At 60.5% G+C, this 55,782-nt stretch carries 56 protein-coding genes (2 of these 56 only partly in view); 34 read left to right on the top strand and 22 right to left on the bottom strand.

What is annotated here, in order from left to right; all coding sequences use genetic code 11:
* Positions 1–143 carry the 5' portion of a putrescine utilization regulator PtrR gene (ptrR, locus tag NMB39_RS08255; protein WP_494339422.1) on the bottom strand. Its footprint begins 751 nt before the window's first position, so 143 of the gene's 894 nt are visible here — the first part of the coding sequence; it begins with the start codon at positions 141–143; its stop codon lies off the left edge, out of view.
* Positions 144–247: 104 nt separating this feature from the next.
* On the opposite strand from ptrR, the gene NMB39_RS08250 reads away from it, so the two are divergent.
* The gene (locus tag NMB39_RS08250; RefSeq protein ID WP_367236057.1) at positions 248–1,468 is read left to right on the top strand and encodes an MFS transporter; all 1,221 of its coding nucleotides are present in this window, start codon (positions 248–250) and stop codon (positions 1,466–1,468) included.
* Here the strand turns inward: NMB39_RS08250 and NMB39_RS08245 are convergent.
* Positions 1,370–1,768: a DUF2177 family protein gene (locus NMB39_RS08245; protein ID WP_043048946.1), complete on the bottom strand. Its 399-nt coding sequence runs from the start codon at positions 1,766–1,768 to the stop codon at positions 1,370–1,372. The two genes, NMB39_RS08250 and NMB39_RS08245, sit on opposite strands and share 99 nt — an antisense overlap.
* Positions 1,769–1,880: 112 nt before the next feature.
* Positions 1,881–2,717, bottom strand: a complete 837-nt coding sequence (locus tag NMB39_RS08240; protein ID WP_019820451.1) for a CvfB family protein — start codon at positions 2,715–2,717, stop codon at positions 1,881–1,883.
* 322 nt (positions 2,718–3,039) lie between these two features.
* Between NMB39_RS08240 and NMB39_RS08235 the strand changes: the two genes are divergently transcribed.
* From NMB39_RS08235 to NMB39_RS08225, 3 genes are all read left to right on the top strand, one after another.
* Entirely contained in the window at positions 3,040–3,219 is a 180-nt protein-coding gene (locus NMB39_RS08235; RefSeq protein WP_003193095.1) for a PFL_1563 family small protein, read from the top strand.
* 207 nt (positions 3,220–3,426) lie between these two features.
* Positions 3,427–4,149, top strand: a complete 723-nt coding sequence (locus NMB39_RS08230; protein ID WP_057023077.1) for a TorF family putative porin — start codon at positions 3,427–3,429, stop codon at positions 4,147–4,149.
* Between the two features lie 66 nt (positions 4,150–4,215).
* Positions 4,216–5,085, top strand: coding sequence for a DUF6279 family lipoprotein (locus NMB39_RS08225; protein ID WP_494339423.1), 870 nt, complete (start codon positions 4,216–4,218; stop codon positions 5,083–5,085).
* Between the two features lie 39 nt (positions 5,086–5,124).
* On the opposite strand, the gene NMB39_RS08220 is transcribed toward NMB39_RS08225, so the two are convergent.
* Positions 5,125–5,526: a hypothetical protein gene (locus tag NMB39_RS08220; protein WP_057011844.1), complete on the bottom strand. Its 402-nt coding sequence runs from the start codon at positions 5,524–5,526 to the stop codon at positions 5,125–5,127.
* A gap of 154 nt (positions 5,527–5,680) precedes the next feature.
* Between NMB39_RS08220 and NMB39_RS08215 the strand changes: the two genes are divergently transcribed.
* Positions 5,681–5,956, top strand: coding sequence for a hypothetical protein (locus NMB39_RS08215; protein ID WP_043048952.1), 276 nt, complete (start codon positions 5,681–5,683; stop codon positions 5,954–5,956).
* A 104-nt stretch (positions 5,957–6,060) separates the two neighbouring features.
* On the opposite strand, the gene NMB39_RS08210 is transcribed toward NMB39_RS08215, so the two are convergent.
* Positions 6,061–7,407, bottom strand: coding sequence for a DEAD/DEAH box helicase (locus NMB39_RS08210; RefSeq protein ID WP_034117156.1), 1,347 nt, complete (start codon positions 7,405–7,407; stop codon positions 6,061–6,063).
* 193 nt (positions 7,408–7,600) lie between these two features.
* Between NMB39_RS08210 and NMB39_RS08205 the strand changes: the two genes are divergently transcribed.
* Positions 7,601–8,893: a mechanosensitive ion channel family protein gene (locus tag NMB39_RS08205; protein ID WP_198718908.1), complete on the top strand. Its 1,293-nt coding sequence runs from the start codon at positions 7,601–7,603 to the stop codon at positions 8,891–8,893.
* A gap of 16 nt (positions 8,894–8,909) precedes the next feature.
* Here NMB39_RS08205 and NMB39_RS08200 read toward each other — a convergent pair whose 3' ends face one another.
* Positions 8,910–9,476 carry a TetR/AcrR family transcriptional regulator gene (locus NMB39_RS08200; RefSeq protein ID WP_494339424.1) on the bottom strand — a complete coding sequence of 189 codons (567 nt, stop codon included), beginning with the start codon at positions 9,474–9,476 and terminating at the stop codon, positions 8,910–8,912.
* Positions 9,477–9,602: 126 nt separating this feature from the next.
* Here NMB39_RS08200 and NMB39_RS08195 point away from each other — a divergent pair, with 126 nt between their 5' ends.
* A complete protein-coding gene (locus tag NMB39_RS08195; RefSeq protein WP_057023081.1) occupies positions 9,603–10,391 on the top strand; it encodes an SDR family NAD(P)-dependent oxidoreductase in 789 nt (262 codons plus the stop codon).
* Positions 10,392–10,470: 79 nt separating this feature from the next.
* Positions 10,471–11,502: an NADP-dependent oxidoreductase gene (locus NMB39_RS08190; protein ID WP_057023082.1), complete on the top strand. Its 1,032-nt coding sequence runs from the start codon at positions 10,471–10,473 to the stop codon at positions 11,500–11,502.
* On the opposite strand, the gene NMB39_RS08185 is transcribed toward NMB39_RS08190, so the two are convergent.
* From NMB39_RS08185 to NMB39_RS08175, 3 genes are all read right to left on the bottom strand, one after another.
* The gene (locus NMB39_RS08185; protein WP_057023083.1) at positions 11,456–12,328 is read right to left on the bottom strand and encodes a carboxylate/amino acid/amine transporter; all 873 of its coding nucleotides are present in this window, start codon (positions 12,326–12,328) and stop codon (positions 11,456–11,458) included. The genes NMB39_RS08190 and NMB39_RS08185 overlap by 47 nt on opposite strands.
* Positions 12,329–12,531: 203 nt before the next feature.
* Positions 12,532–13,131 carry an FMN-dependent NADH-azoreductase gene (locus tag NMB39_RS08180; RefSeq protein WP_494339425.1) on the bottom strand — a complete coding sequence of 200 codons (600 nt, stop codon included), beginning with the start codon at positions 13,129–13,131 and terminating at the stop codon, positions 12,532–12,534.
* A gap of 149 nt (positions 13,132–13,280) precedes the next feature.
* Positions 13,281–13,595 (bottom strand): hypothetical protein, encoded by a 315-nt coding sequence (locus NMB39_RS08175; RefSeq protein ID WP_046071724.1) that lies wholly within the window; start codon positions 13,593–13,595, stop codon positions 13,281–13,283.
* A gap of 49 nt (positions 13,596–13,644) precedes the next feature.
* On the opposite strand from NMB39_RS08175, the gene NMB39_RS08170 reads away from it, so the two are divergent.
* The 5 genes from NMB39_RS08170 to aqpZ all read left to right on the top strand — a co-directional run bounded on the left by NMB39_RS08170 (position 13,645) and on the right by aqpZ (position 18,745).
* A complete protein-coding gene (locus NMB39_RS08170) occupies positions 13,645–14,568 on the top strand; it encodes a LysR family transcriptional regulator (protein ID WP_046071723.1) in 924 nt (307 codons plus the stop codon).
* A 14-nt stretch (positions 14,569–14,582) separates the two neighbouring features.
* On the top strand, positions 14,583–15,386 hold the full coding sequence (locus tag NMB39_RS08165) for an alpha/beta fold hydrolase (protein ID WP_494339426.1): 804 nt from the start codon (positions 14,583–14,585) through the stop codon (positions 15,384–15,386).
* A gap of 3 nt (positions 15,387–15,389) precedes the next feature.
* The gene (locus tag NMB39_RS08160) at positions 15,390–15,953 is read left to right on the top strand and encodes a peptidylprolyl isomerase (protein ID WP_057011856.1); all 564 of its coding nucleotides are present in this window, start codon (positions 15,390–15,392) and stop codon (positions 15,951–15,953) included.
* 82 nt (positions 15,954–16,035) lie between these two features.
* Complete coding sequence (locus NMB39_RS08155) at positions 16,036–17,868, top strand: ABC transporter ATP-binding protein (protein ID WP_494339427.1); 1,833 nt, start codon at positions 16,036–16,038, stop codon at positions 17,866–17,868.
* 175 nt (positions 17,869–18,043) lie between these two features.
* Positions 18,044–18,745, top strand: coding sequence for an aquaporin Z (gene aqpZ, locus NMB39_RS08150; protein ID WP_057023087.1), 702 nt, complete (start codon positions 18,044–18,046; stop codon positions 18,743–18,745).
* Positions 18,746–18,755: 10 nt separating this feature from the next.
* Here aqpZ and NMB39_RS08145 read toward each other — a convergent pair whose 3' ends face one another.
* Entirely contained in the window at positions 18,756–19,880 is a 1,125-nt protein-coding gene (locus tag NMB39_RS08145; RefSeq protein WP_494339428.1) for a GNAT family N-acetyltransferase, read from the bottom strand.
* A 284-nt stretch (positions 19,881–20,164) separates the two neighbouring features.
* Between NMB39_RS08145 and NMB39_RS08140 the strand changes: the two genes are divergently transcribed.
* Positions 20,165–21,487, top strand: coding sequence for a putative porin (locus NMB39_RS08140; protein WP_057023088.1), 1,323 nt, complete (start codon positions 20,165–20,167; stop codon positions 21,485–21,487).
* A gap of 33 nt (positions 21,488–21,520) precedes the next feature.
* On the opposite strand, the gene NMB39_RS08135 is transcribed toward NMB39_RS08140, so the two are convergent.
* From NMB39_RS08135 to aceK, 5 genes are all read right to left on the bottom strand, one after another.
* Positions 21,521–21,754, bottom strand: coding sequence for an anti-sigma factor family protein (locus tag NMB39_RS08135; protein ID WP_046071717.1), 234 nt, complete (start codon positions 21,752–21,754; stop codon positions 21,521–21,523).
* Positions 21,748–22,362 carry an RNA polymerase sigma factor gene (locus NMB39_RS08130; RefSeq protein WP_057023089.1) on the bottom strand — a complete coding sequence of 205 codons (615 nt, stop codon included), beginning with the start codon at positions 22,360–22,362 and terminating at the stop codon, positions 21,748–21,750. Before NMB39_RS08130 ends, NMB39_RS08135 begins: the two co-directional genes overlap by 7 nt.
* Before the next feature lie 123 nt (positions 22,363–22,485).
* A complete protein-coding gene (locus NMB39_RS08125; RefSeq protein ID WP_494339429.1) occupies positions 22,486–23,607 on the bottom strand; it encodes a beta-ketoacyl-ACP synthase III in 1,122 nt (373 codons plus the stop codon).
* 299 nt (positions 23,608–23,906) lie between these two features.
* Positions 23,907–27,818, bottom strand: coding sequence for an ATP-dependent RNA helicase HrpA (hrpA, locus tag NMB39_RS08120; protein WP_494339430.1), 3,912 nt, complete (start codon positions 27,816–27,818; stop codon positions 23,907–23,909).
* A gap of 178 nt (positions 27,819–27,996) precedes the next feature.
* A complete protein-coding gene (aceK, locus tag NMB39_RS08115) occupies positions 27,997–29,706 on the bottom strand; it encodes a bifunctional isocitrate dehydrogenase kinase/phosphatase (protein WP_494339431.1) in 1,710 nt (569 codons plus the stop codon).
* 153 nt (positions 29,707–29,859) lie between these two features.
* On the opposite strand from aceK, the gene NMB39_RS08110 reads away from it, so the two are divergent.
* Entirely contained in the window at positions 29,860–30,744 is an 885-nt protein-coding gene (locus NMB39_RS08110; protein ID WP_057023093.1) for a DMT family transporter, read from the top strand.
* Between the two features lie 33 nt (positions 30,745–30,777).
* Here the strand turns inward: NMB39_RS08110 and NMB39_RS08105 are convergent, their stop codons facing one another.
* Positions 30,778–31,638 (bottom strand): DMT family transporter, encoded by an 861-nt coding sequence (locus NMB39_RS08105; RefSeq protein WP_057023094.1) that lies wholly within the window; start codon positions 31,636–31,638, stop codon positions 30,778–30,780.
* 421 nt (positions 31,639–32,059) lie between these two features.
* Between NMB39_RS08105 and NMB39_RS08100 the strand changes: the two genes are divergently transcribed.
* The 3 genes from NMB39_RS08100 (at position 32,060) to NMB39_RS08090 (ending at position 35,189) form a co-directional block, all read left to right on the top strand.
* On the top strand, positions 32,060–32,851 hold the full coding sequence (locus NMB39_RS08100) for a CPBP family intramembrane glutamic endopeptidase (RefSeq protein ID WP_494339432.1): 792 nt from the start codon (positions 32,060–32,062) through the stop codon (positions 32,849–32,851).
* Positions 32,852–32,945: 94 nt separating this feature from the next.
* Positions 32,946–34,511: a methyl-accepting chemotaxis protein gene (locus NMB39_RS08095; RefSeq protein WP_057023096.1), complete on the top strand. Its 1,566-nt coding sequence runs from the start codon at positions 32,946–32,948 to the stop codon at positions 34,509–34,511.
* Between the two features lie 204 nt (positions 34,512–34,715).
* A complete protein-coding gene (locus NMB39_RS08090; protein ID WP_083348189.1) occupies positions 34,716–35,189 on the top strand; it encodes a hypothetical protein in 474 nt (157 codons plus the stop codon).
* Positions 35,190–35,330: 141 nt separating this feature from the next.
* Here the strand turns inward: NMB39_RS08090 and NMB39_RS08085 are convergent, their stop codons facing one another.
* Positions 35,331–36,020: an alpha/beta family hydrolase gene (locus tag NMB39_RS08085; protein WP_306958513.1), complete on the bottom strand. Its 690-nt coding sequence runs from the start codon at positions 36,018–36,020 to the stop codon at positions 35,331–35,333.
* A gap of 79 nt (positions 36,021–36,099) precedes the next feature.
* On the opposite strand from NMB39_RS08085, the gene ccoN (NMB39_RS08080) reads away from it, so the two are divergent.
* The 8 genes from ccoN (NMB39_RS08080) to ccoP (NMB39_RS08045) all read left to right on the top strand — a co-directional run bounded on the left by ccoN (NMB39_RS08080) (position 36,100) and on the right by ccoP (NMB39_RS08045) (position 42,860).
* Positions 36,100–37,524 (top strand): cytochrome-c oxidase, cbb3-type subunit I, encoded by a 1,425-nt coding sequence (gene ccoN, locus NMB39_RS08080; RefSeq protein WP_046071707.1) that lies wholly within the window; start codon positions 36,100–36,102, stop codon positions 37,522–37,524.
* A 10-nt stretch (positions 37,525–37,534) separates the two neighbouring features.
* On the top strand, positions 37,535–38,143 hold the full coding sequence (ccoO, locus tag NMB39_RS08075) for a cytochrome-c oxidase, cbb3-type subunit II (RefSeq protein ID WP_057023099.1): 609 nt from the start codon (positions 37,535–37,537) through the stop codon (positions 38,141–38,143).
* Between the two features lie 3 nt (positions 38,144–38,146).
* Entirely contained in the window at positions 38,147–38,347 is a 201-nt protein-coding gene (locus tag NMB39_RS08070) for a CcoQ/FixQ family Cbb3-type cytochrome c oxidase assembly chaperone (RefSeq protein WP_043048991.1), read from the top strand.
* Complete coding sequence (gene ccoP, locus NMB39_RS08065; RefSeq protein ID WP_057023100.1) at positions 38,344–39,291, top strand: cytochrome-c oxidase, cbb3-type subunit III; 948 nt, start codon at positions 38,344–38,346, stop codon at positions 39,289–39,291. Before NMB39_RS08070 ends, ccoP (NMB39_RS08065) begins: the two co-directional genes overlap by 4 nt.
* Positions 39,292–39,644: 353 nt before the next feature.
* Complete coding sequence (ccoN, locus tag NMB39_RS08060; protein ID WP_046071705.1) at positions 39,645–41,087, top strand: cytochrome-c oxidase, cbb3-type subunit I; 1,443 nt, start codon at positions 39,645–39,647, stop codon at positions 41,085–41,087.
* Entirely contained in the window at positions 41,087–41,695 is a 609-nt protein-coding gene (ccoO, locus tag NMB39_RS08055) for a cytochrome-c oxidase, cbb3-type subunit II (protein WP_003193167.1), read from the top strand. The genes ccoN (NMB39_RS08060) and ccoO (NMB39_RS08055) overlap by 1 nt, the downstream gene beginning before the upstream one ends.
* Before the next feature lie 5 nt (positions 41,696–41,700).
* The gene (locus NMB39_RS08050) at positions 41,701–41,886 is read left to right on the top strand and encodes a CcoQ/FixQ family Cbb3-type cytochrome c oxidase assembly chaperone (protein WP_005790274.1); all 186 of its coding nucleotides are present in this window, start codon (positions 41,701–41,703) and stop codon (positions 41,884–41,886) included.
* Entirely contained in the window at positions 41,883–42,860 is a 978-nt protein-coding gene (gene ccoP, locus NMB39_RS08045) for a cytochrome-c oxidase, cbb3-type subunit III (RefSeq protein WP_046071704.1), read from the top strand. Before NMB39_RS08050 ends, ccoP (NMB39_RS08045) begins: the two co-directional genes overlap by 4 nt.
* 95 nt (positions 42,861–42,955) lie before the next feature.
* On the opposite strand, the gene NMB39_RS08040 is transcribed toward ccoP (NMB39_RS08045), so the two are convergent.
* Positions 42,956–43,372: a hypothetical protein gene (locus tag NMB39_RS08040; RefSeq protein ID WP_494339433.1), complete on the bottom strand. Its 417-nt coding sequence runs from the start codon at positions 43,370–43,372 to the stop codon at positions 42,956–42,958.
* A gap of 504 nt (positions 43,373–43,876) precedes the next feature.
* Here NMB39_RS08040 and ccoG point away from each other — a divergent pair.
* The 6 genes from ccoG to hemN all read left to right on the top strand — a co-directional run bounded on the left by ccoG (position 43,877) and on the right by hemN (position 50,804).
* The gene (ccoG, locus tag NMB39_RS08035) at positions 43,877–45,292 is read left to right on the top strand and encodes a cytochrome c oxidase accessory protein CcoG (protein ID WP_046071701.1); all 1,416 of its coding nucleotides are present in this window, start codon (positions 43,877–43,879) and stop codon (positions 45,290–45,292) included.
* Positions 45,293–45,307: 15 nt separating this feature from the next.
* Positions 45,308–45,847 (top strand): FixH family protein, encoded by a 540-nt coding sequence (locus NMB39_RS08030; protein ID WP_057023102.1) that lies wholly within the window; start codon positions 45,308–45,310, stop codon positions 45,845–45,847.
* Between the two features lie 115 nt (positions 45,848–45,962).
* Positions 45,963–48,407 (top strand): heavy metal translocating P-type ATPase, encoded by a 2,445-nt coding sequence (locus NMB39_RS08025; protein WP_124401524.1) that lies wholly within the window; start codon positions 45,963–45,965, stop codon positions 48,405–48,407.
* Between the two features lie 22 nt (positions 48,408–48,429).
* The gene (ccoS, locus tag NMB39_RS08020) at positions 48,430–48,642 is read left to right on the top strand and encodes a cbb3-type cytochrome oxidase assembly protein CcoS (RefSeq protein WP_056845632.1); all 213 of its coding nucleotides are present in this window, start codon (positions 48,430–48,432) and stop codon (positions 48,640–48,642) included.
* On the top strand, positions 48,635–49,318 hold the full coding sequence (locus tag NMB39_RS08015; protein WP_057023104.1) for a sulfite exporter TauE/SafE family protein: 684 nt from the start codon (positions 48,635–48,637) through the stop codon (positions 49,316–49,318). The genes ccoS and NMB39_RS08015 overlap by 8 nt, the downstream gene beginning before the upstream one ends.
* 103 nt (positions 49,319–49,421) lie before the next feature.
* The gene (gene hemN / locus NMB39_RS08010; protein ID WP_494339434.1) at positions 49,422–50,804 is read left to right on the top strand and encodes an oxygen-independent coproporphyrinogen III oxidase; all 1,383 of its coding nucleotides are present in this window, start codon (positions 49,422–49,424) and stop codon (positions 50,802–50,804) included.
* Between the two features lie 6 nt (positions 50,805–50,810).
* Here the strand turns inward: hemN and NMB39_RS08005 are convergent, their stop codons facing one another.
* A complete protein-coding gene (locus tag NMB39_RS08005; protein ID WP_056845634.1) occupies positions 50,811–51,272 on the bottom strand; it encodes a VCBS domain-containing protein in 462 nt (153 codons plus the stop codon).
* A gap of 156 nt (positions 51,273–51,428) precedes the next feature.
* Between NMB39_RS08005 and fnr the strand changes: the two genes are divergently transcribed.
* The gene (gene fnr, locus NMB39_RS08000) at positions 51,429–52,163 is read left to right on the top strand and encodes a fumarate/nitrate reduction transcriptional regulator Fnr (protein WP_046071695.1); all 735 of its coding nucleotides are present in this window, start codon (positions 51,429–51,431) and stop codon (positions 52,161–52,163) included.
* Between the two features lie 76 nt (positions 52,164–52,239).
* Positions 52,240–52,788: an adenine phosphoribosyltransferase gene (locus NMB39_RS07995; RefSeq protein WP_057011878.1), complete on the top strand. Its 549-nt coding sequence runs from the start codon at positions 52,240–52,242 to the stop codon at positions 52,786–52,788.
* A 117-nt stretch (positions 52,789–52,905) separates the two neighbouring features.
* On the opposite strand, the gene NMB39_RS07990 is transcribed toward NMB39_RS07995, so the two are convergent.
* From NMB39_RS07990 to curA, 3 genes are all read right to left on the bottom strand, one after another.
* The gene (locus NMB39_RS07990) at positions 52,906–54,054 is read right to left on the bottom strand and encodes an acyl-CoA dehydrogenase family protein (protein WP_198718918.1); all 1,149 of its coding nucleotides are present in this window, start codon (positions 54,052–54,054) and stop codon (positions 52,906–52,908) included.
* A 200-nt stretch (positions 54,055–54,254) separates the two neighbouring features.
* A complete protein-coding gene (recR, locus tag NMB39_RS07985) occupies positions 54,255–54,857 on the bottom strand; it encodes a recombination mediator RecR (protein WP_043047046.1) in 603 nt (200 codons plus the stop codon).
* Between the two features lie 66 nt (positions 54,858–54,923).
* Positions 54,924–55,782 carry the 3' portion of an NADPH-dependent curcumin/dihydrocurcumin reductase gene (gene curA / locus NMB39_RS07980; RefSeq protein ID WP_046071692.1) on the bottom strand. It continues 176 nt past the right edge of the window, so 859 of the gene's 1,035 nt are visible here — the last part of the coding sequence; its start codon lies off the right edge, out of view — the gene reads right to left on this strand; the stop codon is at positions 54,924–54,926.

Raw genomic sequence — 55,782 nt, 5'->3', positions numbered from 1 at the left:
AACAGCTCGACGCCGAGCTGTTCCTCCATCTGCTTGAGCCGGGTCGAGAGATTCGAAGGCACGCGGTGCAGACGCTCAGCCGCACGGGTAATGGAGCCCTCTTCGGCCACGGCCTGGAAAATCCGCAATTGACTGAACTCCATACCTTTCTCCAAAACTGAACAAGTTACTCACTATTATTCATTTTTACAGAAAGTCAATCCGTCTTAGCCTGCAAGTCATTCGCTTTTTTGCAGGAACCCTGAGCATGTCACCGCTGATTCGTTTACTCGCCAGTTTCATCGCACTGATGATGGCCATGGGTATTGGCCGCTTCGCCCTTACCCCACAAATGCCACATTTGCTCAGCGAAGGTCAGATCGACCTGACCGGCGCCGGACTGATCGCAGCGGCCAACTACTTGGGCTACTTCGTGGGCGCGGTGGACTCGATCTTTGCCCGCAGCCATCAGCATATACGCGGGCGCCTCTACGGCGGGCTATGGCTCTGCGTATTGCTGACCCTGGCGTCGTACTGGGCCAACGGGTTCTGGCCACACTTGCTGTTGCGCTTCGGCACCGGCGTGGCAAGCGCCTGGGTGTTGGTGATGATCACCAGTTTGAGCCAACCGCTGGCGATTGCCGCCGGAAGACCACGCCTGGGCGCGTTGATCTTTGCAGGGCCTGGGCTGGGGATCTTACTGACAGGTTTGCTGGCGCTGGGCTCGAACCTGACGGGGCAAAGTTCTGCCACGCTGTGGTTGATCTACGGCGTGGTGGCGTTGCTGATGCTGTTGGCGATCCTGCCGTTTTTACCAAAGCCGACCCTCGCACCTGCACAGGCCAACAGCACTGGTAATAACGGCAGCATCGCGCACCTGTGCTGGATCTACTTTTTATTCGGCCTGGGCTACATCATCCCGGCGACCTTTCTCTCACAGATGGCCAGCGCACAGTTCAAAGGCGCCTGGCAGGCCGATCTGTTCTGGCCCTGCTTTGGCCTGGCGGCCGCGCTGGGTGTGGGGGTGGCAAGCTTGCGCCGCAAGGCCCCGCACACCACACGCCACTGGCTGATAGCGACCTTTTGGCTGCAAGCAGTAGGCGTGTTTGCCTGCCTGCTCGGCAATAGTTGGGGCCTGGCGCTCGGTGTATTGCTGTGCGGCGCGCCATTCCTGGCCTGCATGCAATTGGTGATGGCACGCTTGCGGGAAGTCGCGCCCCACGGCTACCAACGCAGCACCGGACTGTTGACCGCCAGCTTTGCCATCGGTCAACTGAGCGGGCCGCTGCTGGCGTCGGTGAGCAGCCACCTCAGTGGAGGCCTGCAACCGGCGCTGGTCATCGCCGGTGTCGGTTTGTTATTGGCGGGCTCAGTCTTGATCAACCGTCGATTACCGACGCAGCCGATGTGCACACAGATGGCCGACGGTGCAACACATCGCGGTGAGGCAGGTGCCCCACGCCATGTCCATCACCGCCAGCCCGGCTGACCAGCCTTCAAGCGTGGCCCAGTTGCTCAGGTCATAAGTGCCATAGGCCACCAGGCCAAGCAGGGCGCCCAAACGCGCAGCGCGTTGCCAGCTTGCGCTGGGCAAGATCACCAGCACCACACAACCGAGCACATACAGCAGATAGAACAATACCGCCGGCAACAGACGCGGCTGATCAAGCATCAGCGGGCCGAGCAGGGATTTGTAGGTGGGCCCCATCAGGACGCCGAGCCATAGGCCGTCAAGGATGAGAAAGGCGAGCAGGGTGCCGAGGTAGGCGAAGAGCGTTCTCTTGGACATGACACAAGCCTTTGCAGGAGCGAGCTTACTCGCGAAAAACGTACATCCGACGCCACGCTGCGCCTGGAATATTTTCGCGAGCAAGCTCGCTCCTACAAAGAGCCAGGCACACTCAGCTTAGTTCAATGCGATCGGCATGAATCACAATCTGGCCCTGCTTGTAGAGCGCACCAATAGCCTTCTTGAAGTTGCCCTTGCTTACGCCGAACAAATTGCTGATCACGGCCGGATCGCTTTTATCGCTGACCGGCAGCGTGCCATTGTTGTCGCGCAACTTGGCGAGGATCTTGGAGTTCAGGCTGGAGGCCGCTTCCTGGCCGACCGGTTGCAGGCTCAGGCTGATGTTGCCATCGGCGCGGATCTCCTTGATAAAACCTTTTTCTTCCTTGCCCGGGCGCAGGAACTTGAACACTTCGTTCTTGTGGATCAGGCCCCAGTGCTTGTTGTTGATGATCGCCTTGAAGCCCATGTCCGTGGCTTCGGCCACCAGCAGGTCGACTTCCTGGCCCACCTGGTAGTTGGCTGGCGTCTTGTCCAGATAGCGGTCAAGACGTGCGGTGGCGGTGATGCGCTTGGTGTGCTTGTCGAGGTAGACGTGCACCACGCAATACTCACCCGCGGTCAATTGGCGTTTTTCTTCCGAATACGGCAGCAGCAGATCCTTTGGCAAACCCCAATCGAGGAATACACCGATGCTGTTGACCTCCACAACTTTCAAACTGGCAAATTCGCCGACTTGAACTTTGGGTTTTTCGGTGGTGGCGATAAGTTTGTCATCGCTGTCCAGATAAATGAAAACGTTAAGCCAGTCTTCATCTTCACTGGGAATATCTTTAGGGATATACCGATTAGGCAAGAGGATTTCCCCATCTTGCGCACCATCAAGGTACAAACCGAAGTTAGTGTGCTTGACCACTTGCAAGCTGTTGTAGCGCCCGACTAAAGCCATTTCCAATACCCTCATTGCGTGGGCGGCATTCTACCCGAGTTGCGCCCTGCACGCGCGCAGGCCTGAAAAATCACGGGCTGGCATGGCGTTCCACTGGCATCGCTCCACTCGTCTGATCAATCGGTTGAATTTTGCCCTGTCATCAACCCTGGCCCGCCCAGTGGTTTCGAGCTAAAACAGTAAGTTAGCGCTTTATTTGATCGACAAACTGCAGTTATTTCCAAACCTGGCACTTATTCCCCGGGGATATTTGCCAAGCAATTGTCAAGTATTTCCTGTACGATGCCTGGCCAAGTTAATTTTCTACAGGTTAGTGGCCGCCATGCGCGTAAAAGCATCCAACAGCAAAGCAAAGCCAGCTCCCGCCGTTGAAACCAGCGAATCGATCAACAGCCAGATTGCTGCGTTCCTCAAGTCCGGTGGCGAAATCCAGCAAATTGCCAAGGGCGTGAGCGGCCAGACTTTCGGCCCGTCCAAGCAGATCAGCCTGGGCAAGAAGTAATACCTGCGCACTGCATCTGGTCCCTAAGCGTCTTGCCCTCAAGGCGCTAGGACTAGAGTTTGAAACACCCCTGCACCGCATCCAATATCAAGCTAATCGACGAACGGGTCTCTACACCTGGCATTCGCCGGTATCCTTGCACACGTCTAGCACGGGCATCTGCTCGAACCCATCCGTCACTGCTCCTCGCTTTTCATGGAGTGAAGCATGCTTAAACGCTGCATTTTCCTGGTCAGTATCCTGGTCGCCAGCCCATTGGCCGAAGCGCAGATTTTCCAGCGCGAACTGGGTGACTTCGACCTGAAATTGGGCACCACCCCCAGCCGGAGCATGGCCCAGGGCCTGGTCAAGCCGACCTCCCCTGGTAGCGACTCGTTCCACGGCGGCCTGGACTTGAGCCACGACAGCGGTCTGTATTTCGGCCAGTTTTCACCGAACATGGGCCTTTCCTCAGCCAACAATCTAGAAGTCGACTCCTACCTGGGTTTCAAACGCCCTTTCGACCAGACCCTGGGCTATGAAGTGGGCTTGATTCACTATAGCTACCCCAAGGTCAGCCCCCTCGACAGCCAGGAGGTCTACGGCGGCCTGAATCTGTTGGGTAACCGCTTTGGCGTGTCTTTCAGCAACGACCCCGACCGCCAGGACAGCACCCTGTTTGCCGACCTCGGCGGCACCCAGCCTTTCGGTATCGGCGTCAGCATGAAATACACCACCCACCAATTGGGCACACCGGTCTCGGTGGAAAACGGCGCCATCAGCAGTTTCAGCGATTGGTCGGTGCAATTTTCCCGGGCGTGGAAAGGCATTGACCTGGACCTGATCTACAGCGATTCCAGCCTCAGCGGCGGTGACTGCTCGGCCTACTCCGGACACAATTCGCAATGTGACGGCCTGTTGACCTTGAAGGCTGTCCGGCCGTTTTATTGATGGGCTGAACTGTCGCACCCCGCGCAGGTTCACATGCATCAACCCCATCCGTGCAAGGACTCGCCCATGTTGCGCCGGCTCAAACTCCTGATGGTACTGCTGACCATGAGCCTGGTGCTCGCCGGGTGCAATCGCGTGGGCCTGGCTTACCGTAATCTCGACGTGATCATCCCTTGGACCCTCAACGACTACCTGGACATGAACGCCGGGCAAAAGAGCTGGTTCAACGACACCCTCAAGGAACACTTGGCCTGGCATTGCACCACACAATTGCCGGGTTACCTGGACTGGCTGGACCGCCTGCAGCAAATGGTCGACAGCCACCAAATCACTGACGCCGCGCTGCAAACCCGAACCGTCGAAGCCAAGCAGGCGATTGCCGAGATCGCACGGGAGGTAACCCCGTCCGCCGTGCAGTTGCTGCAGGGTCTGGATGATCAACAGGTCAAGGACATGAGCGGCGCCCTTGCCAAGGATCTGCGCAAACGCCAGGACGAATACCTCAAGCCACCGCTGGCCCAGCAGATCAAGGAGCGCGCCAAGCGTATGAGCAAGCGCCTGGACGCCTGGATTGGTCCGCTGAGCGCCAGCCAGCAACACCGCGTAACGGCCTGGTCCATCGCCCTGGGTGAACAGAACCAGGCGTGGATCGGCAACCGCGCCCATTGGCAGGCGCAGTTTATCGAGGCCGTCGAGCACCGCCACGACGCCGACTTTCCGCAGAAGATGCAACGTTTGCTGGTGGACAGGGAGAGCCTATGGACGCCTGAATACCGTGCTGCCTATGCTCAGACCGAAGCGGCAGCGCGCAGCCTGATCGTGGACCTGATGGCTGAGAGCACGGTGCAACAGCGGCAGAAGCTGAAGCAAAAAATCGACGGCGTACGGAGCGATTTCAAAGCCCTCAAATGCCTCAAGGCCGGTGCAAATCAATAGGGATGGGAGCATGGCTCCCGCCCACATTTGATTCAGGGACTATATAGCGCCGCCGGCAATCGCAGCCTCGGAAGCGACCCGCTCAAAGGTCGCCTCATCCAGCGCGTCCTCCTGCTCGTCCATTACGTGCCGGGGATGCTCATTGCCAGGAATCGAACTGTCGATCAACGCCAGCAGGCTTGCACCCCGTGGGGTCAAGATGAAGTTCTCACCGTTGCCGCCCTCTTCTTCGGGGCGCGACTCAATGAACCCGCGCTTGAACAGCAGCGCCTCGTAGTCCGCAGCAGTCTTTTTCAGCGCATCCAGATTCCCGGTGTCCTCGCCAGCCGTCGCTTTATCAGCGGCTTCCTGCTCGGCGTATTTACGCGGGGCAAAGCTGCCCTCGCCGTTCTGCACTTCATGCAGCAGACGTTCGATCAGATCCCAGTTGTAAGTCGTCATCCTGATTCCTCCTGCAGGCCGATGGAAAATTAGCCCGTCATAGGTAGTGACACGTGCGGGCACTGGCCGTTCACCCGGATAGACGGGCGTCATTTCTCTGAACTTTCCAGACGTTCGCCGCCTCAACTGCCTATACCGCCAAGGAGGTCCGACCATGAAAACCCTTAGAAACCTGGCCATCGCCGCTACGTTGCTTGCCGCCCTGCCCGCTTGGGCTTGTACGCTCGACGAGGCCACGGCCAAGCGCGAAGAGCTGGCCAAGGAAGTGACCAAGCTCACCGAGCAGAACCCAACCAAGGCCAAGGAGATGAATGACGAGTTGCAGAAAATGGATCTGGATACTGAGAGCGCGGAGTTTCCCGACAAGTGCCAGTTGATTGATGCCCGTCTCAAGGAACTGAAAGAAGCTGCCGCCAAGGCCAAAAGCTGAGTAAAGCGGGACGTAGCGCGTCCCAGGCGGCATTCCCACGCAGAGGGTGGGAGCGATCGAGGCATAAAAAAACCGGACATTGTCCGGTTTTTTTGCCCAACTGCTTATTCGGCAGCCGGTGCTTCTGGCTTGCGGCGCTTGAGCGGCGCCATGCCGTCCTTGCTGACCAGCGACAGGTTGTCGGTCTTCGGCCGGTTGGCGATCTTGCGCTTGGTCGGCGATTTGGCGCCGGCCTTTTTCTTGTCACCCTTGGCATCGGTCTTTTTCTTCTTCACGCCAACGGCCTTGCCCGACGCCTTGACCTTCTTCGGCCCGGTGTAGGTGCCTTTGACTTCCTTGATGGTGCGGCGCTCGAACGACTGCTTGAGGTAGCGCTCGATGCTCGACATCAGGTTCCAGTCGCCGTGGCAGATCAGCGAGATCGCCAGGCCGTCGTTGCCGGCACGTCCGGTTCGGCCAATACGGTGTACGTATTCGTCGCCGCTGCGGGGCATGTCGAAGTTGATCACCATGTCCAGGCCGTCCACGTCCAGGCCGCGGGCGGCGACGTCGGTGGCCACCAGAATCTTCACGCCGCCAGCCTTGAGGCGGTCGATGGCCAACTTGCGGTCCTTCTGGTCTTTCTCGCCGTGCAGCACGAACGCCTTGTAGTCCTGCGCAACCAGGCGACCGTAGATGCGGTCAGCCGCGGCCCGGGTGTTGGTAAACACGATGGCCTTCTGGTAGGTCTCGTTGGCCAACAGCCAGTTGAGGATCTGCTCTTTGTGCACGTTGTGGTCGGCGGTGACGATCTGCTGGCGCGTGGTCGCGTTGAGATCGCTGACGTTGTTGACCTGCAGGTGCTCAGGGTTGTTCAGGACCTTGGCGACCATGTCGCGCAGGGTCGAACCGCCAGTGGTAGCAGAGAACAGCATGGTCTGCTGGCGATTGACGCACTCGGCCACCAGGCGCTGCACGTCATCGGCGAAGCCCATGTCGAGCATGCGGTCGGCTTCGTCGAGCACCAGCACTTCGACTTCCTTGAGATCAAGGTTACCGGCATTGAGTTGCTCGATCATGCGCCCCGGAGTGCCGATCAGGATGTCCGGCACCTTGCGCAGCATGGCGGCCTGGACCTTGAAGTCTTCGCCACCGGTGATCAGGCCGGACTTGATGAAGGTGAACTGCGAGAAACGCTCCACTTCCTTCAAGGTCTGCTGGGCCAACTCGCGGGTCGGCAGCAGGATCAAGGTCTTGATGCTCACACGGACTTTGGCCGGGCCGATCAGGCGGTGCAGGATCGGCAAGACAAAAGCAGCGGTCTTGCCGCTGCCGGTTTGAGCCGTCACCCGCAGGTCACGCCCCTGGAGCGCGAGCGGGATGGCCGCTGCTTGCACAGGCGTAGGCTCGACAAATTTAAGCTCGGCCACGGCTTTGAGCAGGCGTTCGTGCAGGGCGAATTGGGAAAACACGGGTGCTACCTCGAAGAAATACAAAATATCAGCGGTATAGGTTACCGGTTTCGCGCGTCCAAACCGAGTTTCTTTACGCGAACGGTGCTAATCAGCTGCTTTTTTGTCAGCGCATTTGTCTAGAACGTCAACTTTGTTGCACTTAAATGCTCTAATCCCCCCGTCTCGCCTTACAGAAGAATCGGTTTCATTCATGGATATCAAACAGCTCTGGCTCAACGCCCAGGACCTCTGGGGCACCCTCGATGAACATCCGCTGCTGCACGCCGGCCTCGGCTTGCTGGTGTTGCTGGTGGTGGCCCTGCTGCTCGGACGGGTAGCGCGCTACCTGATCATCCACGCCATCAAGTTACTGGGTCGGCAGCCGGCCCTGCACTGGCTCAACGACCTGCTGCACAACAAGGTCTTCCATCGCCTGGCGCAGATGACGCCGTCCCTGGTGATTCAGTTCGGCCTGTACCTGGTGCCGGGCCTGAGCAAGACCGCCATCCTGTTTATCGGCAATGTGGCCCTGGCGATCACCATTCTGTTCCTGGTGCTGGCCATGAGCGCGCTGCTCAATGCCCTGCTGGACATCTACGCCCGCACCGAACACGCGCGCACCCGCTCGATCAAGGGCTATGTACAATTGGCGAAGATGGTGTTGTTCGTGTTTGGCGCGATCATCATCGTCGCCACCCTGATCGACCGTTCGCCGCTGCTGTTGCTGTCAGGCCTGGGTGCCATGTCGGCGGTGATCCTGTTGGTGTACAAGGACACTCTGCTGTCGTTCGTCGCCAGTGTGCAGTTGACCAGCAACGACATGCTGCGGGTCGGCGACTGGATCGAAATGCCCCAGGTCGGCGCCGACGGTGATGTAGTGGATATCACCCTGCACACGGTCAAGGTGCAGAATTTCGACAAGACCATCGTCTCCATCCCCACCTGGCGCCTGATGTCCGAGTCGTTCAAGAACTGGCGAGGCATGCAGGCTTCTGGTGGGCGGCGCATCAAGCGCAGCCTGTATATCGACGCCAGCGGCGTACGCTTTTTACGCGATGACGAAGAAGTGCGCATGACCCAGGTGCACCTGCTCACCGGCTACATCGGACGCAAGCAGGCCGAGCTCAAGGCCTGGAACGAAGCCCAGGGCCACAGCGCGCAACTCTCGGCCAACCGCCGGCGCATGACCAACCTCGGCACCTTCCGCGCCTATGCCTTGGCCTACCTGCAAAGCCACCCGGACATCCAGCCGAACATGACCTGCATGGTGCGCCAGATGCAAACCACCGCCCAAGGCGTGCCGCTGGAGATCTACTGCTTTACCCGTACCACAGCGTGGGCGGATTACGAGCGGATCCAGGGGGATATCTTTGATTATCTGTTGGCGGTGTTGCCGGAGTTCGGGTTGAGCCTGTATCAGCAACCGAGCGGCAATGACCTGCGCGCAGGCGTATTGCCCGCCTTGGCCGGAGCCACCCAGGTGTCCAACGTCGAAACGGCGTAATGTGATCCGAACGAGATTACGGCAGTGATGTCGTAATCTCCTTGCGGCACACCTCAAGCACTTCATCGGCCAGGGCGGAATCATCCGGGCACGCCCGCGACAACATGATGGCACCGATGGCGTGGGCCATCCTGTTGAGCATTTTCGCGCGCACGTCTTCCTGTGGTTCGTCCTGCGCCGCGTTGAACTTTGCCTCCAGGGCCTGCAGCGTGTTTTCCAACCCGTTGGCGAAGGTCTCCTTGAGCGTGTCCGATTGACGCGCAGCATCTGCACACAACGCCGCCAAGGTGCATCCGCCGCCGCGGTGGTCGCGGTGCTGCCTGGACAGGTACACCTCGAAAAACTGCTCCACCTCCAGGTGTGCGCTGTCGGCAAGCGACTGCGCCAGGCTGTTGGCGGCCGCTTCCGCCATCAAATCCGCCTTGGAGCCGAAATGCTTGTAGAAGCCGCCCTGGGTGAAACCGGCGGCAGCCATCAGTTCGGCCACACCCACACCATCGAAACCGCGTTCACGAAACAGCTCGGAAGCCGTCGCGACGATATGCGCTCGATTGCTCTGTGATTGCGTCTTGGTGATCTTCATTTTTTGCGCTCCTGCTGCCTTGCGATACAAACATCTTACTATGATGTTGATCGTAATCAAAACCGTTGACAGCTTTGATTATGATCGACATCATAAAACCTCATCGCATCCACAGAGCATCACACCATGAGCACTTCCACTACCGTTCTCATCACTGGCGCCTCGACCGGCATTGGCGCCGCCTACGCCGAGCGTTTTGCCCAGCGCGGCCACAATCTTGTATTGGTCGCCCGTGACATCCAGCGCCTGGAAGCGCTCGCCGCCCGCCTGCGCCAACAGCACGCCATCACCATTGACATCCTCCCCGCCGACCTGACTCAAAGCGCTGACCTGGCAGCGGTTGAAGCGCGCCTGCGCGAGGACGCCAGCATTGGCACGCTGGTGAATAATGCCGGGGCCGCGCAGTCCGGCAGCTTTATTGAACAGTCCAGCGACAGCGTCGCTCAGTTGGTTGCGCTCAACACCACGGCGCTGGTGCGACTTGCCAGTGCCATTGCCCCGCGCCTGGCGGCGGCAGGTGACGGCGCTATCATCAACATAGGCTCGGTAGTGGGCCTGGCGCCGGAGTTCGGCATGACGGTGTATGGCGCCACCAAGGCGTTCGTACTGTTCCTGTCCCAGGGTATGAGCCTTGAGCTGGCTCCCAAAGGCGTCTACGTACAAGCCGTGCTGCCGGCGGCCACGCGTACCGAGATCTGGGAGCGGGCTGGCATTGACATCAATACCCTCACAGACGTGATGGAGGTAGGTGACCTGGTCGATGCGGCGCTGATCGGCTTTGACCAGCGCGAGCCCGTGACTATCCCGCCGTTGCAGGATGGCGCACGCTGGGATGCCTTGCAGGCAGCGCGACAAGGCTTGCTGGCGCAGATCAAGCAGTCCGAGGTAGCCGAACGCTACTTGGTCAAAGCCTGATCAACCCTTTTGCAGGCGTGCTGTGCTACTGCGATGCATAGGCGCCTGCCCTTCCCGTCCAAGCCATGAGCGTTGAACCATGAAGGCATTTTCAATCGAGCGTTACGGCAAGCACACAGGCCGCATCACCGAAGTCCCGGCACCTGCGGTGGGTGAACATGACGTGCTGGTTCAAGTGCATGCCAGCAGCGTCAATGTGCTGGATGCAAAAATCGCCAAAGGCGAATTCAAACTGATCCTGCCGTATGCGTTGCCGTTGACACTGGGCAATGACTTGGCCGGTGTGGTGCTCAGCGTGGGGTCGGCGGTACGACGCTTCAAGCCAGGTGACGAAGTCTATGCTCGCCCTCCCCAGCAGCGCATCGGCACGTTCGCCGAGCTGATTGCGGCATGCGAAGACGCAGTGGCACGCAAACCTGCAAACATCACGATGGAGCAAGCCGCCTCCCTGCCCCTGGTCGCGCTGACGGCGTGGCAGGTGTTGGTTGAAACGGCGAGGCTGAAAAAAGGCCAGAAGGTCTTCATTCACGCCGGCTCCGGTGGTGTCGGCAGTATCGCCATCCAGCTCGCCAGGCATTTGGGCGCTTTTGTCGCCACGACCACCAGTACCGCCAACGTCGAGTGGGTCAAGGCGCTGGGCGCGGATGTGGTGATCGACTACAAGCAGCAAGACTTCGAAACCGTACTCAAAGACTACGACGTGGTCATGAACAGCCTCGGCCCGGATGCGCTGGCAAAGTCACTCGACATTCTCAAGCCGGGCGGCCAGCTCATCTCCATCTCAGGGCCACCGACGCCGGCATTCGCTCGCGAGCAAAACCTGTCGTGGGGATTGGGCTTGGTCATGGGTGTCTTGAGCAGTGGCATTCGCCGCAAAGCGCGCAGAAAAAACGTCCGTTATGACTTCGTCTTCATGCGCGCCAGCGGTGCCCAACTGGATGAACTCACCGCGCTGGTTGAGTCCGGCATTATCAAGCCGGTGATCGACCGTACCTTCCCTTTCGAGTCGACGGCCGAGGCCTTGAGTTATGTCGAACAAGGCCGGGCCAAAGGCAAAGTCGTGATCACGATAAAGGAGACGATACCGCCTGACGCACACCCAGCCGGCTGATCCACACCGCCGCCAGAATCACCAGGCCGCCCAAGGCCAAACGACCCAGCGGCTCGTGCTGGTTCCAGATCAGCAGGTTCAGCAGCAGCCCCACCGGCACATGCAAGTTGTTCATCACCGCCAGGGTGCCGCCATTGACCAGGCAGGCGCCCTTGTTCCACCAGTACATTCCCAGCGCGGTGCTGACCACTCCCAGGAACACCAGCACGCCCCATTGCAGCGACGCTTGCGGCAGGAAATCAGCCTTGCCGAACAGCAGGAATGCGGGCAACACCACCAGCAGGGCGCCCAGGTAGAAATAACCGAAACGCCGGAAATGCGGTTGGTCACTCGGATAACGCGCCACCAGGTGCTTGTACATGACTTGCCCGGCCGCATAGGTGAAGTTGGCCAGCTGCAACAGCAAGAACCCCATCAGGAAGTGGGGCGTGATCTGATCAAAACGAATCACTGCCGCACCGCTCACCGCCACCAAGGCTGCGACCAGCGCCCAAGGGTTGAAACGGCGATTAAGCGCGTCTTCGATCAGGGTCACGTGCAACGGAGTGAGGATGGTGAACAGCAGCACTTCCGGCACCGTCAGCACGCGAAAGCTCAGGTACAGGCACACATAGGTCACACCGAACTGCAATGCACCGATCACCAGCATGCCGCGCATGAACGCCGGCTCCACCGAGCGCCAGCGGGTCAGCGGGATAAAAATCAGCCCCGCCAGCAGCACGCGCACCAGCACCGCAAAGTAGCTGTCGACGTGACCGGCGAGGTATTCGCCGATCAAGCTGAAGGAAAATGCCTGAATCAGGGTGACAACCAGTAGATAGCCCATGCGCGCCTCATTTCGAATGGTCGCGACATTAAAGCTTTTCGCGGTTTGAAGAAACTCGGCGCAAAAAAAACCCGACCTCGCTGAAGCGGCAGTCGGGCAGGAGCACTCAGGAGCTACAAGTGCAAAGGGAGGTTCGATACGCGTACTTGAAGGGTTTGCGTGGGGCTATATAAACAGCGCGGGATTATCTGGCGATTAACGCTTCAAGCAACCTGCGCCAACAGTGCTTTAGCCTGATTGACGCCCTTCTCCTGGAAGCCCGCCCCCAGGTTCACCCCTTCGGCGTGAATGAAGGTCACGTCGTGGATGCCGATAAAAGCCATGACCTGGCGCAGGTACGGCTCCTGGTGATCCGAGGTGGCGCCGGCGTGAATGCCGCCACGAGCAGTGAGTACGATGGCACGCTTGCCGGTCAACAAACCCTGTGGCCCGGTGGCGGTGTACTTGAAAGTCACACCGGCCCGCAACACATGATCCAGCCAGGCTTTAAGGGTGCTGGGGATGGAAAAGTTGTACATCGGCGCAGCCATCACCAATACATCGGCAGCCAGCAGCTCGTCAGTCAATTCATTGGAACGGTCCAGGGACACCTGTTCATCGTCGTTGCGCTGCTCGGCGGGTTTCATCCACCCACCCAGCAGGTTGGCGTCCAAGTGGGGAACGGGATTGCGCGCCACGTCACGCAGGGTGATGCGATCCGCCGGATGGGCTGCTTGCCATTGGCCGATGAACTGTTGGGTGAGCTGGTGGGAGATTGAATCCTGCTGGCGTGCACTGCTTTCGATGATCAGGACATTGGACATGGCTTGGTAGGCTCCATCGGTAATTGCTGTAAGTCGATGGAGCGAAGGTTAACCAGGGCCTATTCGATAAAAAAGCGCAAAAAACTGCTATAACCCATCTAGAAATTTGTTGTTAAGCGGAGTATTCCTGTCTGGCATGCTCCGCTGCTTTATTTTGGAGCGCAGTCCAAGGCAATACGCATTTTGATAATCGCGCGGTTGAACTTGGCCGTGGTGTTGGTGCTTTTGCCGGCGGGTACGGTCACAGTGCGACGGCGCGGCGATTCCGGGCCGTTGGTGAAGATTACCGAACACAACGCATCGTTGGTGCCGTAGTTACTCAACTGGATCGAACTGATGTCGGCGTCCACATCGGATGCGGTGTAGTCCACGCTTACGCCGTTGATCTTTTTAGTCACGTCGATGGGGTAGGCAAACGCGCTCATCGGCAGCAGCGCCAGCAACACACAACAGAATTTTCTCATTCGGCAGTCTCCAATAAGGACCGCCAGCTTAGGACAAGAGGAGCTCATCTTGAAAGCGCCCCGCGTTACCCTCGATCAATGGCGCACGTTGCAAGCCGTGGTCGACCACGGCGGCTTCGCCCAGGCCGCAGAAGCGCTGCACCGTTCACAGTCCTCGGTGAGCTACACCGTGGCCCGTATGCAGGACCAACTGGGTGTGCCGCTGCTGCGCATCGACGGGCGCAAGGCGGTGCTTACCGAGGCCGGCGAAGTGCTGCTGCGCCGTTCCCGCCAGTTGGTGAAGAACGCCAGCCAGTTGGAAGATCTCGCCCACCATATGGAACAGGGCTGGGAAGCTGAAGTGCGCCTGGTGGTGGACGCTGCCTATCCCAATGCGCGCCTGGTGCGCGCCCTCACCGCGTTTATGCCCCAAAGCCGCGGTTGCCGCGTGCGCCTGCGCGAAGAAGTACTGTCGGGGGTTGAAGAGCTGCTCATGGAAGGTGTGGCCGACTTGGCGATTTGCGGCTTCAGTATCCCCGGTTACCTGGGCACGGAAATGAGCGCGGTAGAATTCATTGCCGTCGCCCATCCCGAACACGCCTTGCACCGCATGGGCCGCGAACTCAGCTTCCAGGACCTGGAAAGCCAGATGCAAGTGGTGATCCGCGACTCCGGCCGCCAGCAACCGCGGGATGTCGGCTGGCTCGGCGCCGAACAGCGCTGGACCGTCGGCAGCCTGGCCACCGCCGCAGCCTTCGTCAGCAGCGGCCTGGGTTTTGCCTGGCTGCCCCGGCACATGGTCGAGCGCGAACTGAACGAAGGCGTGCTCAAGCAGCTGCCTTTGGCACAGGGCGGCAGCCGCCACCCGACGTTCTACCTGTATTCAAACAAAGATAAACCCCTGGGGCCGGCGACGCAGATCCTCGTGGAACTGCTGCGCACCTTTGACACCGCTCCCCTGGACGCGCCCTTTGCCGCGCCCCTGCAAGCCTGAAACGGAGTTCATCCATGGCCTGGTTCGAGCATGAAGGCTGCAGCCTGCATTACGAGGAATACGGCCACGGCAACCCGCTGATCCTGATCCATGGCCTGGGCTCAAGCAGCCAGGATTGGGAGCTGCAAGTGCCGGTACTCGCCCGGCACTATCGCCTGATCGTGGTCGACGTGCGCGGCCATGGCCGCTCCGACAGCCCCCGCGAGCGCTACAGCATCCAGGGGTTCACCTTCGATCTGATTGCCCTGATCGACCACCTGGGCCTGCCTGCGGCCCATGTAGTGGGGTTATCCATGGGCGGCATGATTGCCTTCCAACTGGCCGTAGATGAACCCACGCGGGTCAAGAGCCTGTGCATCGTCAACAGCGCGCCCGAGGTCAAGGTGCGCAGCGCAGGTGACTATTGGCAGTGGGCCAAGCGCCGGACCCTGGCCCGCGTGCTCAGCCTGAGCACCATCGGCAAGGCCCTGGGCGAGCGGCTGTTCCCCAAACCTGCGCAAGCCGACCTGCGGCGCAAGATGGCCGAACGCTGGGCAAAGAACGACAAACGTGCTTATCTCGCCAGCTTCGACGCGATTGTGGGCTGGGGCGTGCAGGAACAACTTTCGAAGATTACCTGTCCAACCCTGGTCATCAGCGCCGACCACGACTACACCCCCGTGGCGCAGAAAGAAATCTATGTAAAACTGCTGCCCGATGCGCGGCTGGTCGTCATTGAAGATTCCCGCCATGCCACGCCCTTGGATCAACCCGAAGTCTTTAACGCGACCTTGCTCGATTTTCTAAAGACCGTCGAAACCACTACCCAGGATCACTGACCCATGCTGAAAAAAATCGCCTTCTTTGCCGGTTCCGTTCTGTTCGCTGCCAACCTGATGGCCGCCGAACCTGCCAAGGCGCCCCACGTATTGATCTCCACCACCAACGGTGACATCGAAATCGAACTGGACCCGGTCAAGGCACCCATCAGCACCAAGAACTTCCTTGCCTATGTCGACAAGGGTTTCTATACCAATACGATCTTCCACCGCGTGATCCCGGGCTTCATGGTCCAGGGCGGCGGGTTCACTGCACAAATGTCGCAAAAACCGACCGAAGCGCCGATCAAGAACGAAGCCAGCAATGGCCTGCATAACGTGCGGGGGACCTTGTCGATGGCGCGCACCAATGACCCGAACTCGGCCACCAGCCAGTTCTTCATCAACGTCGCCGACAATGCCTTCCTGGATCCGGGCCGCGATGCCGGTTACGCCGTGTTCGCCAAAGTGGTCAAGGGCATGGATGTGGTCGACATCATCGTCAACTCCCAGACCACCACCAAGCAAGGCATGCAGAACGTGCCAATCGATCCTGTCCTGATCAAGTCGGCCAAGCGCATCGACTGAGGTCAGCAGCAAGCTTCGCGCGCAGCCCACAAGGCAGCGCGCGCATTTGAAAGGAGAGCCCGCACGGCGGGCGTCAAGCCTAATGCTCTATCGTCGTTTTGAACAACTGATCGATATTTTCCGCGACGCGCCCAGCGCCGCGCCTCCCGATAAAGTCCTGCCCTTCTATCTCTACTACCTGCGCCAGGTGTGGCCGCATTTCGCCGCCTTGCTGGTGGTGGGCCTGATTGGCGCGCTGATCGAAGTCGCGTTGTTCAGCTATTTGAGCCGCATCATCGACCTGGCCCAGGGCACGCCGCCCGCCGATTTCTTCCAGATCCACAGCACCGAGCTGATCTGGATGGCCGTGGTCGCCCTGCTCTTGCGCCCGATTTTCGGCGCCCTGCACGACCTGCTGGTACACCAGACCATCAGCCCCGGCATGACCAGCCTGATTCGCTGGCAGAACCACAGCTACGTGCTCAAGCAGAGTCTTAATTTCTTCCAGAACGACTTCGCCGGGCGCATTGCCCAGCGCATCATGCAAACCGGTAACTCACTGCGCGATTCCGCCGTGGCGGCGGTGGATGCGATCTGGCACGTGGCGATCTACGCCATCAGCGCCCTGGTGCTGTTCGCCGAGGCCGACTGGCGCCTGATGATCCCGCTGGTGAGCTGGATCATCTGCTACAGCCTGGCACTGCGTTACTTCGTGCCGCGTGTGAAGGAACGCTCGGTGATTTCCTCCGAAGCACGCTCCAAATTGATGGGCCGCATTGTCGACGGCTACACCAACATCACCACCTTGAAACTGTTCGCCCATACCCAATACGAGCAGCAGTACGCCAAGGAAGCAATCATTGAACAGACCGAAAAAACCCAGTTGGCCAGCCGCGTGGTGACCAGCATGGACATCGCGATTACCACCATGAACGGCCTGCTGATCGTCACAACCACCGGCCTGGCCCTGTGGTTGTGGACCCACTCGCTGATCTCGGTGGGCGCGATTGCCCTGGCCACCGGCCTGGTGATCCGTATCGTCAACATGTCCGGCTGGATCATGTGGGTGGTCAACGGCATCTTCGAGAACATCGGCATGGTGCAGGACGGCCTGAAAACCATTGCCCAGCCGCTGGCCGTGATCGACCGCGACAACGCCCCACACCTGAGCGTGCCCCAGGGTGAAGTGCGCTTCGAACAGGTGGATTTCCACTACGGCAAGAAGAGCGGAATCATTGGTGGCCTGAACCTGGAGATCAAGGCCGGGGAGAAGATCGGCCTGATCGGCCCGTCCGGAGCGGGCAAATCGACCCTGGTCAACCTGCTGCTGCGCCTCTACGACCTGCAGGGCGGACGCATCCTGATCGACGGCCAGAATATCGCCGAAGTCGCCCAGGAAAGCCTGCGCGAACAGATCGGCATGATCACCCAGGACACTTCGTTGCTGCACCGTTCGATCCGCGACAACCTGCTGTACGGCAAGCCCGACGCCACGGACGAAGAGCTCTGGGCCGCGGTGCACAAGGCCCGCGCCGATGAGTTCATCCCACTGCTGTCGGACTCCGAAGGCCGCACCGGGCTGGACGCCCATGTGGGTGAGCGCGGGGTCAAACTCTCCGGCGGTCAGCGCCAACGTATCGCCATCGCGCGCGTGCTGCTCAAGAACGCGCCGATCCTGATCATGGACGAAGCCACCTCGGCGCTGGACTCGGAAGTGGAAGCCGCGATCCAGGAAAGCCTGGAAACCCTGATGCAGGGCAAGACGGTGATTGCGATTGCACACCGGTTGTCGACCATTGCGCGCATGGATCGCCTGGTCGTGCTGGAGAAAGGCCAGATCGCCGAAAGCGGCAGCCATTCCGAATTGCTGGCACATGGCGGACTTTATTCGCGGTTATGGCAGCATCAAACCGGAGGGTTTGTCGGTATAGACTGATTTTATTGGGTAAACCGCCGTTCAATTCCGAACAATTCTGACAGCTTTCTCTATCTGGCTGGTCGTGCGACACAATCCTGCTGTACTGCAATCAGGCCCCAGGAGGGCCCTGATTTAAGGCGGCAGGGAAGCCACACAGACCGTTAATCAGATAGAGCAATCTAAGGAAGTGTTCATGTCACTGTTCAAACGTTCCGTAACGGAAGGACTGGGTACGTTTTGGCTGGTGTTAGGTGGCTGCGGGAGTGCGGTGTTGGCCGCAGCGTTCCCCAACGTCGGCATCGGCCTGCTCGGCGTGTCCCTGGCCTTTGGGCTCACAGTGCTGACCATGGCATTTGCCATTGGGCATATCAGCGGTTGCCACCTTAACCCGGCCGTCTCGGTGGGGCTGGTGGTGGGCGGCAGATTCCCGGCCAAGGAATTGCCAGCCTATATAGTGTCCCAAGTGATCGGTGGCGCCATCGCCGCCGCACTGCTGTACTTCATCGCCAGTGGCAAACCCGGGTTCGAACTGGCCTCCGGGCTGGCAAGCAATGGTTATGGCGAGCATTCACCCGGTGGTTATTCAATGGCGGCAGGCTTTGTCTGCGAGCTGGTGATGACAGCGATGTTCGTGCTGATCATTCTTGGCGCCACCGACCGACGTGCCCCGGCGGGCCTCGCGCCTATTGCCATTGGCCTGGCGCTGACGCTGATCCACCTGATCTCGATCCCGGTCACCAACACGTCGGTCAACCCGGCCCGTAGCACGGGGCCGGCGTTGATTGTCGGCGGCTGGGCACTCCAGCAGTTGTGGTTGTTCTGGCTCGCACCGATCCTCGGCGCGGTGATCGGTGGCGTGACCTATCGATGGCTGGGCAAGGATGAAGGGGCTTAAGGCAAACGGGTCAGCCCTGCCGATAAGGCAGGGCTGACCTCGCCTCTTCGGCATACGCCAGAATGCCCACCCGTTCACGCTCAAGAAAGTCCGCCACGGCACTCTTGAGCCCCGGATGACGCAGGTAGTGCCATGATCGCGTAATCACCGGCTCAAACCCGCGAATCAATTTGTGCTCGCCCTGGGCACCGGCGTCGAAGCGTTGCAGGCCGTGGGCGATGGCGTAGTCCATGCCCTGGTAAAAACAGGTTTCGAAGTGCAGTCGGTCGAATTCCGCCAGGCAGCCCCAGTAGCGGCCGTAGAAGCTGTCGCCACCGATCAGGCTGAAAGCCATGGCTACCGGGCGCGAGCCTTGTTTGGCCAGCACCACGCGGATCGCTTCGGGCATGCGTTCGGCCAGCAGGCTGAAAAACGCACGGGTCAGGTAGGGCGATTGGCGGCGGACTGCATAGGTGTTGGCGTAGCAGGCATAGACAAAATCCCAGTGAGCTTCGCTCAGTTCATGGCCTTGCAGCCACTCGAACTCAATGCCCTGCCCCGCCACTTGTTCGCGCTCCTTGCGCATCTGCTTGCGCTTGCGTGAACTCAAGGCATCGAGAAAATCCTGGAAGTCGCGGTAGCCGCGGTTCTGCCAATGAAACTGGCAGCCCAGGCGTTGCATCCAGCCCGGCTGCAGGGCCAAGGCCTCATCGGCCAAGGCGTCAGTGAAATTGATATGGGCGCTGGACAGCCCTTCGATCTCCAGGTAGCCCGGCAGACTCTTGAGCAACTCGAAGCCGTCCTCGGCATTGGCGGCCAAAACACGTGGGCCGCTGACGGGGCTGAACGGCACCGCCGTCAGCAGCTTGGGGTAGTAGTCGATACCGGCGCGCTCACAGGCATCGGCCCAGCCATGGTCGAACACATACTCGCCATAGGAATGCCATTTGCGGTAGCTGGGCAATGCCGCTACCAGGCGCTGCCCTTCCCAGTGCAGCAGATGCTCCGGCTGCCAGCCCGATTGCGGCCCCAGGCTGGCGCTGTCCTCCAGCGCGCTCAAGAACCCATGCCGTACAAACGGCTGCGCCTGCGGCACCAGGGCGTCCCAGACCTCAGGGGCGATTTCGGACAGGCTGTCCAGGCGTTGCAACGGCATCGGCATCCTCACTGATTCTTGGCGTTAAAGCCTGGCGAGTATCGCTTATCGCAACCCCGTGCACACCTTGAAAACACGCTGACAGACTTGGAAATAAATAGTTCCAACCTCAGCCCATTTGTCATCTAGATGAAATCACTTAGCCACTACTCCGTCATAAACGGTCGCGATACTGACGCCAGTTTTTAGAGCACCTGGGTCTACCGGGTGACATTTTTTCCGTCCGTCATGGGTCGGTTGTGTCCTGGATGGTTTGCCATCCCTCCTCACTTTCGGAGATTGATATGCGTCTTGCTTCCACTAAAACTGCGGCGGTCCTGTGTGGCGGCCTGTTGCTGGCCCTGAGCCTACCGGCCAGCGCTGCAGTCGACGCTAAATTGCTCGACATGCTCAAGGCCAACGGCCAGATCACTGCGGCGCAGTACAGCGAACTGCAAGCAGAGCTGGCCAGGGACCAGAAAGAACAGCAGATCGCACGGCAAGCTCAACAAGAGACCAACGAGCAGATCGCGGCCACTGCGAAAAAAACCAACGAGCTGAGCAGCTTCGACCAGAAGCTGGCCTGGGCCGCCAAGACCCAGTTCAAGGGTGACGTACGCTTCCGCCAGGAAACCATCAAGATCGATGGCGAGCCCAACAACGGCGGGCGTGACAAGGACCGTCAACGTATCCGTGCCCGCCTGGGTGCCTACACCGAGATCAACCCGCAGGTGGACACCGGCATCCGCATCGCCACGGGTGGTGGCGATGACGCACGGTCTACCAACCAGGACCAAGACGGCTACTTCGATAAGAAATCGATCTGGCTGGACCTGGGCTACATCGATTACCACCCGGACCAGATCAAGAACCTGCACGTGATCGGCGGCAAGATGCTCCAGCCATGGGTAAACATGGGCGATGTGATTTGGGATAGCGACATCAACCCGGAAGGCCTGGCCGTCACCTACAAATACCCTCTTGGCAGCAGCGCCGAACTGTTCGGCAGCTTGGGCAACTACAACCTCAAGGACAACGTCGACGGCGACGGCGTGCAGTTCCGCCACGACCTGCGCCTGACGTCCGGCCAGTTGGGCACGCGTTTCTCGGTTACCGATAACCTGAAAATGACCTTGGGCGGCAGCGTCTACGCCTACAAAAATGACGAGGACAGCCGCTGCACAACCACCACCACGCCTTGCGCGTTGGCGGTCAACGGCAACTCGGCCAACAACGAATTCCGCCTGTATGAAGGTTTTGCCCAGGCAGATATCGGCGGCCTGGCAGTGCCCCTGGCGTTCTACGGCCAGTACGTGAAGAACAACGATGCTGTGACCGATCAGGACACCGCCTGGTTGCTGGGTGCCAAGTCCAAGGTGTTCGGTTTCAACCTGGACTACAACTACCGCGACGTTCAACGTAATGCCGTCGTAGGCGCCTTCACCGATTCGGACTTCGCCAACGGAACCACCGGTTCGCGCGGCCATAAGATGAAGGTCAGCTACGACATCGACAAGAACTTTGCCCTCGGCGCCACGTACTTCCTGACCAAGGCTGACTACGCCAGCCGCACGCAGCGTGATGCCAATACCAACACCTTGCAGTTGGATGCTGAAGCCAAGTTCTAACCCCCCCCGTTGTAGGAGCGGGCTTGCTCGCTCCTACAAATCTTTCAGCCGTTCGGCTGCCAATCGTTCAGCCAGCGCATCGACATCCTTTACCGGCTCCTGCGGCAGGATCTTCAGCGTCGCCTGCATCAGGCGCATCTGACGGATAAAGCGTCGGCAGTTCGGGCAGAACATCAAGTGATGACGCACGAGCAGACGCTCGCGAAAGGTCAATTGCCCATCGAGATAATCACTGGAGCGAGCGACTTGTTCCTTACAGGTCAACATTCTCCCGTTTCCTCAAAATGCTCCACCGTGGCGAAGACTTTAAGCCGCGCTCGATGCAACAGCACACGTACATTGGAAAGTGAAAGGCTCAGAAGATTACAGATTTCTTCCAACTCCAATCCCTGGCGTTCACGGAGCACCAGCACACTGCCCTGCAATTGGGACAAGCTCAGAATCGTGTGCTCCAGGCATTCGCGCAATTCATCCTCGGTCAGCAGCGCTTCCGGGGTGTCCTGGTGCCAGGCATAAGGCGCGACTGCCCAGTGGCCGTCATCCGGGCTGAATCGCTCATCACCAATGGTGCCATGGGGCGAAGGCAAATCGTCGAGCAGCACTTCCCGGCGATTCTGTTTATAACGCCCTTTGGCGGAGTTGGCGGTGATGGTCAGCAGCCAGGTCTTGAGGCTGGAGCGTCCTTCGAACCTGGCCAGGTTGCGCACCACCGAGAGCCAGGCGTCTTGCACCACCTCGTCGGCGTGGCGCTGGCCGACAATGGCATAGGCCACCGCGCGCATTGCGTTCTGGTAAGTGCTGACCAATTCCTTGTAGGCCCGCTGCTCTCCCTTGAGCAAGCGTTCAAGCAGGTGCGCGTCGTCCGCTGCAGCCATTCAAACCTCTATTTAAAAGTGCACACCCGGTCCTGTGGGAGCTGGCTTGCCTGCGATGCAGACACCTCGGTGTATCAGTCACACCACAGTGATGCCATCGCAGGCAAGCCAGCTCCCACACACTCAGCGCTTGCGCAGGATCACACTGCCAATCGAATACCCGGCGCCAAAGGAGCTGAGTACGGCAACCGCGCCCTTGGGCAGGTCATCCTGATAAGTGTGGAACGCAATCACCGAGCCGGCCGAGCTGGTATTGGCGTAAGTATCGAGGATCACCGGCGCTTCTTCCACCGACGCGTCGCGCCCCAGCAGCTTTTTCACGATCAGGTGGTTCATGCTCAGGTTGGCCTGGTGCAGCCAGAAGCGCTTCACATCGGTGACGTCCAGCTGGTTTTCCGCCAGGTGTGCACCAATCAACTCGGCCACCATCGGGCAGACATCGCGGAAGACCTTGCGGCCTTCCTGCACGAACAGCTTGTCAGGGGCGCCGATGCCCTCTTCCGCGGTGCGGTTGAGGAAGCCGAAATTGTTGCGGATGTTGTTGGAGAACTTGGTCAGCAGCTTGGTGCTCACCACCTCGAACTGGTGCTCGGACGTCGCCAGATCAGCGCGCTCCAGGACCACCGCGGTGGCCGCATCACCAAAGATGAAGTGACTGTCGCGGTCACGGAAGTTCAGGTGGCCGGTGCAGACTTCCGGGTTGACCATCAGGATCGCCCGGGCCTGGCCCAACTGGATGCTGTTGGTTGCATTCTGGATGCCAAAGGTGGCCGAGGAGCACGCCACGTTCATGTCGAAACCGAAGCCCTGGATACCCAAGGCTTCCTGGACTTCGATAGCAATCGCCGGGTACGCGCGCTGCAGGTTGGAGCAGGCGACGATCACGCCGTCGATATCCGCGGCAGTCTTGCCGGCGCGTTGCAGGGCCTGTTCGGCGGCGCCGACGGCCATCTGGCAGAGCACCGACCATTCGTCGTTGCTGCGCTCGGGCAAGCGTGGGGCCATACGCTGAGGGTCGAGGATGCCGTCCTTGTCCATCACAAAACGGCTCTTGATACCGGACGCTTTCTCGATGAATGCCGCGCTCGACTCCGTCAGCGCTTGCACATCGCCACGCTCGATGGCGGCAGCGTTGTCAGCATTGAACTGTTGTACGTAGGCATTGAAAGACTGCACCAGCTCTTCGTTGGAGATGCTGTTGGCCGGGGTATACAGGCCGGTGCCGCTGATGACGACGTTATGCACGGTCGTTCCTCTAGATCTGTCAGGCAGAAGATATTGGTACCGTCGTACCAAACTGTAAGTCGTTTGAGTCCATCAGGCGGGCATCAAACTGGCAATTCGTTATTCAATCTTGTGACCGCGAAGTTTGCCACAATGCCGGGGACTTGGCGCTATAGGCCACACAAACACCTTGAATGTGGGAGGGGGCTTGCTCCCGATTACGGTGTACCAGCCGCTGGATTTGTATCAGACACACCGCTATCGGGAGCAAGCCCCCTCCCACATTTGGGACCTGCCCAGTTCGGGAAACTGGGTGAAATTCAGGGTTCTACCTGGCTCCACTGCTTGCTCAAGCGCTTATCGGAAATCGGCACCTTGGTGCCCAACTGCTGGGCAAACAACGAGACACGGTATTCTTCCAGCCACCAGCGGTACAGCTCCAGCTGCGGATCGCGCTTGCCTTCCTGGGTGTGTTTGTTCAGGCGGTTCTGGTATTGCGCCCACAGGCCGCCCAGTTCGGTGCTCCACACCCGGTCTTTCTGCACCTGGCCAGGCAGTTTTTCCAGGCGCAGCTCGATGGCCTTGAGGAAACGCGGCAGTTCCTTGAACCATTGCGCCGGGGTTTCCCGTACAAAACCCGGGTACACCAGATTGCCCAGTTGCTGCTTGATATCGTTCAAGGCTACCGCCTGGGCCAGGTCGATCTTGCCCTTGAAGCGCTTTTGCAGGCCGTGCCACAGCTTCAGCACGTCCAGGGTCAGGCGCGCCAGGCGTTCGGCGTGTTCGGTCCAGCTGCCACGCTTGCGTTCCGCCAAAGCCGCCAGGCCGGCGCCATCACGAGGCAGGCTGGCTTCGCCCTCCAGTACGCAGGTGTCGAGGCTGGCCAGCAGGATGTCCTCCACCAGCGCGTCGATACGCCCCAACTCGCGGTACATCAAGCCCAACTCGGTCAGGCCCGGCAATTTGCCGCGCAGGAATTTCGCCGGCTCGGCCAATTGCTGCATCAGCAGACGCTGCAATGCGCGGCGATGCTGGAACTCAGCCTCGGCGGCGGTCGAGAAACGGCCTTCCTTGACCGTACCGTTTTCTTCTACCAGCGCCGGGTACACCGTCATCGACAGGCCGGCGATGTTTTGCTGGGTCTTTTCGGCCACTGCCGCGAACACCTTGGCCTCCACCGGCTGCTGGCTTTTGGCGGTCTGCGGCACGGCCAGGGCGGCCTGGCTGGCTTCGGCAAACCGTGCGGTCAGCTCGGCGAGGTCGCGGCCTTCGCCAAGGAACTTGCCCTGGCCGTCGACCACTTCCAGGTTCATCTTCAGATGGCTTTCCACCTGTTGTGCCGCTTCGGCCCAGGCTTCATCGCTGACCCGCGCACCGGTCATGCGCAGCAGTTCGCGCCCCAGCGCCTGGGGCAGCGAGCCCTGGCCGAACTCGATGCGTTGCAGCGCCGCCTTGACGAAGTCCGGCACCGGCACGAAGTTCTTGCGCAGCGCCTTGGGCAAGTTACGCACCAGGGCGATGCACTTGGCTTCGATCACGCCTGGCACCAGCCATTCCAGGCGCTCGGCCGGCAAGGCCGGCAGCAATGGCGCCGGCACGCGCAGGGTGACGCCGTCGCGGGGGTGATTGGGTTCGAAGTGGTAACTCAAGGCCAGGGCCAGGTCGCCCAGGTGCAAGGTGTCAGGATAATGCGCGGCGGTGACTTCACTGGCCTCACGGGCCAGCACGTCTTCTTCGCGCATGATCAGCAATTGCGGGTCTTTCTGGCTGTTGACCTTGTACCAGCTGTCAAAGGTGGCCGTCTGGTGGATCTCCGCCGGCAGGCGCGCGTCGTAGAAGGCGTAGAGGGTTTCTTCGTCGGCGAGGATGTCGCGACGGCGGGCCTTGGCTTCCAATTCGTCGAGTTGCTCCAGCAGGCGCTGGTTGGCTGTCAGGCACTTGGCGCGGGACTGAATCTCACCGCGTACCAGGCCTTCCCGGATAAACAACTCGCGGGACACCACCGGGTCAATCGGCCCGTAATGCACCGGCCGACGTCCGACTATGATCAACCCGAACAGAGTGATCTGCTCAAATGCCACCACCTGGCCGCGCTTCTTCTCCCAATGGGGCTCGAAGTGGTTTTTCTTGATCAGGTGCCCGGCCAGCGGCTCGATCCAGTCGGCGTCGATCTTCGCCACCATGCGCGCATAGAGCTTGGTGGTTTCCACCAGCTCGGCAGTCATCAGCCATTGCGGGCGCTTCTTGCCGATACCGGACGAGGGGTGGATCCAGAAACGCCGCTGCCGCGCACCGAGGTAATCGCCGTCTTCGGTCTTCTGACCGATCTGGCTGAGCAGGCCGGACAGCACTGCCTTGTGCAGTTTGGGGAAGTCCGCCGGCTCTTTATTGATGTTCAGCTGCATGTCGCGGCAGATCAGGCTCAACTGGCGATGGGAGTCGCGCCACTCGCGCAGGCGCAAGTAGTTGAGGAAGTTCTTGCGACACCAGTTGCGCAGCGGGCTGGCGGTCAGTTCCTGGCGCTGTTCTTCAAAACCGCGCCACAGGTTCACCAACCCGGCGAAGTCCGAGTCCGGATCCTTCCATTGAGCATGGGCCTGGTCGGCCGCTTGCTGACGTTCCGGTGGGCGCTCGCGAGGGTCCTGGATCGACATGGCGCTGGCGACAATCAGCACTTCCTGCAAACTGCCGAGCTTGGCCGCTTCCAGCAACATGCGGCCCATGCGCGGGTCCACCGGCAGGCGTGCGAGCTGGCGCCCCAAGGGGGTGAGCTGGCTGTTACGGTCCACCGCCGAGAGTTCCTGCAGCAGGTTGAAACCGTCGCTGATCGCCTTGCCATCCGGCGGTTCGATAAACGGAAAATCGGTGATCTCGCCCAGGCGCAGGTGCAGCATCTGCAGGATCACGGCCGCCAGGTTGGTGCGCAGGATTTCCGGGTCGGTAAATTCCGGGCGGCCGATAAAATCCTCTTCGCTGTACAAGCGAATGCAAATGCCCGGCTCGACCCGGCCGCAACGGCCTTTACGCTGGTTGGCGCTGGCCTGGGAGATCGCCTCGATCGGCAGGCGCTGCACCTTAGCGCGGTAGCTGTAGCGGCTGATGCGCGCGGTGCCGCTGTCGATCACATAGCGAATACCCGGCACGGTCAGGGAAGTTTCCGCGACGTTGGTCGCCAACACCACGCGCCGACCCGGGTGGGATTGGAAAATGCGCTGCTGCTCGGCCGGCGACAGGCGCGCATACAGCGGCAGGATCTCAGTGTGCTTGAGCTGGGCCTTGCGCAGCATGTCGGCGGCGTCGCGGATCTCACGCTCGCCCGGCAAAAACACCAGCACATCGCCGGGGCTGCGGCGTTCGCTGCGCTCGTAAGCGGCGATTTCATCGAGGGTGGCGAGGATCGCCTGGTCGACAGTCAAGTCGTCCTCGACGCGGTTGCCCTCTTCGTCCTGTTCCAGGGTCAGCGGGCGATACCAAGTGTCCACCGGGAAGGTACGGCCCGACACCTCGACAATCGGCGCATCATCGAAGTGCTTGGAAAAGCGCTCCAGGTCGATGGTCGCCGAGGTGATGATGACTTTCAGGTCGGGGCGACGCGGCAGCAGGGTCTTGAGGTAGCCGAGCAGGAAGTCGATGTTCAGGCTGCGTTCGTGGGCTTCGTCGACGATGATCGTGTCGTAGCGTTCCAGGTAACGATCATTCTGGGTTTCGGCCAAGAGGATGCCGTCGGTCATCAGCTTGATCAGGGTGTTGGAATCGCTCTGGTCCTCGAAGCGCACCTGATAGCCGACCAACGCGCCCAATGGCGTGGCCAACTCTTCTGCCACACGGCTGGCGACACTGCGCGCCGCAATCCGGCGCGGTTGGGTGTGGCCGATCAGGCCGTATTGGCCGCGGCCGATTTCCAGGCAGATCTTCGGCAACTGGGTGGTCTTGCCCGAGCCGGTCTCGCCGGCAATGATCAGTACCTGGTGCTTGAGCAGCGCGTCCTTGATCTCATCGCGCTTGGCGGCAATCGGCAGGCTGTCGTCATAGCGAATCACCGGCAGGCTGGCGCGCCGTGCCGTGACCTGGGCACAGGACGCTTGCATGCGCGCCACCCACTGCGCCAGCTTGTCCTCATCGGGCTTCTTACGCAGCTCGAGCAACTGCCGGCGCAAGCGGTGGCGGTCGGCGAGCATGGCGTGATCGAGGGTTTTGAGCAGTTGGTCGATGGTGGGTGCTTGGTCAGTCATCAGCTACTTCGACGGTCATCTATGTTATGCGCGGCCGGCAAGTGTGGCAGAAAAGCGACTCATCTGGCAGGTCAAACATGTGGGAGGGGGCTTGCTCCCGATGACGGTGGGTCAGTTAATGAAAGTGTTGACTGATTCACCGCCATCGGGAGCAAGCCCCCTCCCACACCGGGATGCGTTATAGCGGGTCCTTTCTGCGATAGGGGAACACATCGATGACCTTGCCGGCGCGAATCGCATCCTGCAGGCCCTTCCAGTAGTCGGCGTTGTACAGCTCGCCATGCAGCTCGTCGAACAGCTTGCGCTGGCCGGCGTCGGCAAACAGGAACGGCGGGAATTCCTCGGGAAACACGTCCAGCGGGCCGATGGAGTACCAGGGCTCGGAGGCCATTTCATCCTCGGGGGTGCGCGGTGCCGGGATATGCCGGAAGTTGGCTTCGGTAAGGAAACAAATCTCGTCATAGTCGTAGAACACCACGCGGCCGTGACGGGTGACGCCGAAGTTTTTCAGCAGCATGTCGCCGGGGAAGATATTCGCCGCTGCCAGTTGCTTGATCGCCAGGCCGTAGTCTTCCAGGGCTTCGCGTACCTGGGCGGGGTTGGCGTTGTCGAGGTAGAGGTTGAGCGGGGTCATGCGCCGTTCGGTCCAGCAGTGGCGGATAAGGACCGTGTCGCCTTCGACCTGGACCGTGCCGGCAGCGACTTCCAGCAGCTCGGCCAGGCACTCTGGCTCGAACTTGCCCAGGGGGAAGCGAAAGTCGGCGAACTCCTGGGTGTCGGCCATGCGCCCGACCCGGTCGACACTCTTAACCAGGCGATACTTCTCGATCACCGTGGCGCGGTTGACGTTTTTCGACGGCGAAAAGCGGTCCTTGATGATCTTGAATACGGTGTTGAAGCCCGGCAGCGTAAACACGCTCATGACCATGCCGCGCACGCCGGGGGCCATGATGAACTGGTCATCGGTGGTGGCCAGGTGGTTGATCAGCGCACGGTAGAACTCGGATTTGCCGTGTTTGTAGAAGCCGATCGAGGTGTATAGCTCGGCAATGTGCTTGCCCGGCAGGATGCGCTTGAGAAAGCCGATGAATTCGGCGGGCACCGGCACATCGACCATGAAATAGGAACGGGTGAACGAGAAAATGATCGACACGTCGGCTTCGTCGGTGATCAACGCATCGATCTGGATGCCACGGCCTTCGCGGTGCAGCAGCGGAATGACCAGGGGCCATTGTTCGTCAGGGGTGTAGATGCGCCCTACCAGGTAGGCACCTTTGTTGCGGTAGAGCACCGAGGAAAACAACTCGACGTTGAGGTCCGGGTCTTTGCATACCCAATCCGGCAGGTTTTCCCGCAATTGGGCTTCCAGGCGTTGCAAGTCTGCCGGCAGGTCGGCGTAGGGCTCGCTGAAACTGTAGTCAGCAAACACCTGCGCGAGCATCTGAGCAATATTACCGGTTGGCGTGTAGATCCGCGTTTGCGCCGCCCTTGCACGGCGCTGGCTTGGCCGAGTGGTGTGGATGAACATGCAGCGGTCGCTGATCAGGTCATGGCTGAACAGGCCGCAGAAGATCGAGTTGTACCAGGTCTCGGACAGTTCATCGTCAAAGCGCAGGTCGATCAGGTCGATATAGGCGCCTTTCACCTGGGGCCACAGGTCGATGTCCAACAGCGCGGCCGCTTCGCAGCTGGCTCGCAGGCGCGCGGTGACCTCGGCGACTTTCTCTTCATAGAGGTTGATACGCGCCGCCGAGGCGGCCTGCCCCTGCTGCCACTGCGCCTTCTCGAATCGTTCGCGGGCACCATCGGTGATCAGGCGAAAGTGCTCACGGTAATCATCAAAGCCGTCGAGGATCATCCGGGCGATAACGAGGGCGGGCTGCGACATGCGGGAAACCTCGAGCGGGTAGCTGGAAGCCCAGAGCTTAGCCAGTGAACGGTGGCAGGAGAAGGAAGATTTTTCATGGGCCGCGGTACTTAGAGATTGTGTCGACCAAGACGCTGGGCAACACTCCCCGCCTGATTGGCGTAGGAGTTTTCCGTGAGACCTGTTGATACCCTCTACTTGCTGGGACTGGCGGCCATCTGGGGCGCGAGTTTCCTGTTCATGCGCATCATCGCGCCGGAAATCGGCACCGTGCCGACTGCGTTTTTCCGCGTGTCGATTGCCGCCGTGGGGTTGTTGGTGATCCTGGCGATGATGCGCGTGAGCTGGGATTTCCAGGGCAAGTTCAAGACGGTACTGCTGCTGGGCGTAATCAACTCAGGGATCCCGGCGACCATGTACTCGGTGGCGGCCCAGGTATTGCCGGCGGGTTATTCGGCGATCTTCAATGCCACCACGCCGTTGATGGGCGTGCTGATTGGCGGGCTGTTCTTCAGCGAACGCCTGACACCGTCGAAAGTCGCGGGGGTAGCCCTGGGGCTGCTTGGCGTAGCCGTGCTCACGCGTGCGGGGCCGGTGGCCTTTGATCTGCAATTGTTGATGGGCGCACTGGCGTGCCTGCTGGCGACCACCTGCTATGGCTTTGCCGGTTTCCTGGCGCGGCGCTGGCTGGATCAGCGCGGCGGGTTGGACAGTCGCCTGTCGGCCCTGGGCAGCATGCTGGGCGCTACATTGTTCTTGCTGCCGTTTTTTGCCTACAGCGCCATCAGCCAGCCACCGGCGAGCTGGGGCGGCTGGCAGGTATGGGCGTCGTTGCTGGGGTTGGGGCTGGTGTGCACGGCATTCGCCTACATCCTGTATTTCCGCTTGCTATCGTCCATTGGCCCGGTCAAGTCGATGACCGTGACCTTCATGATTCCGCCATTCGGTGTGTTGTGGGGCGCGTTGCTGCTGGATGAGCCGTTGTCCATGGCCCACCTGTATGGCGGGGTGTTGATTGCCGGGGCGTTGTGGTTGGTGCTGCGCCCGCAAAAAGGGTAGGAGCGAGCTGACTCGCTCCTACAGGGGTGGGTTTCAGTTTTTACGGAATACAAAGACCAAACCGACGATGATCAACAGCATCCCCAGCAGGCTCAACAGCGCCAGCCGGTTGCCGAAGATCAGGTAGTCCATCACCGCCGTCACCGCCGGCACCAGGTAGAAGAGACTGGTGACATTCACCAGGTTGCCGCGGGCGATCAGGCGATACAACAGCAGCGTTGCCAGCACCGACACCACCAACCCCATCCACAGCACCGGCAGGTAAAAGCTCGCATTGTGCTCGAAATGGAAGGGTTGGAACGGCACGAAAACCACGCACAACAACAGCCCGGCCAGGTATTGCAGCGGCAACGTGCCCAACGGATTGTCGGTGATGCGCTTTTGCATGATCGAGCCAAACGTCATGCTCGCCAGCGCCAGCAGCCCGAACAGCATCCCGGCCAGGGACATGCCTGCCAGCCCGATACCCTGGTACACCACCATGATCAACCCGGCCAGGCCCAACCCCAGGCCGAACAACCGGCGCCCGGAGCGCTGGCGCTCCATCAGCACCACGGTGAGGATCGGCTGTACGCCCATGATGGTGGCCATCACCCCAGGGGTGACTTTGAGGTCCAGGGCCAGCAGATAAAAAATCTGATAGGCCCCCAGCAGCACCAGGCCCGTCGACACCGCATACAGCATGGGCTTGCCGGGACGTGGCAGCTGCAACTTGAGGATTGGCACCAGCACCACCAGCCCGGCCAGGGCGATGGCAAATCGGATCAGCAGAAAGGCAAAGGGTGAAGCATGAGCCAGGCCCAGCTTGGAGAAAATCGCCCCGCTGCTCCACAGCAGGACAAACAGGCTCGTCGAGGCCGCCGCGGCCACGGATTGTTTCGAAATAACAGACATGAGTTACCACCTGTGTTCAGGCAAAAAAGCCGACTCGGTAAATACCGAATTTCAGTAGGTTTTTTCAGGTAGGCACAGGGCTACAGCGAACAGCTGGTCAGCCCGAAATGCCAACACCCGGCGGTGATACGACTGCGTACACCGGCGTGCTACTGACAGGTGGCGGGTAGTGACTGATCTGCGCAGGCTGCTTGGCGCCGCACGGCACGACCCCAGCGTTGACCGCTGAATCGACTACCGCTATGCGCTGGGAAGCTGGCATGTGCTGATCTTTTTGAAGGGATAAAGACGCGTCGACTATAACCACCCGCAAACTTACTTGGCAATCCTTTCCCTACAGCCTTTTTGCGTGGAGGAGTTTTCATGCCGCCGAACCAGGCCGCTCGCTATAATGCCGCCCAGTTTTTTCGAAGGATTTCACATGATTGCCCTGCCCTGGCTGTACCTCACGCTGCTTTCCATTGGCTATGTCGTGGCCTTGCTCTACGGCCAACTGGGCCTGTTAGCAGCAGTGTCCGTGGCGCTGCTGCTGGTGGCCGGTTACGCCGTACGCCAGCAACGCACCCCCTGGGCCCGCTACCTGGGCCACGGGTTGTTCATCGTCCTGGCCCTGGGCCTGGCGATGCACTGGCTACCGGGTTTCTACAACGGCCGGGGCATCGCCCCCCAGCGTTTTACCCCTGACGCCGTGCCCTTCTCGATGTACCTGAACCAAGACAAACCGCTGATCGGCTTCTGGCTGCTATTGGCCTGCCCATGGATTGTGGCGCGGCGGTCATTGCGCCTGTCGATCTGCGTCACTGCGCTGGCCCTGGCCCTGACCGCCATCGCCGCCCTGGGTGGCGCTGCCCTGATGGGCATGATCAGCTGGGCGCCGAAGTGGCCGGACCGGGCGTGGCTGTGGGTATTGAATAACCTGCTGCTGGTGACGCTGGTCGAAGAGGCGCTGTTCCGTGGCTATATTCAGGGTGGCCTGGGCCAGCGCTTCAAGCACCTGCCCTACGGCGAGAACCTCGCGCTGCTGCTGGCCTCGCTGTTATTCGGGCTGGTGCACCTCGGCGCAGGTTGGCAGTGGGTGCTGCTGGCGAGTATTGCCGGCCTCGGTTACGGCCTGGCGTATCGCTTCGGCGGACTGGGCGCGGCGATTGCCACGCACTTTGGCTTGAACCTGCTTCACTTCGGGCTGTTCACGTATCCGATGCTGGCCGGCTGAGCGTTAACCCGCTCGTCCGGATTGTTGCAAAAATAAGTTAAATAAATGCCCGCCATGACCGATAACCCCTGAAAGCCTTGCGGATTGAACAATCATGCGTAATAACCAACCCGTTACCCAGCGCGAACGTACCTTCCCCGCTCAGCAACGGTTGATCTCCACCACAGATGCCAAGGGTGTCATTACCTACTGCAACGACGCGTTTGTCGAAATCAGTGGGTTCACCCGCGACGAACTGACCCGGGCCCCGCACAACCTGGTGCGTCACCCGGATGTGCCGCCGGCGGTGTTCGCGCATATGTGGTCAACGCTCAAACAAGGCTTGCCATGGATGGGCATTGTCAAGAATCGCTGCAAGACCGGTGACCATTATTGGGTTAACGCCTACGTGACACCGGTCTTCGACGGCAACCAGGTGGTCGGTTACGAATCGGTGCGCATCAAGCCCACCGCCGAGCAGATCCGCCGGGCCGAAGCGCTCTATCAACGTATCAACCAAGGCAAGTCGGCCATTCCCCAGCGGGACAAGTGGCTGCCGGTGCTGCAGGACTGGCTGCCATTTATCCTGGTCAGCCAATTGAGCTTCATGATCGGCGCCACCCTTACGTCCCAATGGGGCTTCGCCTTGGCGGCGGCGCTGTCGGTGCCGTTGGGCCTGCTGGGCCTGAGCTGGCAGCAGCGCGGCCTCAAGCGTTTGCTGCGCCTGGCCGAGCAGACCACCTCCGACCCGTTGATCGCGCAGATGTACACCGACAGCCGTGGCGCCCAGGCGCGCCTGGAGATGTCGATCCTCAGCCAGGAAGCGCGTCTGAAGACCTGTCTTACACGCTTGCAGGACACCGCCGAGCACCTCAACGACCAGGCGGCACGCTCCAACACCCTGGCGCACAACAGTTCCAGTGGCCTGGAACGCCAGCGTGTGGAGACCGAACAGGTAGCCACTGCGGTCAACCAGATGGCAGCGACCACCCAGGAAGTTGCCAGCCACGTGCAGCGCACCGCCGATGCTACCCAGGAAGCCAACCGCCTGACCGGTCGCGGTCGCGATATCGCCGGGGAAACCCGCGAGGCGATCCAGCGGCTTTCGGTGGCCGTGGGCGAGACCGGCGTAACCGTCACCCAATTGGCCAAGGACAGCGATGAGATCGGCGGCGTGGTCGATGTGATCAAAGGCATCGCCGACCAGACCAACCTGCTGGCCCTCAACGCCGCCATCGAAGCGGCGCGTGCCGGTGAGATGGGCCGTGGCTTTGCCGTCGTGGCTGACGAAGTGCGCCAGTTGGCCCAGCGGACTGCGGAGTCCACCGGACAGATTCATACCCTGATCGCCAAGCTGCAAAACACCGCGGCTGCGGCCGTGCAAACCATGGACGCCGGGCATCGCCAGGCTGAAGAAGGTGTGGCGCGGGTGATGGAAGCGGACCAGGCGTTGGTGGGTATCAGCGAAGCGGTGGCGAATATCACCGACATGACCACCCAGATTGCTGCGGCTACCGAAGAGCAAAGCTCAGTGGCCGAGGAGATCAGCCGTAATATCAGCACCATTGCGCTGTTGGCGGATCAGACTTCGGAACAGGCGATGAGCTCGGCGCAGTTGAGTGAAGAGCTGACTCATACGGCGAATACGCAGTATTCACTGGTGGAGCGATTTAATCGCTGAATATGGCTACCAAGAAAAAATCCTCGATAAGCATCGGGGATTTTTTTTGCCTCCAGCATCAAGGTCAGCATTTGCCACACCCAAGCATGGCTGCCGTCAACTGTCACTTTTGACAGTAGATGAAGTCTGGTTCGGGGAGTAGTTTTCAACAAACAAACTTGACCCCCAATGGGTCTTTATCGTTTGACTGAGAAGGAGTTCATCATGAGCACATATGACATCTACATCCCACCAGCCACTCATCGCCAGAGCGATGAGTATTTTAAATGGAAAATTGGCAACAATCCTGAGACGGAGGCGGAGCGCTTGGAATTTGGCTTGAGCAAAGATACGCCAACCCACCGCTGGCTATTGTCGGGAATAATCGGAAGAACCGATAAACAAAACTATTATTCTTTTTCATTTCGGATTCCTTATATAAATGAAGATCCGATAGATCGGACTTACACACTTGCAAATGGCTTGTTGTTTTCCCATGCTCACAGCATCCCTCCGGTCGATGGCTGGGACGGTGTTCGCGTCATCCAAGCCGAGCGGGCCGAGGTCCATATCAAGCTTGATCCGCGTGCCGGTACGACTGAAGGAACCTTCTCCGCACGTTTCATAGTAGACGGCCTTCCTCTTGAACCCGAAGGAAGCTTCAATATGATCAGAGATGATGTACCAAACCGGCTTTGAAGTTATCAACCCACTGGATCAATCCTGTTGGCTATGTATAACCGTAGAAGCAGAGTAACAGCAGCAAACAGCTTTTATTGCACAGGTGCTCGTCGAGCGATGTAACTCAGCGAGCACCGCCAAACTTGCCCCACCTGAAAATCAACGCCGCAGATATTCAACAACCTTGAGTGCCGCAACCTCCAGATGCTGCTCATGACTGAACCCTGAAGCCTTCAACGGCTTCAAGTCATGATCCCCTGCCATCAGCCACATCACCTCGATGCCCGGCGACAAGTCATAACCCTCCACCGCCGCCCGATTGCCCAGCGCATCGCGCTCGCCCTGCACAATCAATGTCGGTGTCTTCAACCCGGCCAGATGCTCAACCCGTGGCTTCTGCGGTTTACCCACTGCATAGAACGGATAACCCAGGCACACCAAGCCATCGGCCCCCAACTCGTCGGCGACTAAACTCGCCATGCGCCCGCCCATGGACTTGCCGCCAATCGCCAGCTTCCCAGCGACATGACGTCGCACCTCGCCATACACCTCGCGCCAGCACTCCAACAGTTTCGGCGCCGGGTTCGGCGGGCGCTTGCCGCCGTCCACACGGCGCTGGGCCATGTACGGAAACTCGAAGCGCAATACGTTCACGCCATGCCCGGCAAGGCGTGTAGCCATGTCATCCATGAACGCCGAGTCCATCGGCGCGCCGGCGCCATGGGCCAGGATCAGGGTAACCGGCTCGCCCGAAGCCGTGCCCGTGGCGACATCCCACAGCCAGCCGCGTTCGCGCACACACTGCGCCCATTGATCCCCGTCAATACTGGCCTTGTGCTCTTTGCCCATGCTTGCCTCGCTTTTTAGTCTGCCTATAACTCCAGCCCAAGTGCCGCATCTGCTTGGGTTGAACCGTGGATGGGGAACCATGAACACTACTTTAAGTACCGCCTATAACTACAAGGTGGTCCGCCAATTCGCCATTATGACGGTGGTGTGGGGCATCGTCGGCATGGGGCTCGGGGTTTTTCTCGCCGCCCAATTGGTTTGGCCTGCGCTCAATTTCGATTTACCTTGGACCAGCTTTGGAAGACTGCGCCCGTTGCACACCAACGCGGTGATCTTTGCCTTTGGGGGCTGCGCGCTGTTTGCCAGCTCGTTCTACTCGGTGCAGCGCACCTGCCAGACCCAGCTGTTCGCGCCGAAACTGGCAGCGTTCTGCTTCTGGGGCTGGCAGCTGGTGATCCTGCTGGCCGCGATCAGCTTGCCGCTGGGCTACACCAGCTCCAAGGAATACGCCGAGTTGGAATGGCCGATCGACATCCTCATCACCATCGTCTGGGTCGCCTACGCCATTGTGTTCTTCGGCACCGTGGCCAAGCGCAACACCAAGCATATCTATGTGGGTAACTGGTTCTTCGGCGGGTTTATCCTCACCGTGGCGATCCTGCACATCGTCAACAACCTGGAAATCCCGGTCAGCCTGACCAAGTCCTACTCGCTGTACGGCGGTGCGACGGATGCCATGGTGCAGTGGTGGTATGGGCATAACGCTGTGGGCTTTTTCCTCACCGCGGGCTTCCTGGGGATGATGTACTACTTCGTGCCGAAACAGGCCGAACGTCCGGTGTATTCCTATCGCTTGTCCATAGTGCACTTCTGGGCGCTGATCACCCTGTACATCTGGGCAGGTCCCCACCACTTGCACTACACCGCGCTGCCGGATTGGGCGCAGTCCCTGGGCATGGTGATGTCGCTGGTGCTGCTGGCCCCTAGCTGGGGCGGCATGATCAACGGCATGATGACCCTCTCGGGCGCCTGGCATAAGCTGCGCAGCGACCCGATCCTGCGCTTCCTGGTGGTGTCCCTGGCGTTCTACGGCATGTCGACCTTTGAAGGCCCGATGATGGCGATCAAGACCGTCAACGCCCTCTCCCACTACACCGACTGGACCATCGGCCACGTACACGCCGGTGCACTGGGCTGGGTAGCGATGATCTCCATCGGCGCGCTGTACCACATGATCCCGAAAGTCTTCGGTCGCGAGCAGATGTACAGCCTCGGCCTGATCAACGCGCACTTCTGGCTGGCCACCATCGGCACCGTGCTCTACATCGCCTCGATGTGGGTCAACGGCATCGCCCAGGGCCTGATGTGGCGTGCAGTCAACGAAGACGGCACCTTGACCTACTCCTTCGTCGAAACCCTGGTGGCCAGCCACCCAGGCTTCATCGTGCGGCTGGTGGGCGGTGCGATCTTCCTCACCGGCATGTTGCTGATGGCTTACAACACGTGGCGCACCGTGCGTTCGGCGCAACCTGCCGAAGTCACCGCCGCAGCGCAGATGGCCTGAGGAGTCGATGATGAAACACGAAACGATTGAAAAGAACGTCGGCCTGCTGATGCTGCTGATGGTGCTCGCCGTGAGCATCGGCGGCCTGACCCAGATCGTCCCGCTGTTCTTCCAGGACGTGACCAACAAACCGGTGGAAGGCATGAAGCCCTACACCGCATTGCAATTGGAAGGCCGCGACATCTACATCCGCGAAGGGTGCGTGCAGTGCCACTCGCAGATGATCCGCCCGTTCCGCGCCGAGACCGAACGCTACGGTCACTACTCGGTGGCAGGCGAAAGCGTGTGGGACCACCCGTTCCTGTGGGGCTCCAAGCGCACCGGGCCTGACCTGGCCCGCGTCGGCGGGCGCTACTCGGACGACTGGCACCGCGCGCACTTGTACAACCCGCGCAACGTGGTACCGGAGTCGAAGATGCCGGCCTATCCATGGCTGGTAACCGCCGCCGTCGACAGCAGCCATACCGAGACCAAGTTGAAGGTGATGCGCACCCTCGGCGTGCCCTACACCGACGACGACATCAATGGCGCGGTCGCCAGCCTCAAGGGCAAGACCGAGATGGACGCGCTGGTTTCCTACCTGCAAGTGCTCGGCACTGCCATCAAGAGCAAGAGGTGAGCCATGGGATTTGAATTCGATGCAGGCACCATCCGCGGCCTAGGCACGCTGGTGGTCGCTATCGCCTTTATCGGCCTGTCGCTGTGGGTGTTCAGCCCACGGCGCAAGTCGGAGTTTGACGATGCGACCATGCTGCCGTTTGCCGATGAACCCTCCCCAACCGACGCTCAAGCAGAGCCAGCAACAAGGAGCACTCGGCCATGACCACCTTCTGGAGTACATGGATCTGCGTTCTGACCCTCGGTAGCCTGATCGGCCTGACCTGGCTCTTGGTCGGCACCCGCAAGGGCGAAACCAAGGGCAGCGTCGATCAGACCATGGGCCACGCCTTCGACGGTATCGAGGAATACGACAACCCGCTACCCCAGTGGTGGTTCATGCTGTTCGCCGGCACCCTGGTGTTTGCCGTCGGCTACCTGATCCTCTACCCGGGCCTGGGCAACTGGAAAGGCGTGCTGCCGGGTTATGAGGACGGCTGGACCCAGACCAAGGAATGGGACAAGGAAATGGCCAAGGCCGACGCCAAGTTCGGGCCGATCTTCGCCAAATTCGCGGCGATGCCGGTGGAGGAAGTCGCCAAGGACCCGCAAGCGTTGAAAATGGGCGGCCGCCTGTTCGCCTCCAACTGCGCGGTGTGCCACGGCTCGGATGCCAAGGGAGCCTATGGTTTCCCGAACCTGGCAGACAGCAACTGGCGCTGGGGCGGTTCGGCCGAAGCGATCAAGGCCACCATCATGGCCGGTCGCCACGCAGCCATGCCGGCCTGGGGTGAAGTGCTGGGTGAGGACGGCGTGAAGAACGTCGCTGCCTATGTGCGCCACGACCTGGCCAAGCTGCCCTTGCCAGCGGACAACACCGCCGACCTGGCCGCCGGCCAAGCCGCATTCAGCACCACGTGCGTGGCCTGTCACGGCCCACAAGGCCATGGCGTGGAAGCCATGGGCGCGCCGAACCTGACCGAGCCAAGCGGGTTTATCTACGGCACCAGCCTGGCGCAGTTGCAGCAGACCATCCGCCATGGTCGCCAGGGCCAGATGCCGGCCCAGGAAGTGCTGCAGGGTAATGACAAGGTGCATCTGCTGGCGGCGTACGTGTATAGCCTGTCCCATAACGCTGATGGTGCAACGCCAGACAGCCAACCTCAGTAAGCGCTCTATCTGTGGCGAGGGAGCAAGCTCTCTCGTCACATGTTCAAGTCGCGACCAAGTGTCGCACCCTCGCAACACCCAGCTTTCCCTCCCTCATATTCGGGTCTACGCTTGTTCCCACAGTGGAGCAATTCTGGCGTAGGCGACGGTATCCGTCGCGCCCCCTAAAATTCCTGTCCATTTGATCAGCTTTATATTTCGGATTTAATCCTTACGCCAAACATGGAAAGGGCGCAGAATCTGGCGTGGGACGCATTGATACAGGTCAGCCATTGCGTTGCAATGGCCCCTCGCTTTCTACATACTTGCGACCGATTTTACCTATAAAAAAACCTAAACCGTGGAACCTTAGAATGAGCACAGCAATCAGTCCGACTGCTTATAACTATAAGGTAGTCCGCCAGTTCGCCATCATGACGGTGGTCTGGGGGATCCTTGGCATGGGGCTCGGGGTGTTCATCGCCTCGCAACTGGTCTGGCCGCAATTGAATTTCGACCTGCCATGGACGACCTTCGGTCGCCTGCGCCCGCTGCACACCAACCTGGTGATCTTTGCCTTCGGTGGATGTGCGTTGTTTGCCACGTCCTACTATGTCGTGCAGCGTACCTGCCAGACCCGCCTGATCTCCGACAGCCTGGCTGCCTTCACCTTCTGGGGCTGGCAGGCGGTCATCATCGGCGCCATCATCAGCCTGCCCCTGGGCTACACCACCACCAAGGAATACGCCGAGCTGGAATGGCCGATTGCGATTTTGCTCGCGATTGTCTGGGTGACCTACGCAGTGGTGTTCTTCGGCACCATCGTCAAGCGCAAGACCAAGCACATTTACGTGGGCAACTGGTTCTACGGGGCATTCATCCTGGTCACGGCGATGCTGCACATCGTCAACCACGCGTCCTTGCCGGTCAGCCTGTTCAAGTCCTACTCGGCCTACTCGGGTGCGACGGATGCGATGATTCAATGGTGGTACGGCCACAACGCCGTAGGCTTCTTCCTCACCACCGGTTTCCTCGGCATGATGTACTACTTCGTGCCGAAACAGGCCGAGCGCCCGATCTACTCCTATCGCCTGTCCATCGTGCACTTCTGGGCGCTGATCACCCTGTATATCTGGGCCGGTCCTCACCACCTGCACTACACCGCGCTGCCGGACTGGGCACAATCGTTGGGCATGGCGATGTCGATCATCCTGCTGGCCCCAAGCTGGGGCGGCATGATCAACGGCATGATGACCCTCTCGGGCGCCTGGCATAAGCTGCGCACCGACCCGATCCTGCGTTTCCTGGTGGTGTCCCTGGCGTTCTACGGCATGTCGACCTTCGAAGGGCCGATGATGGCCATCAAGACGGTCAACTCGCTGTCCCACTACACCGACTGGACCATCGGCCACGTACACGCCGGTGCACTGGGCTGGGTGGCGATGATCTCCATCGGCGCGCTGTACCACATGATCCCCAAACTGTTCGGCCGCGTGCAGATGCACAGCGTCGGGCTGATCAATGCGCACTTCTGGCTGGCCACCATCGGTACCGTGCTCTACATCGCCTCGATGTGGGTCAACGGCATCACCCAGGGCCTGATGTGGCGTGCGATCAACGATGACGGCACCCTCACCTACTCCTTCGTCGAAGCGCTGCAGGCCAGCCACCCGGGCTTTATCGTGCGGGCCCTGGGCGGAGCGTTCTTTGCCAGCGGCATGCTGTTGATGGCCTACAACGTCTGGCGCACCGTGCGTGCCTCTGACCCTGTAGAAGCCGAAGCCGCCGCCAAGATCGCCGTTGTGGGAGCCCACTGATGAAGCATGAAGTAGTCGAGAAGAATATCGGCCTGCTGGCCTTCTTCATGGTCATCGCCGTGAGTATCGGCGGCCTGACCCAGATCGTTCCGCTGTTTTTCCAGGACGTGACCAACAAGCCGGTCGAAGGCATGAAGCCACGCACCGCCCTTGAACTGGAAGGCCGCGACGTCTACATCGCCAACGGTTGCGTGGGCTGCCATTCGCAGATGATCCGCCCATTCCGCGCCGAAACCGAACGCTACGGCCACTATTCGGTCGCCGGTGAAAGCGTGTGGGACCACCCGTTCCTGTGGGGGTCCAAGCGCACCGGCCCGGACCTGGCCCGTGTTGGCGGGCGTTACTCCGATGACTGGCAGCGCGCGCACTTGTACAACCCGCGCAACGTGGTGCCTGAGTCGAAAATGCCGGCGTACCCGTTCCTCGTGGAAAACAAGCTCGACGGCAAGGACACCGCGAAGAAGATGGAAGTCTTGCGCACCCTGGGCGTGCCCTACACCGACGAAGATATCGCCGGTGCAGCCGCCGCCGTGAAGGGCAAGACCGAAATGGACGCATTGGTGGCCTACCTGCAAGGCCTTGGCACCATCATCAAAAGCAAACGGTGACCTACATGGATATCGGGATGATTCGTGGCCTGGGCACCGTTGTGGTGATGGTGGCCTTTGTCGGCCTGGCGTTGTGGGTGTTCAGCCCGCGGCGCAAGTCGGAGTTTGACGACGCGACCATGCTGCCCTTTGCGGATGACCCCGAAGCCATCAAGCACGTCGAGCAAGCTTCTAGGAGTAACAAAGAATGACTACGTTCTGGAGTCTGTACGTCACAGTCCTCAGTCTGGGTACCATCTTCGCCCTGACCTGGCTGCTGCTGTCGACCCGCAAGGGCCAGCGCACCGAGCAAACGGACGAGACCGTCGGCCACTCGTTCGATGGCATCGAGGAGTACGACAACCCACTGCCCAAATGGTGGTTCATGCTGTTTGTCGGCACCATCGTCTTTGCTCTTGGCTACCTGGTGCTGTACCCCGGCCTGGGCAACTGGAAGGGCTTGCTGCCGGGTTACAACTACCTCGATAACGACAAGCAAACCGCTTTCGCCAACGGCCAGACCGGCTGGACCGGTGTGCATGAGTGGGAAAAAGAAATGGCCAGGTCGGACGCCAAGTTCGGGCCGATCTTTGCCAAATTTGCCTCGATGCCCATTGAAGAAGTTGCCAAGGACCCGCAAGCCTTGAAGATGGGCGGCCGCCTGTTCGCCTCCAACTGCTCAGTGTGCCACGGCTCCGACGCCAAGGGCGCGTACGGCTTCCCCAACCTGACCGACGCCGACTGGCGCTGGGGCGGCGAGCCGGAGACCATCAAGCAAACCATCATGCAAGGCCGCCACGCGGTGATGCCAGGCTGGGCCGAAGTCATCGGCGAGCAAGGGGTGGCTGACGTCGCGGGCTTTGTGGTGACCAACCTCGACGGCCGCAAGCTTCCGGAAGGCGCCAAGGCCGACGTAGCCAACGGTGAGAAACTCTTCGCCGCCAACTGCGTGGCCTGCCACGGTCCGGCCGGTAAAGGCACGCCTGCAATGGGCGCGCCGGACCTGACTCATCCGGGGGCGTTTATCTACGGTTCGAGCTTTGCCCAGCTGCAGCAGACCATTCGCTATGGTCGCCAAGGCCAGATGCCGGCGCAGGAGCAACTGCAAGGGAACGATAAGGTGCATTTGCTGGCGGCTTATGTGTACAGCTTGTCCCATGGGGATAAGAAGGCCGAAGAACAGTAAAACCTCGAAAACAACAAAGCCCCGCGCAGTGAAAACTGGCGGGGCTTTTTTGTAGATGGCTGTTACAACTACCTGTTAATGCTAAGCAGCGGCCTTTATCGAGCGTCCGGGCCGGCAGTTCTTTCCTCATGTTCAGTGAACAGCGCATCCTGGTAATTATGGATATCCTGCCGATCAAACTTGCGGTTACTCTCACCTTTTTCGTCCAAGTCCAGGGAAGCCGCGAAGCCAGCGCGGTTGAGGACTTCAAAAACCAGCACCTGGTCCGCCAAGGTAAATTGATTGCCGGCCAGCCCCAGGGCTATGTATTGCAAATAATCCAGCGTCAAAAAACCCGGGTTGTCAGGATCCACAAACCGATCAAAGTTGTCCCTCAAGGTCTTCGCTAACTCATAGCGGTCGAGGCTGGCGTAAAGACTGGACATCTCATGCAGCGTTGCACTCGTCACGTTAGCAGGCAGCGGCGCAGGGCCTGGAACGTTATACGTCGGCGGATTTGGAACAATAATCACGTGGTCACCTCATTGGTATGTAATCCCCCACCATGGGCGTTGGGGTGAAACCTGAGTGTTGATTTTCGCCGCTCAGTTCCTGCACATACCTGCCAGCCTTGCACCATTGCAGTACACCATCCGTTAGGTCCGCCAGTAGTAAAAACGGGCGAGGCTTTGTTGCTTCTGCCTCCCGCGATCTTTCCAGGGAGAAACACGCCACCACTCGCAGCCCCCTGTCTTGCCCCGCGCATCCACCAAGTAGTCATTACATCGGGTCCAGAGGCGTGCCTCTGATCAGTCCATGGGACGAATGACCGCCTTACCTGCAAAAACCATCCATACTTGCCAAGTCAATTGATCCAGATCACGTACACCATCAATTGATTTCTCCCAACGCGACCAAAGGTCGCACCCCTTACATACCCTCGGGGGCGTATCATCAGGCCACTGCAACACCCCCCAATTTGACCCCGGCTGGCACGTACTGGCCGAGGCAAATCTCCACCGCCGTGGGATGCAATGATGAGCAACCAGATACCGGTACATGACGTTACCCCGCCTGCCAAAAACGCGAGCAACAGCGTCGACCTCTACGCCTCGCGAGAGAAAATCTACACCCGCGCCTTCACCGGGCTGTTCCGTAATTTGCGCATGCTCGGTGGCGCCGGCTTGTTCCTGCTCTACTTCGGCACGGTGTGGCTGAATTGGGGCGGCCACCAGGCTGTGTGGTGGAACCTGCCGGAGCGTAAGTTCTTCATTTTTGGCGCGACCTTCTGGCCCCAGGATTTCATCCTGCTCTCGGGCATCCTGATCGTTGCGGCCTTCGGGCTGTTCTTTATCACCGTGTACGCCGGGCGTGTGTGGTGTGGCTATACCTGCCCGCAAAGCGTGTGGACCTGGATCTTCATGTGGTGCGAAAAGGTCACCGAAGGCGACCGCAACCAGCGCATCAAGCTGGACAAGGCGCCCATGGGCGCCAACAAGTTCCTGCGCAAGTTCAGCAAGCACACGCTGTGGCTGCTGATCGGCTTTGCCACTGGCATGACCTTCGTCGGCTATTTCTCGCCGATCCGCGAACTGGTGTTCGACTTCTTCACTGGCCAGGCCGACGGCTGGTCGTATTTCTGGGTGGGTTTCTTCACCCTCGCCACCTACGGCAACGCGGGCTGGCTGCGCGAACAGGTGTGCATCTACATGTGCCCGTATGCGCGCTTCCAGAGCGTGATGTTCGACAAAGACACCTTGATCGTTTCCTACGACCCACGCCGTGGCGAAGTACGCGGCCCGCGCAAAAAAGGCGTCGACTACAAGGCTCAGGGCCTGGGCGATTGCATCGACTGCACCATGTGCGTACAGGTGTGCCCGACCGGTATCGATATCCGCGACGGCCTCCAAATCGAGTGCATTGGTTGCGCTGCCTGTATCGATGCCTGCGACACCATCATGGACAAGATGGAATACCCCCGCGGGTTGATCAGCTACACCACCGAGCACAACCTGTCCGGGCAGAAGACGAATAAGCTGCGCCCACGGTTGATCGGCTACGCCCTGGTGCTGCTGGCAATGATCAGCCTGCTGGTCGGCGCATTTTTCATGCGCTCGCTGGTCGGCTTCGATGTCAGCAAGGACCGCGTGCTGTACCGCGAAAACGCCGAAGGGCGCATTGAGAACGTCTACAGCCTGAAGATCATGAACAAGGACCAGCGCGACCACACCTACGTGCTCGACGCCGCCGGCCTGCCGGACCTCAAGCTGCAAGGCCGACGCGAAATCAAGGTGGCCGCCGGCGATATCGTCAGCATGCCGGTAGAGCTGTCGAGTGCGCCGGAGCAGTTGCCGTCGAGCACCAACGAGGTGACGTTCATCCTCAAGGACGCCGATGACACCAGCGTTCATATTGAAGCCAAGAGCCGATTCATCGGCCCACAAGTCCGTTAACAGGGAATAAAACCAATGTCCTCAGCCACTGCCGCAAGCCCTTGGTACAAGCACCTCTGGCCCTGGATCATCATTGCGATCCTGGCCTGCTCGGTGACCCTGACCTTGTCCATGGTGACCATCGCGGTGAACAACCCGGACAACCTGGTCAACGACAACTACTACGAGGCCGGCAAAGGCATCAACCGCTCCCTGGACCGCGAACGCCTGGCGCAGACCCTGCAATTGCGCGCCAGGCTGCACCTGGATGAACTGACCGGCGAAGTCGAACTGCAACTGACCGGCAACAGCGGCCCGACGACCCTGGAACTGAACCTGATTTCCCCAACCCAGCCGGAGAAGGATCGCAAGATCGTCCTGGCCCGCAGTGACACTGGGCAGGGCCGCTATATCGGCCAGGTCGCTGACAAGGTCGAAGGCCGGCGCTTCGTGGAATTGCTCGGCGTGGAAGGTGACCAGACCTGGCGGATGTTCGAAGAAGAAGAGGTCAGCCATGACAAGGACTTGCTTCTGGGTGACGAGCCGTTGCAGGGTGCCGAAGACCTGAAGCAGTAAAAAAGCCGCGCTACGCGCATCGCGGGCAAGCCCGCTCCCACAGGAGAACGCAATCGAATGTGGGAGCCGGGCTTGCCCGCGATGAGGCCCTCCCAGCCACCAAAGACCTTGAACCATGACCACCCCCTGCTACCACTGCGCCCTGCCCGTCCCCGCCGGCAGCCGGTTTACCGCCCAGATCCTCGGCGAGCGCCGCGAACTGTGCTGCCCGGGCTGCCAGGCGGTCGCCGAAGCCATTGTTGCCGGTGGGTTGGAAAGCTATTACCAGCACCGCAGCGAAGCCTCGGCCAACCCTGAGGCATTACCGGTGCAACTGGTCGATGAGCTGGCGCTGTACGACCGCGCCGATGTGCAAAAACCCTTTGTGCGCCACGAAGGCGACCTTGCCGAAGCCACCCTGTTGATGGAAGGCATCAGCTGCGCCGCCTGCGGCTGGTTGATCGAGAAGCACCTGCGCAGCCTGCCCGCCGTGGCCGAGGCCCGGCTGAACCTGTCCAACCACCGCCTGCAGGTACGCTGGGCCGATGGGCAATTGCCGTTGAGCCAACTGCTCAGCGAACTGCGCCATATCGGCTACGCCGCCCACCCTTACCACGCCGACCGCGCCGCCGAGCAATTGGCTAGCGAGAACCGCCTGGCCCTGCGCCAACTGGGCGTCGCCGGCTTGCTGTGGTTCCAGGCGATGATGGCAACCATGGCCACCTGGCCGGAATTCAATATCGACCTGAGCCCGGAGCTGCATGTGATCCTGCGCTGGGTCGCGATGTTTCTGACCACGCCCATCGTGTTCTACAGCTGCGCACCCTTCTTCAAGGGCGCCCTGCGCGACTTGCGCACGCGCCACCTGACCATGGACGTGTCGGTGTCCCTGGCGATTGGCGGCGCCTACGTGGCGGGCATCTGGACGGCGATCACCGGTGTGGGCGAATTATATTTCGATGCGGTGGGCATGTTTGCGCTGTTCCTGCTGGCTGGGCGTTACCTTGAGCGTCGCGCCCGGGAGCGCACCGCAGCGGCCACCGCTCAGCTGGTCAACCTGTTGCCTGCCTCCTGCCTGCGCCTGAAAAATGATGGCCAGAGCGAACGCATCCTGCTCAGTGAGTTGGCGCTGGGTGATCGCGTGCTGGTGCACCCCGGTGCGGTGCTGCCGGCGGATGGCGTGATTCTCGACGGCCAATCCAGCATCGATGAATCCCTGCTGACCGGCGAGTACCTGCCGCAACCCCGGGGGATTGGTGACAGCGTCACCGCCGGCACCCTGAATGTCGAAGGCGCGCTGAGCGTCGAAGTGCGCGCCCTGGGCCATGACACACGGTTGTCCGCCATCGTGCGCCTGCTGGAGCGCGCCCAGGCTGAGAAGCCCCGCCTGGCGCAGATCGCCGACCGCGCCGCGCAGTGGTTCCTGCTGTGCTCGTTGATAGCCGCCGCGCTGATCGGCCTGCTGTGGTGGGAACTGGACCCATCCCGGGCGTTCTGGATTGTATTGGCGATGCTGGTGGCCACGTGCCCGTGCGCGCTATCCCTGGCCACGCCGACCGCCCTCACTGCTGCCACCGGCACCTTGCACACTCTTGGGTTGCTATTGACTCGTGGCCATGTGCTTGAGGGCCTGAACCAGATCGATACGGTGATTTTCGACAAGACCGGCACCCTCACCGAAGGGCGCCTGGCGTTGCGCGCCATCCGGCCCCTGGGCGCGCTGGACAGCGACCAATGCCTGAGCCTCGCGGCCGCCCTGGAGAACCGCTCGGAACACCCGATCGCCCGCGCCTTTGGGCGTGCGCCGCTGGCCGCCGACGAAGTGCTCAGTTCCCCCGGCCTAGGCTTGGAAGGTCGCGTGGGTGAGCGGCACCTGCGTATCGGCCAACCGGCGTTTGTCTGCGCGCTCAGTGGTTGCGCGATGCCGGCGGCGCCGGATGAAGCCGGGCAATGGCTGCTGCTGGGCGATCGTAACGGCGCACTCGCCTGGTTCGTGCTGGACGACCGCCTGCGCAGCGATGCACCGGCCTTGTTGGCCGCCTGCAAGGCGCGCGGTTGGCGTACGCTGTTGCTCTCGGGGGACAGTTCGCCGATGGTCGCCAGTGTCGCCCTTGAGCTGGGCATCGACGAAGCCCACGGTGGCCTGCGCCCTGACGACAAGCTGCGGGTACTGCAAAACCTGCACAAGGAAGGCCGTAAGGTGCTGATGTTGGGTGATGGTGTCAACGATGTGCCGGTACTGGCCGCCGCCGATATCAGCGTAGCCATGGGCTCGGCCACGGATTTGGCGAAAACCAGTGCCGACGCGGTGCTGTTGTCCAACCGCCTGGATGCCTTGGTGCAGGCCTTCAGCCTGGCACGACGCACTCGTCGGGTAATCATTGAGAACCTGCTGTGGGCCGGGCTGTACAATGGCCTTATGCTGCCGTTTGCCGCCCTGGGCTGGATCACCCCAATCTGGGCGGCGATCGGCATGTCCCTCAGCTCATTGACCGTGGTGCTCAACGCCTTGCGCCTGACTCGCCTGCCGAGCGCGCCAGCCACCGGCACCACCTTGATAACCCGCCCGCTGCCGGCCTGAGCCGCGTGGGCATGGAGTGCAGATGCCAGCTCTATACGTGATGATACCGGCGGCGCTGCTGTTAGTGGGTGTGGCGATCTACATCTTCTTCTGGGCCGTGGACAGCGGTCAGTACGAGGATCTCGATGGCCCGGCCCACAGCGTGTTGTTCGACGATCAGGATCCGAATCACCTGGCCGCCGTCGACGAAGCCAACGGCCCCGAGCAACCGCCCAAAGCCCCACCCCATGCTTGAGCTGGCGCCCCTGCTGGTCTCGGCGCTGATCCTTGGCCTGCTCGGCGGCGGCCATTGCCTGGGCATGTGCGGCGGGCTGATGGGCGCGCTGACCCTGGCGATCCCCAAGGAGCAACGCAGCCGCCGCTTTCGCTTGCTGCTGGCGTACAACCTGGGGCGCATCCTCAGCTATGCCTCGGCGGGGTTATTGATTGGCCTGGCCGGCTGGGCAGTGGCCAACAGCCCGGCGGCGATGTTCATGCGCGTGCTCGCCGGGCTGCTGCTGGTTTGCATGGGCCTGTACCTGGCCGGCTGGTGGAGCGGCCTGACCCGTATCGAAAGCCTCGGGCGCGGCCTGTGGCGGCATATACAGCCTGTTGCCAACCGTTTGCTGCCGGTGTCCAGCCTGCCTCGCGCCTTGCTGCTGGGCGCGCTGTGGGGCTGGTTGCCGTGCGGGTTGGTCTACAGCACCCTGCTCTGGGCGGCGAGCCAAGGCAATGCGCTGGACAGTGCATTGCTGATGCTGGCCTTCGGGCTGGGCACCTGGCCGGTGCTGCTCGCCACCGGGCTGGCGGCCGAACGCGTGACCGCGTTATTGCGCAAGCGCAGCGTGCGTGTCGCCGGGGGCGTGCTGGTAATGATCTTCGGCATCTGGACGCTGCCGGGCCCGCATCAGCACTGGCTAATGGGGCATTAAAGGCCCATGTGGCATAGCGCCGCTCCCCGTTGATGCAAATCAAGATGCCTGCCCAGCCCTGCCCCTAGACTCGGCCCACTAGCCATTCCCGGGGACCGCCCGCATGCTCGACGCCATTCGTTGGGACACAGATCTGATTCACCGCTACGACTTGGCGGGGCCGCGCTACACGTCCTACCCCACCGCCGTACAATTTGACAGCCAGGTCGGCACCTTCGACTTGCTCCACGCGCTGCGTGACAGCCGCAAGGCCGTGCGGCCATTGTCGCTATATGTGCACGTGCCGTTCTGCGCCAACATTTGCTACTACTGCGCCTGCAACAAGGTCATCACCAAGGACCGCGGCCGCGCCCAGGCCTACCTGCAACGCCTGGAGCAGGAAATCCAGCTGGTGGCCTGTCACCTCGACCCCAAGCAAACGGTTGAGCAGCTGCATCTGGGCGGCGGTACGCCCACTTTTCTCAGTCACGATGAACTTCGCCAGGTGATGGCCTGCCTGCGCCAGCACTTCAATTTGCTGGATGACGATTCAGGCGACTACGGTATCGAAATCGATCCACGCGAAGCCGACTGGGCCACCATGGGCCTGCTGCGCGAGCTGGGCTTCAACCGCGTAAGCATCGGCCTGCAAGACCTCGATCCCGAAGTACAACGGGCGGTCAATCGCCTGCAAAGCCTGGAAGAAACCCGCGCGGTGATCGATGCGGCACGCACCCTGCAATTTCGCTCGATCAATATCGACCTGATCTACGGCTTGCCCAAGCAGTCTCCGCTGAATTTTGCGCGCACCGTGGAGGAAGTCATCCGTTTGCAGCCGGACCGCCTGTCCGTATTCAACTACGCGCACCTGCCAGAACGCTTCATGCCGCAACGGCGGATCAACACCGACGACCTGCCCTCGCCGGCGGAGAAACTGCTGATGCTGCAAACCACCATCGAGCAATTGACCCAGGCCGGCTACCGCTATATCGGCATGGACCACTTTGCCTTGCCAGACGACGAATTGGCCATTGCCCAGGAAGAAGGCAGGCTGCAGCGTAACTTCCAGGGTTACACCACCCACGGGCATTGCGATCTGATTGGGCTTGGAGTGTCGGCGATCAGCCAGGTCGGCGACCTGTACTGTCAAAACAGCAGTGATCTGAACCAGTACCAGAATGCCTTGGCGGGCGCTCAGCTGGCGACCAGCCGTGGACTGGTCTGTACCACGGACGATCGTCTGCGCCGGGACGTGATCCAGCAGTTGATCTGCAATTTCAGCCTGGTATTCGAAGGGATCGAACAGACCTACAACATCGATTTTCGCGGTTATTTCACCGAGCTATGGCCGCAACTGGAGACGATGGCGACCGATGGCTTGATCGAGCTGGATGCCCTGGGCATCCGTGTACTGCCGGCGGGGCGCCTATTGGTGCGCTCGGTGTGCATGGTGTTCGATGCCTATCTGGAGCACCAGAACAGGCAGCGATTTTCGCGGGTCATCTGAGGGTGGTTACTTCATCGCTAGCCCGGCAGTCTTGATCGCATCGGCGCCGCTCATGTCTTTCATGGCTTTGGCCAGCGACGCCTGAGCGCTGGTCAACCCGGCCTGCAGTGCGCTCAACGCCGATTGCAGGCCCGAAAGCCGGGCACGTGCCTGTTCCGGCGAGAGGTTTTTATCAGCCATCACCGCCGCCATCTCAGCCTGTTTCTCGGCAATCTGTTTCTTGATCTCGCGAATCATCTTCAGCAGATTCTTGACGTTGTCCGCCAGGCCACTGTCATCGATATCACTGTTTGAGGTTTTCTCCGCCGCTGCAGCTTTCATCGCGGCACCAGAAATGGTCACTGATACGGCAGGCTTGGCTGCATCCGTCGACGGGATCGCGGCAACATCGGAGTCTACCGCCTTCTTGGCTTCGGGCAGTGCCTGGACCTGGGTGCGCGAGGCGAGTTGAGTACTGAGGGATAACATGGTTTGAGCCACCCGCGTTCATATTCGATGGCAGTGCTATCGGCCGCCTCGGGCAAATCTTTATATTCCGCCAGGTTTTTTGTACATGCTGGCTTCGGTGCCCCCCAGTGCGTTACCCTTACGTCTTATGTGTGTTTTCCCACAAGGATTTAAGAAATGTCTGAGCCAGCCAAACTGCGTGCTCACAGCCAGGTTCACTGCAAGGATTGCAGCCTGGCTCCCCTCTGCCTGCCACTTTCGCTGAATCTGGAAGACATGGATGCGCTGGACGACATCGTGAAACGCGGGCGCCCGCTAAAAAAAGGCGAGTTCCTGTTTCGCCAGGGCGACAAGTTCGATTCGGTCTATGCAGTACGTTCGGGCGCGTTGAAGACATTCAGCCTAAGCGATGGCGGTGAAGAACAAATCACTGGCTTCCACTTGCCCAGCGAGTTGGTCGGGCTGTCGGGGATGGACACCGAGGTTCACCCGGTGTCGGCCCAAGCGCTGGAGACGACTTCGGTGTGCGAAATCCCTTTCGAACGCCTCGATGAATTGGCCCTGCAATTGCCGCAGTTGCGTCGCCAGCTGATGCGCGTGATGAGCCGCGAGATTCGTGACGACCAGCAAATGATGCTGCTGCTGTCGAAGAAAACCGCCGACGAGCGCATCGCTACATTCCTGGTCAACCTGTCGGCGCGCTTCCGTGCCCGTGGTTTCTCGGCCAACCAGTTCCGCCTGAGCATGTCGCGCAATGAAATCGGCAATTACCTGGGGCTGGCCGTAGAGACCGTGTCCCGCGTATTTACCCGCTTCCAGCAGAACCAGCTGATTGCCGCCGAGGGCAAGGAAGTGCATATCCTTGATCCGATCCAGCTGTGCGCACTGGCCGGCGGTTCACTGGAGGTCTGATCCAGACTGCGGCCGCGCCAATCGGCGAGGCCGCAGGTATACTTCGAGTCCGTTTTCCGCCCAGGACTCTGCGACGATGACTTTCGATTCGTTCGACATCAAATCCCTGATTCGCCCCGTCATCGACTTCCCCAAGCCTGGGGTTATCTTTCGTGACATCACTCCCCTGTTCCAATCGCCCCGCGCCCTGCGCCTGGTCGCCGACAGCTTTGCCCAGCGTTACGTCGAGGCCGACTTCAGCCATATTGGCGCAATGGATGCGCGTGGTTTCCTGATTGGTTCGATCATCGCCTACCAGCTCAACAAGCCGCTGATCCTGTTTCGCAAGCAGGGCAAGCTGCCGGCGGACGTGCTGGCCGAGGGATACCAGACCGAATACGGCGAAGCCTTCCTGGAAGTGCACGCTGACAGCCTGTGCGAAGGGGATTCGGTGCTGATGTTCGATGACCTGATCGCCACCGGCGGGACCCTGATTGCCGCAGCGAATCTGGTGCGGCGCATGGGCGCGAAGATCTTTGAAGCCGCGGCGATTATTGATTTGCCGGAGCTGGGTGGGTCGCAGCGGTTGGAAGACATGGGAATACCGACGTTTTGCCTGACGCAGTTTGGGTTGACTGAAAGATAGTCTTTGTCAGGACTGGCCTCATCGGGAGCAAGCCCCCTCCCACATTTTGACTTGTGAACACAATCAAGAATGTGGGAGGGGGCTTGCTCCCGATGGGGCCCGAAAGAACACCGCCGGTCAAAGCCCCATCTGCTTGCTGATGATTTCGTTCATCACCTCCCGCGTCCCGCCACCAATCGACAGAATCCGGTTATCGCGATAAAGCCGCTCCACCAGGCTGCCACGCATATACCCCTGCCCCCCTAGTATCTGCACCGCATCATAAGTCACTCGATCAGCGGTATCGGTCGCCAGATTCTTGGCCATGGAAATCTCCTTGATGACACTCATGCCGGCGGCCATCCTGGCGGCCTGGCGATAGGTGAACTCCCGGGAGACTTCCACGGCGGTGGCCATTTCCGCCAGCCGATGCTTGAGCACCTGGAACTTGCCGATGGGCTTGCCGAATGCCTCGCGCTGGGCGGCCCACTTGAGGCTCTCCTCCAGGGCCAGTTGCGCGGTCATGTTGGCCATCAAGGCCAGGGCCAGGCGTTCGCTCTGGAAATTACCCATGATGCAGGCAAAGCCCATGTTTTCAGCGCCGATAAGATTGCCGGCGGGCACGCGGCAATCGTCGAAGAACAGTTCAGCGGTGTCCGACGCCCACCAGCCCATCTTTTTCAGCGGCTGGCCGACAGTGAACCCGGGCGTGTCTTTTTCAATCATCAGCAGGCTGATGCCGCCAAAGCCCGGGCCGCCGGTGCGCACCGCCACGGTATAAAAATCGGCACGGATGCCACTGGTGATAAAGGTCTTGGCGCCGCTCACGCGATAATCTTCGCCCTCGCGTACGGCACGGGTCTGCAAGTTGGCCACATCCGAGCCGCCGCTGGGTTCGGTGACGGCCAGCGCAATGATTTTCTCGCCGCTCAGCACCTGGGGCGCCACGCGCTCACGTACTTCGGGCCTGGCCCATTTGACGATGGGCGGCAGGCCGATATCCAGGGAGCCAAGCCCCGCCACCACACCACCGGAACCGCAGCGCATCAATTCTTCGCTGGCGGCCACCTTGGCGAACAGATCGCCTTCATGGCTACCTCCAAGGGCATCGGGATAACCGATCCCGAGGATGCCCGCCGCACCGGCCTTGCGATAGAGCTCACGGGGAAAGCTGCCGGCTTCCTCCCATTGCTCGACGCCGGGCAACATCTCGCGCTCGACAAAACGACGCACGCTGTCGCGGACCAATTGGTGGCTGGGATCGAAGTATTCCTGATAGGCAGACATCGGCAAGCTCCATGGCGAGATGGAGCGAACTTACCAAGCGCTTGCTTGGTTATCAAGCCATACACAGTTATCACTGACACCCTAAAACTACTGTGGGAGGGGGCTTGCTCCCGATAGCGGTGGATCAGCCAATAACTCTGTCGACTGACACACAGCAATCGGGAGCAAGCCCCCTCCCACATTTGATCCTGTTGCGGATGTTAGAGCGCGATCGGCTTACGACCCGCGAACGAGTGCGCCAAGGTGCCACCATCGACCAGCTCCAACTCGCCGCCCAACGGTACACCATGGGCAATACGCGAGGTGATCAAGCCTTTATTGGTCAACAACTGGGCAATGTAATGCGCCGTGGCCTCACCTTCCACGGTCGGGTTGGTCGCCAGGATCACTTCGGTAAAAGTGCCCTGCGCTTCAATTCGTGCAACCAGTTGCGGAATACCGATAGCCTCCGGCCCCAGCCCGTCCAGCGGCGAAAGATGGCCCTTGAGCACGAAGTAGCGTCCGCGATAACCGGTCTGCTCCACCGCATACACATCCATCGGCCCTTCCACCACGCACAGCAAGGTGTCGTCGCGGCGTGGGTCGGCGCATTGCGGGCAGAGCTCTTCTTCGGTGAGGGTGCGGCACTGACGGCAGTGGCCCACGCCTTCCATGGCCTGGCTCAGGGCCTGGGCCAGGCGGGTGCCGCCGCTGCGATCACGCTCCAGCAGTTGCAGGGCCATGCGCTGGGCAGTTTTCTGGCCGACACCGGGCAGCGTGCGCAAGGCGTCGATCAGTTGGCGAATCAGGGGGCTGAAGCTCATGGGCGAAGGGTCCGACAAAACAACGAGACGCGGTTTATACCCGCGCCCCGGATTAGCGTCAAATACTCAATCCTGCGCGACGCGCACCACCAACTTGCCGAAGTTGCGCCCCTCGAGCAAGCCGATAAAGGCTTCGGGCGCCTGCTCCAGGCCATCGACCACGTCCTCGCGGAACTTGATCTTGCCATCGCGCACCCACGGCGCCATGGCGCTGAGGAACTCCGGCTGGCGGTCGCCATAGTCGTCGAACACGATAAAACCCTGGATACGCACGCGCTTGGTCAGCAAGGTACGCTGCAGTGCCGGCAGGCGATCAGGGCCGCTGGGCGCTTCGTGGGCGTTATAACCGGCAATCAACCCGCACAGCGGCACGCGTGCCTTGGGGTTGAGCAGAGGCAGCACCGCATCGAAGACTTTACCGCCGACGTTTTCGAAGTAGATGTCTACACCCTTGAAACACGCCATGGCCAGTTCGTTGGCAAAGTCCGCGCTCTTGTGGTCGATACAGGCATCAAAGCCCAGCTCATCCACCACATAGCGGCACTTGTCCGCACCACCGGCGATGCCCACCACACGCAAGCCCTTGAGCTTGGCCACCTGGCCCACCACCGAGCCCACCGCGCCGGACGCAGCGGCCACCACCAGGGTTTCCCCGGCCTTGGGCTGGCCGATGTCCATCAGGCCCATGTAGGCGGTCATGCCCGGCATGCCCAGCACACCCAGCGCCATCGACGGACTCGCCAGGCCCTTGGGCACTGGCATGAGGTTGCTCCCATCGCAAATGCAGTGGCTCTGCCAGCCGGTTGCGCCCACGACCAAGTCGCCTACCTCAAATTTCGGGTGACGCGATTGCTCGACACGGCTGACAGCACCACCGGTCATTACCTCGTCGATTTCCACGGGCGCGGCGTAGGACGGTGCGTCG

It is taken from the genome of Pseudomonas sp. FBCC-B545, from assembly GCF_059134095.1.
Note: the sequence above shows the minus strand (reverse complement) of the source record. Positions and strands in the feature narration are given on the sequence as shown.

Excerpts from the sequence above, each read along its gene's own strand:
- NMB39_RS08250 (WP_367236057.1), top strand. The coding sequence starts at position 248 with ATGTCACCGCTGATTCGTTTACTCGCCAGTTTCATCGCACTGATGATG.
- NMB39_RS08245 (WP_043048946.1), bottom strand. The coding sequence starts at position 1,768 with ATGTCCAAGAGAACGCTCTTCGCCTACCTCGGCACCCTGCTCGCCTTT.
- NMB39_RS08240 (WP_019820451.1), bottom strand. The coding sequence starts at position 2,717 with ATGGCTTTAGTCGGGCGCTACAACAGCTTGCAAGTGGTCAAGCACACT.
- NMB39_RS08235 (WP_003193095.1), top strand. The coding sequence starts at position 3,040 with ATGCGCGTAAAAGCATCCAACAGCAAAGCAAAGCCAGCTCCCGCCGTT.
- NMB39_RS08230 (WP_057023077.1), top strand. The coding sequence starts at position 3,427 with ATGCTTAAACGCTGCATTTTCCTGGTCAGTATCCTGGTCGCCAGCCCA.
- NMB39_RS08225 (WP_494339423.1), top strand. The coding sequence starts at position 4,216 with ATGTTGCGCCGGCTCAAACTCCTGATGGTACTGCTGACCATGAGCCTG.
- NMB39_RS08220 (WP_057011844.1), bottom strand. The coding sequence starts at position 5,526 with ATGACGACTTACAACTGGGATCTGATCGAACGTCTGCTGCATGAAGTG.
- NMB39_RS08215 (WP_043048952.1), top strand. The coding sequence starts at position 5,681 with ATGAAAACCCTTAGAAACCTGGCCATCGCCGCTACGTTGCTTGCCGCC.
- NMB39_RS08205 (WP_198718908.1), top strand. The coding sequence starts at position 7,601 with ATGGATATCAAACAGCTCTGGCTCAACGCCCAGGACCTCTGGGGCACC.
- NMB39_RS08200 (WP_494339424.1), bottom strand. The coding sequence starts at position 9,476 with ATGAAGATCACCAAGACGCAATCACAGAGCAATCGAGCGCATATCGTC.
- NMB39_RS08195 (WP_057023081.1), top strand. The coding sequence starts at position 9,603 with ATGAGCACTTCCACTACCGTTCTCATCACTGGCGCCTCGACCGGCATT.
- NMB39_RS08190 (WP_057023082.1), top strand. The coding sequence starts at position 10,471 with ATGAAGGCATTTTCAATCGAGCGTTACGGCAAGCACACAGGCCGCATC.
- NMB39_RS08185 (WP_057023083.1), bottom strand. The coding sequence starts at position 12,328 with ATGGGCTATCTACTGGTTGTCACCCTGATTCAGGCATTTTCCTTCAGC.
- NMB39_RS08180 (WP_494339425.1), bottom strand. The coding sequence starts at position 13,131 with ATGTCCAATGTCCTGATCATCGAAAGCAGTGCACGCCAGCAGGATTCA.
- NMB39_RS08175 (WP_046071724.1), bottom strand. The coding sequence starts at position 13,595 with ATGAGAAAATTCTGTTGTGTGTTGCTGGCGCTGCTGCCGATGAGCGCG.
- NMB39_RS08165 (WP_494339426.1), top strand. The coding sequence starts at position 14,583 with ATGGCCTGGTTCGAGCATGAAGGCTGCAGCCTGCATTACGAGGAATAC.
- NMB39_RS08160 (WP_057011856.1), top strand. The coding sequence starts at position 15,390 with ATGCTGAAAAAAATCGCCTTCTTTGCCGGTTCCGTTCTGTTCGCTGCC.
- NMB39_RS08155 (WP_494339427.1), top strand. The coding sequence starts at position 16,036 with ATGCTCTATCGTCGTTTTGAACAACTGATCGATATTTTCCGCGACGCG.
- aqpZ (WP_057023087.1), top strand. The coding sequence starts at position 18,044 with ATGTCACTGTTCAAACGTTCCGTAACGGAAGGACTGGGTACGTTTTGG.
- NMB39_RS08145 (WP_494339428.1), bottom strand. The coding sequence starts at position 19,880 with ATGCCGTTGCAACGCCTGGACAGCCTGTCCGAAATCGCCCCTGAGGTC.
- NMB39_RS08140 (WP_057023088.1), top strand. The coding sequence starts at position 20,165 with ATGCGTCTTGCTTCCACTAAAACTGCGGCGGTCCTGTGTGGCGGCCTG.
- NMB39_RS08135 (WP_046071717.1), bottom strand. The coding sequence starts at position 21,754 with ATGTTGACCTGTAAGGAACAAGTCGCTCGCTCCAGTGATTATCTCGAT.
- NMB39_RS08130 (WP_057023089.1), bottom strand. The coding sequence starts at position 22,362 with ATGGCTGCAGCGGACGACGCGCACCTGCTTGAACGCTTGCTCAAGGGA.
- hrpA (WP_494339430.1), bottom strand. The coding sequence starts at position 27,818 with ATGACTGACCAAGCACCCACCATCGACCAACTGCTCAAAACCCTCGAT.
- aceK (WP_494339431.1), bottom strand. The coding sequence starts at position 29,706 with ATGTCGCAGCCCGCCCTCGTTATCGCCCGGATGATCCTCGACGGCTTT.
- NMB39_RS08105 (WP_057023094.1), bottom strand. The coding sequence starts at position 31,638 with ATGTCTGTTATTTCGAAACAATCCGTGGCCGCGGCGGCCTCGACGAGC.
- NMB39_RS08100 (WP_494339432.1), top strand. The coding sequence starts at position 32,060 with ATGATTGCCCTGCCCTGGCTGTACCTCACGCTGCTTTCCATTGGCTAT.
- NMB39_RS08095 (WP_057023096.1), top strand. The coding sequence starts at position 32,946 with ATGCGTAATAACCAACCCGTTACCCAGCGCGAACGTACCTTCCCCGCT.
- NMB39_RS08090 (WP_083348189.1), top strand. The coding sequence starts at position 34,716 with ATGAGCACATATGACATCTACATCCCACCAGCCACTCATCGCCAGAGC.
- NMB39_RS08085 (WP_306958513.1), bottom strand. The coding sequence starts at position 36,020 with ATGGGCAAAGAGCACAAGGCCAGTATTGACGGGGATCAATGGGCGCAG.
- ccoN (WP_046071707.1), top strand. The coding sequence starts at position 36,100 with ATGAACACTACTTTAAGTACCGCCTATAACTACAAGGTGGTCCGCCAA.
- ccoO (WP_057023099.1), top strand. The coding sequence starts at position 37,535 with ATGAAACACGAAACGATTGAAAAGAACGTCGGCCTGCTGATGCTGCTG.
- NMB39_RS08070 (WP_043048991.1), top strand. The coding sequence starts at position 38,147 with ATGGGATTTGAATTCGATGCAGGCACCATCCGCGGCCTAGGCACGCTG.
- ccoP (WP_057023100.1), top strand. The coding sequence starts at position 38,344 with ATGACCACCTTCTGGAGTACATGGATCTGCGTTCTGACCCTCGGTAGC.
- ccoN (WP_046071705.1), top strand. The coding sequence starts at position 39,645 with ATGAGCACAGCAATCAGTCCGACTGCTTATAACTATAAGGTAGTCCGC.
- ccoO (WP_003193167.1), top strand. The coding sequence starts at position 41,087 with ATGAAGCATGAAGTAGTCGAGAAGAATATCGGCCTGCTGGCCTTCTTC.
- NMB39_RS08050 (WP_005790274.1), top strand. The coding sequence starts at position 41,701 with ATGGATATCGGGATGATTCGTGGCCTGGGCACCGTTGTGGTGATGGTG.
- ccoP (WP_046071704.1), top strand. The coding sequence starts at position 41,883 with ATGACTACGTTCTGGAGTCTGTACGTCACAGTCCTCAGTCTGGGTACC.
- ccoG (WP_046071701.1), top strand. The coding sequence starts at position 43,877 with ATGAGCAACCAGATACCGGTACATGACGTTACCCCGCCTGCCAAAAAC.
- NMB39_RS08030 (WP_057023102.1), top strand. The coding sequence starts at position 45,308 with ATGTCCTCAGCCACTGCCGCAAGCCCTTGGTACAAGCACCTCTGGCCC.
- NMB39_RS08025 (WP_124401524.1), top strand. The coding sequence starts at position 45,963 with ATGACCACCCCCTGCTACCACTGCGCCCTGCCCGTCCCCGCCGGCAGC.
- ccoS (WP_056845632.1), top strand. The coding sequence starts at position 48,430 with ATGCCAGCTCTATACGTGATGATACCGGCGGCGCTGCTGTTAGTGGGT.
- NMB39_RS08015 (WP_057023104.1), top strand. The coding sequence starts at position 48,635 with ATGCTTGAGCTGGCGCCCCTGCTGGTCTCGGCGCTGATCCTTGGCCTG.
- hemN (WP_494339434.1), top strand. The coding sequence starts at position 49,422 with ATGCTCGACGCCATTCGTTGGGACACAGATCTGATTCACCGCTACGAC.
- NMB39_RS08005 (WP_056845634.1), bottom strand. The coding sequence starts at position 51,272 with ATGTTATCCCTCAGTACTCAACTCGCCTCGCGCACCCAGGTCCAGGCA.
- fnr (WP_046071695.1), top strand. The coding sequence starts at position 51,429 with ATGTCTGAGCCAGCCAAACTGCGTGCTCACAGCCAGGTTCACTGCAAG.
- NMB39_RS07995 (WP_057011878.1), top strand. The coding sequence starts at position 52,240 with ATGACTTTCGATTCGTTCGACATCAAATCCCTGATTCGCCCCGTCATC.
- NMB39_RS07990 (WP_198718918.1), bottom strand. The coding sequence starts at position 54,054 with ATGTCTGCCTATCAGGAATACTTCGATCCCAGCCACCAATTGGTCCGC.
- recR (WP_043047046.1), bottom strand. The coding sequence starts at position 54,857 with ATGAGCTTCAGCCCCCTGATTCGCCAACTGATCGACGCCTTGCGCACG.